The 54,230-nt window shown below is 60.8% G+C and carries 60 protein-coding genes, 1 other RNA gene and 1 pseudogene (2 of these 62 cut by a window edge); 31 read left to right on the forward strand and 31 right to left on the reverse strand.

Translation table 11 applies throughout. From position 1 onward, the window contains the following. The 3 genes from FHW37_RS15320 to FHW37_RS15330 form a co-directional block, all read right to left on the reverse strand. On the reverse strand, window positions 1–121 hold the 5' end (the start) of the coding sequence (locus tag FHW37_RS15320; RefSeq protein WP_145637872.1) for a response regulator. 323 nt of this gene lie to the left of the window's left edge; the window shows 121 of its 444 coding nt (coding positions 1–121); the start codon lies at window positions 119–121; the stop codon falls past the left edge of the window. After that, window positions 118–1,620 carry a sensor histidine kinase gene (locus FHW37_RS15325; protein ID WP_145637874.1) on the reverse strand — a complete coding sequence of 501 codons (1,503 nt, stop codon included), beginning with the start codon at window positions 1,618–1,620 and terminating at the stop codon, window positions 118–120. Before FHW37_RS15325 ends, FHW37_RS15320 begins: the two co-directional genes overlap by 4 nt. A gap of 125 nt (window positions 1,621–1,745) precedes the next feature. Then, window positions 1,746–3,575, reverse strand: coding sequence for a diguanylate cyclase (locus tag FHW37_RS15330; protein ID WP_145637876.1), 1,830 nt, complete (start codon window positions 3,573–3,575; stop codon window positions 1,746–1,748). A gap of 430 nt (window positions 3,576–4,005) precedes the next feature. On the opposite strand from FHW37_RS15330, the gene FHW37_RS15335 reads away from it, so the two are divergent. After that, a complete protein-coding gene (locus FHW37_RS15335) occupies window positions 4,006–4,317 on the forward strand; it encodes an ArsR/SmtB family transcription factor (RefSeq protein WP_186458261.1) in 312 nt (103 codons plus the stop codon). A 28-nt stretch (window positions 4,318–4,345) separates the two neighbouring features. Here FHW37_RS15335 and FHW37_RS15340 read toward each other — a convergent pair whose 3' ends face one another. From FHW37_RS15340 to FHW37_RS15360, 5 genes are all read right to left on the reverse strand, one after another. Further along, the gene (locus FHW37_RS15340; protein ID WP_145637880.1) at window positions 4,346–4,579 is read right to left on the reverse strand and encodes a hypothetical protein; all 234 of its coding nucleotides are present in this window, start codon (window positions 4,577–4,579) and stop codon (window positions 4,346–4,348) included. Between the two features lie 185 nt (window positions 4,580–4,764). Beyond that, window positions 4,765–5,016, reverse strand: a complete 252-nt coding sequence (locus tag FHW37_RS15345) for a hypothetical protein (protein WP_145637882.1) — start codon at window positions 5,014–5,016, stop codon at window positions 4,765–4,767. Between the two features lie 206 nt (window positions 5,017–5,222). Continuing rightward, a non-coding RNA gene (ssrS, locus tag FHW37_RS15350) (6S RNA) lies at window positions 5,223–5,381 on the reverse strand. A 66-nt stretch (window positions 5,382–5,447) separates the two neighbouring features. Further along, a complete protein-coding gene (locus FHW37_RS15355; protein WP_145637884.1) occupies window positions 5,448–5,819 on the reverse strand; it encodes a cell division protein ZapA in 372 nt (123 codons plus the stop codon). Between the two features lie 12 nt (window positions 5,820–5,831). Next, entirely contained in the window at window positions 5,832–6,104 is a 273-nt protein-coding gene (locus FHW37_RS15360) for a DUF4164 domain-containing protein (protein WP_145637885.1), read from the reverse strand. Window positions 6,105–6,480: 376 nt separating this feature from the next. On the opposite strand from FHW37_RS15360, the gene tkt reads away from it, so the two are divergent. Both tkt and gap read left to right on the forward strand, forming a co-directional pair. Then, window positions 6,481–8,454, forward strand: coding sequence for a transketolase (gene tkt, locus FHW37_RS15365; protein WP_145637887.1), 1,974 nt, complete (start codon window positions 6,481–6,483; stop codon window positions 8,452–8,454). An 83-nt stretch (window positions 8,455–8,537) separates the two neighbouring features. Further along, window positions 8,538–9,548, forward strand: coding sequence for a type I glyceraldehyde-3-phosphate dehydrogenase (gene gap / locus FHW37_RS15370; protein ID WP_145637889.1), 1,011 nt, complete (start codon window positions 8,538–8,540; stop codon window positions 9,546–9,548). 134 nt (window positions 9,549–9,682) lie between these two features. Here gap and FHW37_RS15375 read toward each other — a convergent pair whose 3' ends face one another. Beyond that, window positions 9,683–10,003 (reverse strand): helix-turn-helix domain-containing protein, encoded by a 321-nt coding sequence (locus tag FHW37_RS15375; protein WP_145637891.1) that lies wholly within the window; start codon window positions 10,001–10,003, stop codon window positions 9,683–9,685. Next, entirely contained in the window at window positions 9,993–10,352 is a 360-nt protein-coding gene (locus FHW37_RS15380; RefSeq protein WP_145637893.1) for a type II toxin-antitoxin system RelE/ParE family toxin, read from the reverse strand. The genes FHW37_RS15375 and FHW37_RS15380 overlap by 11 nt, the downstream gene beginning before the upstream one ends. A gap of 381 nt (window positions 10,353–10,733) precedes the next feature. Between FHW37_RS15380 and FHW37_RS15385 the strand changes: the two genes are divergently transcribed. From FHW37_RS15385 to FHW37_RS15400, 4 genes are all read left to right on the forward strand, one after another. Then, window positions 10,734–12,569: a potassium/proton antiporter gene (locus FHW37_RS15385; RefSeq protein WP_145637895.1), complete on the forward strand. Its 1,836-nt coding sequence runs from the start codon at window positions 10,734–10,736 to the stop codon at window positions 12,567–12,569. 141 nt (window positions 12,570–12,710) lie between these two features. Beyond that, the gene (locus tag FHW37_RS15390; protein ID WP_145637897.1) at window positions 12,711–13,913 is read left to right on the forward strand and encodes a phosphoglycerate kinase; all 1,203 of its coding nucleotides are present in this window, start codon (window positions 12,711–12,713) and stop codon (window positions 13,911–13,913) included. 253 nt (window positions 13,914–14,166) lie between these two features. Further along, the gene (locus tag FHW37_RS15395) at window positions 14,167–15,063 is read left to right on the forward strand and encodes a fructose bisphosphate aldolase (RefSeq protein ID WP_145637898.1); all 897 of its coding nucleotides are present in this window, start codon (window positions 14,167–14,169) and stop codon (window positions 15,061–15,063) included. Between the two features lie 219 nt (window positions 15,064–15,282). Then, window positions 15,283–16,200 (forward strand): PhzF family phenazine biosynthesis protein, encoded by a 918-nt coding sequence (locus tag FHW37_RS15400; protein WP_145637900.1) that lies wholly within the window; start codon window positions 15,283–15,285, stop codon window positions 16,198–16,200. Here the strand turns inward: FHW37_RS15400 and FHW37_RS33585 are convergent, their stop codons facing one another. After that, complete coding sequence (locus tag FHW37_RS33585) at window positions 16,201–16,362, reverse strand: hypothetical protein (protein ID WP_186458262.1); 162 nt, start codon at window positions 16,360–16,362, stop codon at window positions 16,201–16,203. It abuts the gene before it with no gap. 213 nt (window positions 16,363–16,575) lie between these two features. Here FHW37_RS33585 and FHW37_RS15405 point away from each other — a divergent pair, with 213 nt between their 5' ends. From FHW37_RS15405 to FHW37_RS15415, 3 genes are all read left to right on the forward strand, one after another. Then, window positions 16,576–17,835, forward strand: coding sequence for an MFS transporter (locus FHW37_RS15405; RefSeq protein ID WP_145637903.1), 1,260 nt, complete (start codon window positions 16,576–16,578; stop codon window positions 17,833–17,835). Window positions 17,836–17,868: 33 nt separating this feature from the next. After that, window positions 17,869–18,060 carry a DUF1192 domain-containing protein gene (locus FHW37_RS15410; protein WP_145637905.1) on the forward strand — a complete coding sequence of 64 codons (192 nt, stop codon included), beginning with the start codon at window positions 17,869–17,871 and terminating at the stop codon, window positions 18,058–18,060. Between the two features lie 443 nt (window positions 18,061–18,503). Beyond that, the gene (locus FHW37_RS15415; RefSeq protein WP_145637907.1) at window positions 18,504–19,016 is read left to right on the forward strand and encodes a DUF1465 family protein; all 513 of its coding nucleotides are present in this window, start codon (window positions 18,504–18,506) and stop codon (window positions 19,014–19,016) included. A 63-nt stretch (window positions 19,017–19,079) separates the two neighbouring features. On the opposite strand, the gene FHW37_RS15420 is transcribed toward FHW37_RS15415, so the two are convergent. Both FHW37_RS15420 and rpmE read right to left on the reverse strand, forming a co-directional pair. Continuing rightward, window positions 19,080–19,610: an AAA family ATPase gene (locus tag FHW37_RS15420; protein ID WP_186458263.1), complete on the reverse strand. Its 531-nt coding sequence runs from the start codon at window positions 19,608–19,610 to the stop codon at window positions 19,080–19,082. Between the two features lie 78 nt (window positions 19,611–19,688). Continuing rightward, complete coding sequence (gene rpmE / locus FHW37_RS15425) at window positions 19,689–19,910, reverse strand: 50S ribosomal protein L31 (protein ID WP_145637909.1); 222 nt, start codon at window positions 19,908–19,910, stop codon at window positions 19,689–19,691. A 209-nt stretch (window positions 19,911–20,119) separates the two neighbouring features. Between rpmE and FHW37_RS15430 the strand changes: the two genes are divergently transcribed. Together FHW37_RS15430 and FHW37_RS15435 are read left to right on the forward strand one after the other, a co-directional pair. After that, window positions 20,120–21,928, forward strand: coding sequence for an ABC transporter transmembrane domain-containing protein (locus FHW37_RS15430; protein WP_145637910.1), 1,809 nt, complete (start codon window positions 20,120–20,122; stop codon window positions 21,926–21,928). A 6-nt stretch (window positions 21,929–21,934) separates the two neighbouring features. Beyond that, on the forward strand, window positions 21,935–23,182 hold the full coding sequence (locus tag FHW37_RS15435) for a glucoamylase family protein (protein WP_145637912.1): 1,248 nt from the start codon (window positions 21,935–21,937) through the stop codon (window positions 23,180–23,182). 189 nt (window positions 23,183–23,371) lie between these two features. Here the strand turns inward: FHW37_RS15435 and FHW37_RS15440 are convergent, their stop codons facing one another. From FHW37_RS15440 to FHW37_RS15455, 4 genes are all read right to left on the reverse strand, one after another. After that, window positions 23,372–23,587, reverse strand: coding sequence for a hypothetical protein (locus tag FHW37_RS15440; protein ID WP_145637914.1), 216 nt, complete (start codon window positions 23,585–23,587; stop codon window positions 23,372–23,374). A gap of 7 nt (window positions 23,588–23,594) precedes the next feature. Next, window positions 23,595–24,626, reverse strand: a complete 1,032-nt coding sequence (locus FHW37_RS15445; protein ID WP_145637915.1) for a peptidoglycan -binding protein — start codon at window positions 24,624–24,626, stop codon at window positions 23,595–23,597. 3 nt (window positions 24,627–24,629) lie between these two features. Further along, the gene (locus FHW37_RS15450; RefSeq protein WP_145637917.1) at window positions 24,630–25,676 is read right to left on the reverse strand and encodes a flagellar motor protein MotA; all 1,047 of its coding nucleotides are present in this window, start codon (window positions 25,674–25,676) and stop codon (window positions 24,630–24,632) included. 246 nt (window positions 25,677–25,922) lie between these two features. Further along, window positions 25,923–26,723, reverse strand: a complete 801-nt coding sequence (locus FHW37_RS15455; RefSeq protein WP_145637918.1) for an inositol monophosphatase family protein — start codon at window positions 26,721–26,723, stop codon at window positions 25,923–25,925. A 289-nt stretch (window positions 26,724–27,012) separates the two neighbouring features. On the opposite strand from FHW37_RS15455, the gene FHW37_RS15460 reads away from it, so the two are divergent. Further along, window positions 27,013–27,354: a hypothetical protein gene (locus tag FHW37_RS15460; protein WP_145637919.1), complete on the forward strand. Its 342-nt coding sequence runs from the start codon at window positions 27,013–27,015 to the stop codon at window positions 27,352–27,354. Between the two features lie 6 nt (window positions 27,355–27,360). On the opposite strand, the gene FHW37_RS15465 is transcribed toward FHW37_RS15460, so the two are convergent. Further along, window positions 27,361–28,413 (reverse strand): tetratricopeptide repeat protein, encoded by a 1,053-nt coding sequence (locus FHW37_RS15465; RefSeq protein WP_145638087.1) that lies wholly within the window; start codon window positions 28,411–28,413, stop codon window positions 27,361–27,363. Window positions 28,414–28,490: 77 nt separating this feature from the next. Continuing rightward, a complete protein-coding gene (locus tag FHW37_RS15470) occupies window positions 28,491–29,144 on the reverse strand; it encodes a thiamine phosphate synthase (protein ID WP_145637920.1) in 654 nt (217 codons plus the stop codon). 112 nt (window positions 29,145–29,256) lie between these two features. Here FHW37_RS15470 and FHW37_RS15475 point away from each other — a divergent pair, with 112 nt between their 5' ends. Both FHW37_RS15475 and FHW37_RS15480 read left to right on the forward strand, forming a co-directional pair. Next, window positions 29,257–30,027, forward strand: coding sequence for a sulfite exporter TauE/SafE family protein (locus FHW37_RS15475; protein WP_145637921.1), 771 nt, complete (start codon window positions 29,257–29,259; stop codon window positions 30,025–30,027). 115 nt (window positions 30,028–30,142) lie between these two features. Continuing rightward, window positions 30,143–30,400 carry an ArsR/SmtB family transcription factor gene (locus tag FHW37_RS15480; protein ID WP_432442853.1) on the forward strand — a complete coding sequence of 86 codons (258 nt, stop codon included), beginning with the start codon at window positions 30,143–30,145 and terminating at the stop codon, window positions 30,398–30,400. 125 nt (window positions 30,401–30,525) lie between these two features. On the opposite strand, the gene FHW37_RS15485 is transcribed toward FHW37_RS15480, so the two are convergent. Further along, window positions 30,526–30,702, reverse strand: coding sequence for a YdcH family protein (locus FHW37_RS15485; protein ID WP_145637923.1), 177 nt, complete (start codon window positions 30,700–30,702; stop codon window positions 30,526–30,528). 232 nt (window positions 30,703–30,934) lie between these two features. Here FHW37_RS15485 and FHW37_RS15490 point away from each other — a divergent pair, with 232 nt between their 5' ends. From FHW37_RS15490 to FHW37_RS15515, 6 genes are all read left to right on the forward strand, one after another. Next, entirely contained in the window at window positions 30,935–31,138 is a 204-nt protein-coding gene (locus FHW37_RS15490; protein ID WP_145637925.1) for a YdcH family protein, read from the forward strand. 10 nt (window positions 31,139–31,148) lie between these two features. Next, window positions 31,149–31,646, forward strand: coding sequence for a 5-(carboxyamino)imidazole ribonucleotide mutase (gene purE, locus FHW37_RS15495; RefSeq protein ID WP_145637927.1), 498 nt, complete (start codon window positions 31,149–31,151; stop codon window positions 31,644–31,646). A gap of 8 nt (window positions 31,647–31,654) precedes the next feature. Beyond that, a complete protein-coding gene (locus FHW37_RS15500; RefSeq protein WP_145637929.1) occupies window positions 31,655–32,728 on the forward strand; it encodes a 5-(carboxyamino)imidazole ribonucleotide synthase in 1,074 nt (357 codons plus the stop codon). Window positions 32,729–32,862: 134 nt separating this feature from the next. Then, window positions 32,863–32,988: a type B 50S ribosomal protein L36 gene (gene ykgO, locus FHW37_RS15505; RefSeq protein WP_006726873.1), complete on the forward strand. Its 126-nt coding sequence runs from the start codon at window positions 32,863–32,865 to the stop codon at window positions 32,986–32,988. 99 nt (window positions 32,989–33,087) lie between these two features. Next, window positions 33,088–33,726, forward strand: coding sequence for a tetratricopeptide repeat protein (locus tag FHW37_RS15510; protein WP_145637931.1), 639 nt, complete (start codon window positions 33,088–33,090; stop codon window positions 33,724–33,726). Between the two features lie 28 nt (window positions 33,727–33,754). Beyond that, window positions 33,755–34,792: an alpha/beta fold hydrolase gene (locus tag FHW37_RS15515; RefSeq protein WP_145637933.1), complete on the forward strand. Its 1,038-nt coding sequence runs from the start codon at window positions 33,755–33,757 to the stop codon at window positions 34,790–34,792. A gap of 4 nt (window positions 34,793–34,796) precedes the next feature. Here the strand turns inward: FHW37_RS15515 and FHW37_RS15520 are convergent, their stop codons facing one another. Next, entirely contained in the window at window positions 34,797–35,273 is a 477-nt protein-coding gene (locus FHW37_RS15520) for an Lrp/AsnC family transcriptional regulator (RefSeq protein WP_145637935.1), read from the reverse strand. A 99-nt stretch (window positions 35,274–35,372) separates the two neighbouring features. On the opposite strand from FHW37_RS15520, the gene FHW37_RS15525 reads away from it, so the two are divergent. Continuing rightward, on the forward strand, window positions 35,373–36,338 hold the full coding sequence (locus FHW37_RS15525; RefSeq protein WP_145637937.1) for a DMT family transporter: 966 nt from the start codon (window positions 35,373–35,375) through the stop codon (window positions 36,336–36,338). A 19-nt stretch (window positions 36,339–36,357) separates the two neighbouring features. Here the strand turns inward: FHW37_RS15525 and FHW37_RS15530 are convergent, their stop codons facing one another. From FHW37_RS15530 to FHW37_RS15540, 3 genes and pseudogenes are all read right to left on the reverse strand, one after another. Next, a complete protein-coding gene (locus tag FHW37_RS15530; protein ID WP_145637939.1) occupies window positions 36,358–36,870 on the reverse strand; it encodes a GNAT family N-acetyltransferase in 513 nt (170 codons plus the stop codon). Between the two features lie 74 nt (window positions 36,871–36,944). After that, window positions 36,945–38,384, reverse strand: a complete 1,440-nt coding sequence (pyk, locus tag FHW37_RS15535; protein ID WP_145637941.1) for a pyruvate kinase — start codon at window positions 38,382–38,384, stop codon at window positions 36,945–36,947. After that, window positions 38,384–38,779: pseudogene (locus tag FHW37_RS15540) on the reverse strand (DUF1036 domain-containing protein); the annotation flags it as partial. The pseudogene FHW37_RS15540 and the gene pyk, both read right to left, overlap by 1 nt. Window positions 38,780–39,044: 265 nt before the next feature. Here FHW37_RS15540 and FHW37_RS15545 point away from each other — a divergent pair. From FHW37_RS15545 to FHW37_RS15560, 4 genes are all read left to right on the forward strand, one after another. Then, window positions 39,045–39,878: an N-formylglutamate amidohydrolase gene (locus tag FHW37_RS15545; RefSeq protein ID WP_145638092.1), complete on the forward strand. Its 834-nt coding sequence runs from the start codon at window positions 39,045–39,047 to the stop codon at window positions 39,876–39,878. Window positions 39,879–39,912: 34 nt separating this feature from the next. Continuing rightward, window positions 39,913–40,221, forward strand: a complete 309-nt coding sequence (locus FHW37_RS15550; protein ID WP_145637943.1) for a DUF1244 domain-containing protein — start codon at window positions 39,913–39,915, stop codon at window positions 40,219–40,221. 77 nt (window positions 40,222–40,298) lie between these two features. Further along, window positions 40,299–40,577, forward strand: coding sequence for a DUF2312 domain-containing protein (locus FHW37_RS15555; protein WP_145637945.1), 279 nt, complete (start codon window positions 40,299–40,301; stop codon window positions 40,575–40,577). 3 nt (window positions 40,578–40,580) lie between these two features. After that, window positions 40,581–41,981, forward strand: coding sequence for a flavin monoamine oxidase family protein (locus tag FHW37_RS15560; protein ID WP_145637947.1), 1,401 nt, complete (start codon window positions 40,581–40,583; stop codon window positions 41,979–41,981). Window positions 41,982–42,140: 159 nt separating this feature from the next. Here FHW37_RS15560 and FHW37_RS15565 read toward each other — a convergent pair whose 3' ends face one another. Both FHW37_RS15565 and FHW37_RS15570 read right to left on the reverse strand, forming a co-directional pair. Then, a complete protein-coding gene (locus FHW37_RS15565) occupies window positions 42,141–43,979 on the reverse strand; it encodes a DUF882 domain-containing protein (protein ID WP_246690780.1) in 1,839 nt (612 codons plus the stop codon). A 278-nt stretch (window positions 43,980–44,257) separates the two neighbouring features. After that, entirely contained in the window at window positions 44,258–45,868 is a 1,611-nt protein-coding gene (locus FHW37_RS15570) for a sigma-54-dependent transcriptional regulator (RefSeq protein WP_432442854.1), read from the reverse strand. A 160-nt stretch (window positions 45,869–46,028) separates the two neighbouring features. On the opposite strand from FHW37_RS15570, the gene FHW37_RS15575 reads away from it, so the two are divergent. Then, window positions 46,029–47,852 carry a M3 family oligoendopeptidase gene (locus FHW37_RS15575; protein WP_145638094.1) on the forward strand — a complete coding sequence of 608 codons (1,824 nt, stop codon included), beginning with the start codon at window positions 46,029–46,031 and terminating at the stop codon, window positions 47,850–47,852. Between the two features lie 148 nt (window positions 47,853–48,000). Then, window positions 48,001–48,681, forward strand: coding sequence for an aminotransferase class IV family protein (locus FHW37_RS15580; protein ID WP_145637951.1), 681 nt, complete (start codon window positions 48,001–48,003; stop codon window positions 48,679–48,681). On the opposite strand, the gene FHW37_RS34650 is transcribed toward FHW37_RS15580, so the two are convergent. The 4 genes from FHW37_RS34650 to FHW37_RS15600 all read right to left on the reverse strand — a co-directional run bounded on the left by FHW37_RS34650 (window position 48,611) and on the right by FHW37_RS15600 (window position 50,349). Further along, window positions 48,611–48,913, reverse strand: a complete 303-nt coding sequence (locus FHW37_RS34650; RefSeq protein WP_145637952.1) for a type II toxin-antitoxin system RelE/ParE family toxin — start codon at window positions 48,911–48,913, stop codon at window positions 48,611–48,613. The genes FHW37_RS15580 and FHW37_RS34650 overlap by 71 nt on opposite strands. After that, on the reverse strand, window positions 48,913–49,194 hold the full coding sequence (locus tag FHW37_RS15590; RefSeq protein ID WP_145637953.1) for a CopG family ribbon-helix-helix protein: 282 nt from the start codon (window positions 49,192–49,194) through the stop codon (window positions 48,913–48,915). Before FHW37_RS15590 ends, FHW37_RS34650 begins: the two co-directional genes overlap by 1 nt. Window positions 49,195–49,249: 55 nt before the next feature. Next, window positions 49,250–49,546: an Atu4866 domain-containing protein gene (locus tag FHW37_RS15595; RefSeq protein ID WP_246690797.1), complete on the reverse strand. Its 297-nt coding sequence runs from the start codon at window positions 49,544–49,546 to the stop codon at window positions 49,250–49,252. A gap of 62 nt (window positions 49,547–49,608) precedes the next feature. Further along, window positions 49,609–50,349, reverse strand: a complete 741-nt coding sequence (locus FHW37_RS15600) for an SDR family oxidoreductase (protein ID WP_145637956.1) — start codon at window positions 50,347–50,349, stop codon at window positions 49,609–49,611. 136 nt (window positions 50,350–50,485) lie between these two features. On the opposite strand from FHW37_RS15600, the gene FHW37_RS15605 reads away from it, so the two are divergent. Continuing rightward, window positions 50,486–51,376, forward strand: coding sequence for a LysR family transcriptional regulator (locus FHW37_RS15605; protein WP_145637957.1), 891 nt, complete (start codon window positions 50,486–50,488; stop codon window positions 51,374–51,376). On the opposite strand, the gene FHW37_RS15610 is transcribed toward FHW37_RS15605, so the two are convergent. Beyond that, on the reverse strand, window positions 51,377–52,432 hold the full coding sequence (locus FHW37_RS15610) for a DMP19 family protein (protein WP_186458267.1): 1,056 nt from the start codon (window positions 52,430–52,432) through the stop codon (window positions 51,377–51,379). Window positions 52,433–52,825: 393 nt separating this feature from the next. Between FHW37_RS15610 and FHW37_RS15615 the strand changes: the two genes are divergently transcribed. Next, a complete protein-coding gene (locus FHW37_RS15615; RefSeq protein WP_145637960.1) occupies window positions 52,826–53,725 on the forward strand; it encodes a heme-dependent oxidative N-demethylase family protein in 900 nt (299 codons plus the stop codon). Window positions 53,726–53,890: 165 nt separating this feature from the next. Next, a protein-coding gene (locus tag FHW37_RS15620) for a homospermidine synthase (protein ID WP_145637961.1) crosses the window boundary here: on the forward strand, window positions 53,891–54,230 show its 5' portion. It continues 1,112 nt past the right edge of the window; 340 of the gene's 1,452 nt are visible here — the first part of the coding sequence; it begins with the start codon at window positions 53,891–53,893; the stop codon falls past the right edge of the window.

Below are 54,230 nucleotides of genomic sequence, written 5' to 3' on the forward strand. Positions count from 1 at the left end.
TGGTGAAAGGCACGATCTCGTTGTTGACGCCTGCGCGGCGCACGTTCTTTTCGATCAGGCGCGCATGGCCTTCGTCGTCTTCCACCATGACGATGGTGACTTCCTTGCCGGCAGCTTTCATGACCCGTTACTCCTGACATACTGGGACAAATCCATAGGCAGGCGGATGACGAATGTCGACCCTCCCCCCAAAGTGGATGTCACCGTAATCTCGCCGCCTAAATTTCTGACTAATGAGCGGACATGCGCCAGGCCGATCCCCTCGCCCTGCTTGTCCTGCACGCCGGAACGCCGGAACAGTTCGAACACCCGCTCATGGTCTTCCGGCGCAATGCCCCTGCCATTGTCGGCGACGGAGATGCGCACTGCACCGCGCCCGATCGGCGCCGCCGTTACGGACAGTTCCAGCGGCCGCTCCGGGTGCTTGTACTTGATGGCATTGTCGAACAGGTTGCCGAAGATCTGCTCCATCGAGAATCTGTCCGTCATCAGACCCCTTGCGGCATCGACCGAAATCTTCACCTCGCCGCCGCCTTCGTTGACCTGATGATAGACGCTTGCCGCAGTGGCATCCAGAAGCTCGCCGAGATTGACCCGCTCCGGCTTCAGATCGCGTCGGCCATCACGGGAAATCTTCAGGATCGCGTTGATCAGCCCATCCATCTTCTTCGTCGAGGAGCGGATGAAGCCGATTGCCTCCGGCAGATCCTCTTCGACGGCGAGCCGCGCATCGCGCACCTCGTTCTCGGACAGAACGGCACCCTCTTCCGCCAGAACGAAGGTGCGGATCGATTTCAGCGTCGCATCCAGTTCGCTGGTAAAGCCCATGATATTGACGAGCGGCGCCCGCAGGTCATGCGAGACGATATAGGCATAACGCTGGATCTCGCGATTGGCCTGGATCAGGTCTTCGGTGCGTTCATTGACCCGCTCCTCGAGCCCCGTATTGAGCTCTTCGACCTCCTTGCGGGCGCGTGAAAGCTCGCGCACATGCTGCGCGATAACCGCGATCGCGCCACCGACCACCAGAATGAGCAGAATGCCGCCGCCGACGGTGAACCACTGCAGCGAGCCGGCACTGTCGCGAATATCGTCTATGCCGGCGATCAGACGACCGTCGAGCTCGGCGACCACTTCACCGACAAGGCCACGCAGCCGCTGCATGGATTCAAAGCCGGACTGATTGCGAACGATTTCCAGAGCAGAAGCAAGGTCACCCTTGGTGGCAAGATCGAGGGTCGACTGCATCTCCTTGACCTTGACGGCAACGAGCCGGCGGATGTCATCGATCGGGACAGTCACCATCGACTGATTGTCGGCGGCCTTCATCACCTTCTCCAGCTGCAGCGGCAGCGCTGAGATCGATGTCTTGTAGGGCTCAAGAAAGGCCGCGTCCTGCGCCAGAAGATAACCGCGCTGGCTGGATTCGGCGGACTGCAGCAGCAGAAGAAGATCGCTCGATGTCGACCGCAGCGCGCGCAGCCTCGTGACGTCATCGAAATAGCTGCGCGTCATCTGCGCCAGGAAGAAGGAGGACAGCACCGTCGCGAACAGGATCGCCGCGCCGACGAGCAGCATCAGCAGGGAAGATCGGGCAAAGGTGCTGTTCGAAAAAAGCATGCGGGAGAGGCCGTCCGGTTTTAAAGGATGGCAACTAGGTGGTTGCCGCAGCCGGCTTGTCAAGCGGTGCACGGCCAAGGCTTGGCTGCGGTGCTGAAATACCCTGTATCAAGGCATCTTCCGGCTCAGGAGACCACCCGCTCGGCGTCATGGGCAAGCACCATGGCGCGCGCCGTCACCGTCTGGTTGCGCCCCCTCGACTTCGCCTCATAGAGGGCTGCATCGGCACGGGTGACAAGGGTGGAAATGGCGCCGGCCGAAACCGCCTCCGCCACACCGATCGACACGGAAACGAGACCGAGAATGCGACCGCCATGCGAGAGCGGCGTCGTTGCGATCCGCTCGCGAAGCCGTTCCGCCAGCTCGAACACATCCTTGTCCGACATGCTTCGCAGAAGCACGGTGAACTCTTCGCCGCCGAACCGGTAACATGTCCCTGCACTGCCGACCGTATCGAGAATGATCTGGGCGACATATTGCATGACCTTGTCGCCGGCATCATGGCCGAACTCGTCATTGAAATGCTTGAACCGGTCGATATCAATCATCAGGCAGGAGACCGGCAACCCGCTGCCTTCGCGCGCGAATTTCGTCAGCGCCTCGTCGAGGCAGCGGCGGTTGAGCAGGCCAGTCAGCGCGTCGCGCACGGCAAGCTTCATCAACCGGTCTCGAAGCTGCAGGTTTGCGACGGCAAGGCCGATATTTTCCGCGATCAGCTCAAGATAAAGGCGAGAGTTTTCCGGCGCCATGGCATGGCCCTCCCGCTCCTCGAAGCAGAGAAGACCGATCGTATCGCCCTGTGCGGTCAAAGGCACGCAGAGGCATGCGATCTCTTCTGCCACACCTTCCCCGGCGCCCTGTACCAGATGCGGGCAGGCGATATCCTCGGCACGATGATAGCTCAGATGCGGCCGACCGCGCCGCAGGCCCCAGCAGGCGCTTGACGGAAACGCATCCGTCGCATGCCTTGGCTCCAGCCAGGCACCAACCTTGGTCAGCTGCGTGCGACTATCGTTGAGCACGTAGAGATTGCCGGCAAGCTCCGGAAAGATCTGCGGCGAGAAACAGGAGACGACTTCCGCCAGCTCAGCTTCCGCATGGCAGGCCTGGAGTCGGTGCATCATCTGCAGGATCAGGTCCTTGGTGCGCTGGTCGGCGCGCCGTTCGGCATCCAGCCTTTCCCGCTCGAGGCCGTTCTCGCGAAACACATGGATCGCCTGATTCATGTCGCCGATCTCGTCCCGGCGCACGTCGAGCGGCACTTCCACCGCATAATCCTGGCGGGCCAGCCGGCTGACGATGCCGGTCATATGGACAAGTGGAAGGGCAACCCGGCGCCTCAAGATGAAATAGAGAACGCTGAGAAAGACCACGGCGGTGATCGCCAGCATCGTCTTGGCAATCAGCCCCCACCAGTCGCTTTTCGCCTGCGCATCGGCAACGGCGCCATCGGTCCGAACCGAAACGAGTTCGCGGAACCGGTCGATATTGGCGAGAAGTCCGGTCTGCAGCCGCTCGTGATCGGCGCCGAACAGGGCTTCCTGCACAGCCGATTTTTCGCTTTGCGGATAGGCGGCGATCGTATCCTTCTCCAGCTTGTCCAGCGCCTGCGCCGCCGCTTCGACATCGGTGAGGACCGAAAGCTCGGCAGCCGTTGCCCCGAACCGGCGGATATCGACGATCTCGCCGTCGAGCCTGTTCTCCTCGCTTTCGTCACCGCGGAAAACATCGAGATAACGCGCCTCGCCGGTCATCACATAAAGCCGCGCCGCATCCGAACGCTCTTCGGCACCAAGCGCCAGCTGCTCGCCGAGATCGCCGAGCGTCTGACGCTCCTCGATCGCCAGCCGTTCGACGCTGGCGCTCTGGGAAGACAGGATGAAGGCACCGCCCGACAGCGCCGTCAGCACGACGGTCACGGCATAGGCCCAGTTGGTGATCTCGCTGATACGCATGGCGGGACACTGCGCTTTGCTGTTGAACAGGTCGTTAAGAATAAAGGGCGTTTGCCGCATCCGTCGACAAAGGCTCGTGACAGGGTAAACAAATTTTAGACAATTGGAATATGTCTATCCGCGGCATGTCCCATTTGGGGAACCGACAGGTTTCGGCGCTTCCGAGACATTGGAAGAAACGGGACGTCTCCACCCTTCAAGGAAGCCACCAGCACAACCGATGCAAGCAGGCTGGGACTGACGCTCGATACCCGCACATCGGCCTCGACTCGGCGTGCGGAAGCTTACTCCTCGATGCACCGGGGCGTCTCGGCCTCAAAACTCATATACGTTAAGTTGCAGAAGCATTTTCTAAAATTTTAATCTATCAGGTCGCTCATACCTCGGGGACAGAGGTTGCTCCGCACATCGATCAAAAGGGATGGCCGACATGAAACTTGCCTTTAAGCAGGCGACTGCCTTTCTGGCATACGTTTCCAACGACGTAAGGCTGCAGATCATGTGCGAGATCCTCCACAGCGCAAAAACCGCAGGCGATATAGCCGGCACGATCGGCCTGCCTTGCGCGACCGTGTCACAACACCTGAAACGGCTGAGGGACGCCGAACTCGTCTATTTCCAGACGGCCGAGCGTGAAACCTATTACATGCTGGCACCGGGAATAGCGGGCAATCTGCTCGGTTTTCTGGAAGCCCATTTTCCGAGCATCACGACCCTGCATGCCGGACACGAGGCCGCCTGAACGGGAAATCCCGTCCGGTCAGGCCTGATCAGCAACCATTGCCGGCAAGGCGCAGCCAAGGCGTCGAGCGCTGCTCCATCCCGGAAGCAAACTGCTCTACCTCGGATGATTGCTCGACCGCGATGATGCTGATGAGGTCGGAAGCCCTGAAATGGTAGCTTCTTTCGCCTGCAATGAGAAACAGGCCGTCTGGTGTCATCATAACCGACGAGCACCGGAAATTACGCTCCCGACCTTCGTCGAGAATAGCTATGATATACATTGTGTCGATCCCGCACGCCCTCATGGCGCGTGCGAGAAGTTATAAGGACCAAATGGTGAATAAAGCTTAAGCTTCACCTGCAGTCAGGCGGCGTTATTTTCACGCTCGAAGGGTGCTCCGTCCATATCCTGCGCCCTCGTAGCAAGAGCCGCGTTCGCGATCAGGCCGCAACGATGTTTCATCGATCATGCGCTACGGTCGAATTCAGGCTTCCAGCCACGTCCCATGCCATGGCTCAGCAGGGTCCGGGCTATTTCGAGCTGATCGGTCAGGAATTCAGCGTCTCGCACGACTGAAACGATCGCAGCGATCGGATCCCCGTTGCATGCTTTCAGCAGCGCATGGGCTACGGCTTCGTCGTCATTAATTTCTTGAAATTCGCGCGCTTGAACAGACATCGGCAGGCCTCCGTATTCATAGGATTGAATTCCTTTCATTCGGGATTTGTTCCTGTTTTGTTCACGCCACAACGAGAGTCAACCCTCCTCGTTCGGTTGCGCACGATTCTAGATGGGGCATGGTTCCGGAAGCAAATTCCGCCGACGATACGGGAAAGACCGCAGCGCATATCGACCACTCGATTTTGCACCGGTGTCAAAAGTTTCGTTCGAGAGTCGAAACAGATCTGAAAAGATGGAGGAAAGAGCGATCCACGGCAACCGATGGATGTTTACGATCCTGGGTGCCTACAAACGTAGGTGGGCGCCATATGTCCAAGCCCACGGGCCTGGTCAGGGACAGCTCCCTTTGGATCGAGTATGGCCCCAGGGATTGTGGTTCCTGTCGTGAGGCGCAGACCGCTCACGCAATATAAGCGTGAAGCCTTAACCTCGCCAGAGGGCCCGGCAGGCTTTTGGAAAATAAAAGCTCAGTTGACGGGAACGCGGCCGTTCAGCTTTGCCGTCAGGCCTTCCAGCCGCGCGGCAAGTTCGCTGATGGCGGAAACGACCTGTTCTTCGTTGCGCTGCTGAATTTCAACGGCGCCGGCGCGGCCAGATTTCAGCGCCTCGACTTCCTTTTCCAGAAGACCGATCCGGCGCGTCGTCTCGGACAGTTCGTCCATGATCATGATGCCGGCCATGACGGTGACCCTGAGGTCGCCGATCTCGCCGAACTGGCCCTTCAGATGCGAGACATAACGGTCGAAACGGTCCGCGAGATCGATCAGGTGATCTTCCTGACCTTCCTCGCAGGCCATGCGATAGGCCTTGCCGTCGATCGTGACCGTTACCTGCGCCATTCTATCTGTTCCTTACCGGTCAAGCACCGCGCGGATCGTCTCCATCGCCGTCACCAGACGGCGGGACACCTCGCGGTTGACCTCTTCGAGACGATTGGCGCGAAATTGTGACTGGTCGAGTTCCTGCGCAAGGCGCGCCCTGTCGGCATGCACCCGGCGAACCTCGCCCTCCACTTCGCTATTGTTGCGCTGGCGTTCGATCCTGGCGTCCACGGCATTTTCGAGGCTGCCGATGGCTGCCCGAAGTTCGGAAAGCGCAAGATCCACCGTCTTCTCACCCGGCATTCATGTGTCCCGTCGATGCTGCCAATTGCTGCTGCCAATCGCTGATGAAACTGCGGCCGAATCGGACGAAGCGCCCTGCCGACATTGACTGCAGACTATGCGCCGCTCTTCGGAGGGTCAATAAATGTCAGGCCCGGGACCCGCATCGAACTGTGGATCACATTCACGGCGCGAAGACAGGCGCCAGACGCGGCCTTTCACGAAGGATCGACTTCATTCTGCCCAATCGGCAGGCAGACTGAGGCAAGCTTTCGCATTCTCGCCGCCGGGAGCGGCAGTTTTGTTGACTTGCGCGTTGCACCTGATATGGATCGGTCGCTCCCAACACGGCCCGCCAAAGGGCCCTTGACCGACACTCGGACACAGTGGATTAGCCATGACTTCTCGCGAACAGCACGACCGGATGGCGAATGCGATCCGTTTCCTCGCCATGGATGCCGTCGAAAAGGCGAATTCCGGCCACCCAGGCATGCCGATGGGCATGGCCGACGTGGCGACGGTTCTGTTTTCCAAATACCTGAAATTCGATCCGACGAAGCCGCATTGGCCGGACCGTGACCGGTTCGTCCTGTCTGCCGGCCACGGCTCGATGCTGCTCTATTCGCTCCTCTACCTAACCGGTTATCCGGACATGACGGTGGAAGACCTGAAGAGCTTCCGCCAGCTCGGCTCCAAGACCGCCGGCCATCCGGAATACGGTCATGCCACCGGCATCGAAACGACGACCGGCCCGCTCGGCCAGGGCATTGCCAATGCCGTCGGCATGGCGATCGCAGAACGCAAGCTGCGCGAAGAATTCGGCGCCGACCTGCAGGATCACTATACCTATGTGATCAACGGCGATGGCTGCCTGATGGAAGGCATCTCGCATGAAGCCATCGCGCTTGCCGGCCACCTGAAGCTGAACAAGCTCGTTCTCTTCTGGGACGACAACTCGATCACCATCGACGGCGCCGTTTCGCTGTCCGACTCGACCGACCAGATCGCCCGCTTCAAGGCAGTCCACTGGAACACGATCCAGGTTGACGGCCATGATCAGGCTGCGATCGCCGATGCGATCGAACAGGCCCACAAGTCCGACAAGCCGACGCTGATCGCCTGCAAGACCGTTATTGGCTTCGGCGCTCCGCACAAGCAGGGCACCCACAAGGTTCACGGTAACCCGCTCGGTGCAGAAGAAATCGCTGCCACCCGCAAGGCTCTGAACTGGGAATACGAACCCTTCGTCATCCCGAACGACGTTCTCTCCGATTGGCGCGCTGCCGGCACCCGTTCTGCCGATGCCGTCAAGTCCTGGGAAGGCCGCCTCGAAAAGTCGGACAAGAAGGCCGAATTCGACCGCCGCTTCGCCGGTGACCTGCCGGCCGGCTTCGATGCCGCCATCAGCGACCTGAAGAAGAAGATCGTCGAGACCAAGCCGACCGTTGCGACCCGCAAGGCCTCGGAAGATGTTCTCGAAGTCGTCAACGGCATCCTGCCGGAAACGCTCGGCGGCTCCGCCGACCTGACGCCGTCGAACAACACCAAGACCAGCCAGATGGTCTCGATCACCCCGACCGATTTCTCCGGCCGCTACATGCACTGGGGCATTCGCGAACACGGCATGGCTTCTGCCATGAATGGCATCACGCTGCATGGCGGCCTGATCCCCTACGGTGGCGGCTTCATGATCTTCTCGGATTATTGCCGCCCGCCGATCCGCCTTGCCTCGCTGATGGGCATCCGCGTCGTCCACGTCCTGACGCATGATTCGATCGGCGTTGGCGAAGACGGCCCGACCCACCAGCCGGTCGAGCAGGTCGCTTCCCTGCGCGCCATCCCGAACCTGATGGTCTTCCGCCCGGCCGACGTTACCGAGACGGCAGAAGCCTGGCAGATCGCTCTTCAGACGAAGGAGCGTCCGACGGCTCTCGCCCTCACCCGCCAGAACCTGACGACCGTTCGTACCGAATATTCGGAAGAGAACCTCGTCACCAAGGGCGCTTACACGCTTCTCGGCAATGCCGATGCCAAGGTAACGATCTTCGCTTCGGGCTCCGAAGTCGAACTCGCCGTCGCAGCACGCAAGACGCTTGAAGAAAAGGGCGTCTCCGTCCGCGTCGTCTCCGTTCCCTGCACCGAACTCTTCTTCGAGCAGCCGGATGCCTACCGCAAAGAAGTGCTCGGCAACTCGCCGGTCAAGATCGCCGTCGAAGCCGCCGTTCGCGAAGGCTGGGATGCGTTCATCGGTCCGGAAGGCACGTTTGTCGGCATGAAGGGCTTCGGCGCTTCGGGTCCGGCCAAGGATGTCTTCAAGCATTTCGGCATCACGGCCGACCACGTGGTCGCTGCCGCCGAAGCCAAGCTCTAAGCGGAGAGCGCCGCCCGTAAGATCATGGGCGGCGCCTCCCTGCCCGACATAATAGAAGCCCAAGTTTCAGGGAGAGAACGAATATGACTGTAAAGGTTGCCATCAACGGCTTCGGCCGTATCGGCCGCAACGTCCTGCGCGCCATCGTCGAATCCGGCCGCACGGATATCGAAGTCGTTGCCATCAACGACCTTGGCCCGGTTGAGACCAATGCCCATCTGCTGCGCTACGATTCGATCCACGGCAAGTTCCCGGCCGAGGTAAAGGTCGAAGGCGACACGATCATCGTTGGCGGCGGCAAGCCGATCAAGGTGACTGCGGTTCGCGACCCGGCCCAGCTGCCTCATGGCGAACTCGGCGTCGATATCGCCATGGAATGCACCGGCATCTTCACGAGCCGTGACAAGGCCGCCGCCCATCTGACGGCTGGCGCCAAGCGCGTGATCATCTCGGCTCCTGGCGACAATGCCGACCTGACGGTCGTCTTCGGCGTCAACGACGACCAGCTGACCAAGGACCACCTGGTCATCTCCAACGCATCCTGCACGACCAACTGCCTCGTGCCGGTCGTCAAGACGCTGGATGATGCCGTCGGCATCGACCACGGCTTCATGACGACGATCCATTCCTACACGGGCGACCAGCCGACGCTCGACACCATGCACAAGGACCTGTACCGCGCCCGCGCCGCAGCCCTGTCCATGATCCCGACCTCGACCGGCGCTGCCAAGGCCGTCGGCCTCGTGCTGCCGCACCTCAAGGGCAAGCTCGACGGCACCTCGATCCGCGTTCCGACCCCGAACGTCTCGGTCGTCGATTTCAAGTTCGTCGCCAAGAAGAACACGACGGCTGCCGAAATCAACGAAGCCATCAAGGCTGCCGCCAACGGCAAGCTGAAGGGCATCCTTGGCTACACCGATGAGCCGCTGGTTTCCCGCGACTTCAACCACGACAGCCATTCGTCGATCTTCGCATTCGATCAGACCAAGGTTCTCGAAGGCAATTTCGTGCGCATCCTGACTTGGTACGACAACGAGTGGGGCTTCTCCAACCGCATGTCGGACACCGCTGTCGCGTTTGCGAAGACGATCTGAACTGTTTGCATGAGACTCTGCAGGCCTGTCATTTTACCCAGCCTGCGATCACATCCTTTCTCCCCACTCGTGGGGAGAAAGTTCCTCTTTGAAGAGTCGCTCTCTCATGGCGCCCGTCCAGGCGCCTAAGGTATCTACTTCACAAAAATCTCGGGATCGAAGTCTACGCGCCTTTCCTTCCCATCAGGCGTCTTCAAGACGATCTCCACCCCTCCTCCAATAGAATGCATATACCGGACGACGGTCGATACGAGGATGTCGCCGGCATTTTCGATTTTCGATACGCTATTCTGTGTCATCCCGGCGCCCGTAGCCACATCCTGCTGCGTAGCATTGACCGCCTTGCGAGCCTCGGCCAAAGCCCTTCCCAACCGGCGCTCCTGACGTTTCACATCCAGCCGGTCGCGAACGTCTTGCGGCAGTTCTGCCCGCAATGTCTTCCATTCAGTATCCATGGCTTTTCTCCATCAGCCAGACATCGAAACGATCATCCGCTTTGCCGATTAGCTGCTTGTAGAAGCGTGCTTCGTTTTTGCCCTGCTTCTCCCCGCCGCATAGGATCACCGCGCTTTGCGCGGGATCGAATGCAAAAGCAAAACGCCATACCCGCCTTTCAAATCTGACCCGGATCTCCTTCATATTGGCGTGCCGGGAGCCTGAAAGCGTGTCCACTTCGGGACGGCCAAGGAACGGTCCATCCTCTTCCAGATGATCCAGGACCTCGCCCACCAGTTCCTTCAGTCCGATCTCCAGCACTTTCCACTCAGAAACGAAGGCAGCATGAAATATGACCTTGTAAGCCACCAATTCCCTCCGCATAATATATACTTTAAGATATAAAATTCAAGAATTGGCGGCCCTGATGAGCGGCACTCATTCGATCCCATCCCCGGATGCGGACACCCCGTGGCGACATCCGGGCTTGAGCCTCGAAGACAAAATGCCACAGCTCGCCTTGGCCGTCCGCTGATCTTTTCGTTCCGTATTTTCGACTTCGCCCTTCTCTTGCCGGATTTGTTCCCGTCTAATCAAACGGTCGTATCGATTCGCCTGGCCATAGCCGGGATCTGCCCCATTTTTATGGAGCCGCTTTGCGGCGTCACACAGTTTCGCTGAAGCGGGACTGCGGACGTGGATGGTATGACAGACGGGGCGTTGGCGTGGGTTAGAAGAGGGATCGGCTAGGTGGAGGCATTTTATATCATCCTGCTGGTCGGCACGGTTCTCGTGCTGGCAGCGGCCTTTTCAAGCCTCCTTGCCTTCCGCTTTGGTGCTCCCCTCCTGCTCGTCTTCCTCTCGATCGGCCTGCTTGCCGGCGTCGATGGCCTCGGCATCCGGTTCGAGAACTACTCCTTCACCTTCATGCTCGGCTCGGTGGCGCTGGCGATCGTGCTGTTCGATTCCGGCTTCAGTACGCCGATCCATTCCTTCCGTATCGCCGCCGTCCCGGCCTTGACCATGGCCTCAGCCGGCGTGCTTGCGACGACCGGCCTGTTCGGCATTGCAGCCTCCTACATGCTCGGTTTCAGCCTGCTCGAAGGCATGTTGCTTGGTGCGATCATTGCCTCGACCGATGCGGCGGCCGTCTTCTTCCTGCTGCGCATCGGCGGCATCAACATTCGCGACAAGGTGCGCTCGACGCTGGAAGTCGAATCCGGCACCAACGATCCGATGGCGATCTTCCTCACGGTCGCCCTGTCGGAACTGGTCGCCACCGGCCAGGGTTTTTCCGGCCTCGACTGGCATTTCCTCCTGCTTTTCGTCGAGGAAATGGGACTCGGCCTGATCTTTGGCGTCCTCGGCGGCATGATGATCGTCTGGGTCCTGAACCGGTTCACCTCCGACCGTGGCCTGGCGCCGATCTTCGTGCTGACACTCGCCCTTCTCGTCTTCGCCTTCACCGGTACGATGGGCGGTAGCGGCTTCCTCGCCGTCTATGTCGCCGGCATGTATTCTGGTAACCGGAAGATGTTCGCCAAGCAGCAGATCACCCGTTTCAACGAGGGACTGACCTGGCTGGCGCAGATCATCATGTTCCTCGTGCTCGGCCTGCTTGCCACCCCGTCACAGTTCCCGATCCTGATCCTGCCGGCCGTCGGCCTTGCGCTGTTCCTGATGTTCGTTGCGCGCCCGATCGCCGTCTGGCTCAGCCTGCTCGCTTATGACTTCACCCAGCAAGAAATCACCTTCCTCTCCTGGGTCGGCCTTCGTGGCGCGGTCTCCATCCTGCTGGCGATCATGCCGATCCTGTCGGGTGTCGATAACGGCTCCGTCTTCTTCAACGTCACCTTCATCATCGTGCTTGTCTCGCTTCTCGTGCAGGGCTGGACGATCAAGCCAGTGGCGCAATATCTCGGCCTGATCATACCGCCGCGCATCGGCGCCATCGACAAGGTCGAGCTCGACCTGCCCGGCAAGGCGACCCATGAGCTGATCTCCTACCGCGTCATCAAGGATAGCCCGCTCTTGAGCGGCGAGCGCATTCCGCGCTGGGCCATCCCTTCGCTCGTCATCCGCGATAACCGCAGCATCCGGTATCAATATGCCGGTCGCCTGCGCGAGGGCGATCAAGTCTATCTCTTCGTCAGCCCGCCCTATATCGGCCTGCTCGACCGACTTTTTGCCAGCCGCGCAGCACTCGATGAAGATGACGCGGAATTCTTCGGCGCCTTCGCGATCTCGCCGACACGCCCCGCCAAGGAACTCGACGCCGCCTACGGCCCCGGCCTGATTAACCCCGCAGAACAGAGCCTGACGGTCGGCGAACTGATGAACGGCCGGCTTGGTGGCCATGCCGATTATGCCGACCGCATGCGTTTCGGCTCCGTCGTGCTGATCGTCCGGGAAATGGATGAAAACGGCCATATCAAGAGCATCGGCGTCTCGCTCGAACCCGTAGAGCCGGCGACGAACCTGCCGATCTTCATCAATATGCGCGAAATCGCCCACCGCATCCGCGACCGGATCAGAAAATATCGCGGCAAGCCCGTGCCAGGTGCCAGCAGCAGCAACCAGTCCTGACGAACAAGACCACCTCATCGTGGCTCATTTCGAGCTGTGAGGAGAACGCCTTCCTGCCATCAGGCGCTTGCGTCGCCGGTCAGGCATAGTATGGTCCGGCCGACTTTTCCCAAGTGCTTCTCTTGAACAACGGAGAATATAATGCCGGCCTTCAAAACCCTTGACGACCTTACCGATATCGCGGGCAAGCGCGTTCTCGTGCGCGTCGATCTGAACGTGCCCGTGGCCGATGGCAAGGTGACAGACGCCACCCGCATCGAGCGCGTTGCACCGACCATTCTCGAACTGTCGGAAAAGGGCGCCAAGGTCATCCTGCTTGCCCATTTCGGCCGTCCGAAGGGCGAACCGGTTGCCGACATGTCGCTGTCGCTGATCGTCACCGCCGTCAACGAAGTGCTCGGCAAGAAGATCTTCTTTGCTGCCGATTGCGTTGGCCCGGAAGCTGAACAGGCCGTTGCCAAGCTGGGCAATGGCGATATCCTGCTTCTGGAAAACACCCGCTTCCACAAGGGCGAGGAAAAGAACGATCCGGCCTTCACGGAAGCGCTCGCCAAGAACGGCGACCTTTATGTCAACGACGCCTTCTCGGCTGCCCACCGCGCCCATTCCTCGACGGAAGGCCTTGCGCATCACCTGCCCGCCTATGCCGGCCGCACCATGCAGGCCGAGCTCGAAGCCCTTGAAAAAGGTCTCGGCGCACCGGTCCGTCCGGTCGTCGCCATCGTCGGCGGCGCAAAGGTCTCGTCCAAGATCGACCTGCTGCAGAACCTCGTGAAAAAGGTCGACGCACTGGTAATCGGCGGCGGCATGGCCAATACCTTCATCGCCGCAAACGGCATCAATGTCGGCAAGTCGCTCTGCGAGCATGATCTCGCAGATACGGCAAAGGCGATCATGGCCGAAGCCGAAGCTGCCGGCTGCGCCATCGTCCTGCCGGTCGACGGCGTCGTCGCCCGCGAATTCAAGGCCAATGCCGCCAACGAAACCGTCCCGGTCGAGGCGATCCCCGCCGATGCGATGATGCTCGATGTCGGCCCGAAATCGGTCGAAGCCGTCAACGGCTGGATTGCCAAGGCTGCGACGCTGGTCTGGAACGGCCCGCTCGGCGCCTTTGAGATCACGCCTTTCGACACCGCAACGGTTGCAGCTGCAAAGTTTGCGGCCGAGCAGACCAAGGCCGGCAAGCTGACCTCGGTTGCCGGTGGCGGTGACACCGTGGCCGCCCTCAACCACGCCGGTGTTGCCGACGATTTCACCTATATCTCGACGGCAGGCGGCGCTTTCCTCGAATGGATGGAAGGCAAGGAACTGCCGGGCGTCGCAGTCCTGTCCAAGACGGCCTGACCGCCCTATAATATCTCCTGAGGCGCGCAGGCCGGTGCCATCCACAGGCCTGCGCGCAAAACCGTCATACCGGCTTTAAAAAAATTCAATAATTTAAACGATTGAAGTGATTTCAATCGTTTCAAGAGCTTAGGGTAGCGTTTCCCTTTAAAAAAACTTCTGATATCGGCCAATTGGGCAGAAATCCCAAACGGCATAAATCAAAGAACACAGATGAGCGCGCAACGCGCCATTCTTGGGATAGGAGTGAACTATGGTGGACGCGAAGATGTTGGACAAGATCAGCTCGGCGCCGGGCTTTATTGCCGCGCTGGACCAGAGCGGCGGTTCGACACCTGGAGCTTTGCGTCTCTACGGCATTGCCGACACCGACTATCAGGGTGACGCGGAAATGTTCAAGGCGATGCACACGATGCGCGTCCGCATCATGACCGCACCTGCCTTTTCGGGCGACAAGGTGGTCGGCGCGATCCTGTTCGAACAGACCATGGACGGCGAGGCTGACGGCCAGGCTGTTCCTTCCTATCTCTGGGAAAAGCGTGGTGTCGTTCCCTTTCTCAAGGTCGACAAGGGCCTGCGTGCAGAAGAAAACGGCGTACAACTGATGAAGCCGATGCCGGATCTCGACGCGCTGCTCATCCGCGGCCGCAACAAGGGCATTTTCGGCACCAAGATGCGTTCAGTCATCGCCCATGCAGACAAGGCCGGCATTGCCGCCATCGTCAAGGAGCAGTTCGAAGTGGCCCGCCAGATCATCGGCCAGGGCCTCGTCCCGATCATCGAGCCTGAAATCCTGATCAAGAGCCCGACCAAGGCTGAGGCCGAAGCCATTCTGCGCGACGAGATTGCTGCCCATCTCGACAAGCTGCCGGCCGGCGAAAACGTCATGCTGAAAGTGACGATCCCGACGGAAGCCGATTTCTACAAGTCGCTCGCCGCCCACAAGTCGGTCGTCCGCGTCGTTGCCCTTTCCGGCGGTTACAGCCGCGCGGATGCCTGCGAAAAGCTCAGCCACAACCACGACATGATCGCCAGCTTCTCGCGCGCCCTGACCGAAAACCTGCGCGTGACGATGAGCGACGCCGAGTTCGATGCGAGCCTGGCCGAAACGATCGATGAGATCTACGCCGCGAGCGTGAACAAGTCCTGATAAGTTTCCAGCCGCCCCGGATTGAATGGCGTGGCTGAAAAGGCATCTTGAAGAGGCAGCCTGGTGGATCGGGCGCCTTTTCGGGGAGGAAGAGGCCGCGCCGAAAGGTGCGGCCTTTCTCGTTTGTTGATGGCATCCATCAGAAAGATTGGCTGGTGAAAGCCGCCCGCACCGCGATAATCCCCCTGCCGAACCGCCAGACCAAGCAGGGAGCCGACAATGCCGACCATCGATTACGTCACCCTTGATGTTTTCACCACGGAGCGATTCGCCGGCAATCCGCTGGCTGTCGTGCTCGACGCCGGCGGCCTGACCGGTGAAGAGATGCAGAAGATCGCGACCGAGTTCAATTATTCGGAAAGCACCTTCATCCTGCCGCCCGAGGATCCGGCAAACAGCGCGCGGGTGAGGATCTTCACCCCGACGGCGGAAATCCCGTTTGCGGGCCATCCCAATGTCGGCACCGCTTATCTCATCGGCCAGCAGACGGAGGTTTTCGGCAAGCCGGTCGGCAACACGTTGCGTTTCGAGGAACTGGCGGGACTGGTCGAGATCGACCTGACGCGCGAGAGCGAAAAGGTGACCTCCGCCACCATCCGTACACCGCGCCCGCTCGAACTGTTCGACGAGATCGCCCCGGAAATGATCGCAGCCTGCGCATCGATCGATGCAGCCGAGGTGACGGTCCGGACACATGCGCCCGTGCAGGCCTCCGTCGGACTGGCATTTGCGCTGGCCGAGCTATCGAGCCTCGATGCACTGGGAAGAAGCCGGCCGAACATCGCCGCCTTTCATGAGGCCGTGGCCCGCCATCCCCGCAGCGGCAAGGATTTTTCGCTTTTCCTCTATGTTCGCGACCCAGAAGACCCCTGGCAGATCCGCGCCCGCATGTTTGCGCCGCTCGACAATGTCATGGAAGACCCGGCAACAGGTAGCGCCTCGGCCGCTCTTGCCGCCTATCTTGTGACACTTGCATCCGAAAGCGACGCGAACATTCACCTGACCATAGAACAGGGTGTCGAGATGGGCCGGCGCAGCATTATCGAACTCGATGTCGTTAAGACAGGCGGTGTGGTGACCGATGTGCGCATTACCGGCCGCTGCGTCATCGTCATGCGCGGCAGCCTCGATTATTGATCAGGTGAATTCACGGGCGATCAGCGCTACGCTCCAGATCGCGAAGGCGAAAAGCGCGATCTTCCAGAAATCCGAACGACGACGCAGGCCCGGAAAGCCAAGCGGCTTGATGATCTGCACGACCATAGCAAGGATGAGCAAAAGCCCGATCGTCTTTGTCATACGGTCTGGCCATTCGAGATTGTGGCAGTCATTGTTTTCTCGTCTCGCCATAGGCTGGACATTTTTGCTCTCCACCACAGATAGACGTTGAGCGGTTTGGGGAACATGCTCCGCTCCTGCCTTCGTTAACGCCCAGACGGTATACACGCAACACCATGTGTCGCCGGGATGGGATGGATTGCCCGCGCGTGAAGAAAGCCGACAGTATCGACGATGACACGTAATCTCCTGCCCGTCCTTGCACTTCTCACCGGCACGCTCTTCCTGTTTCTCGGCAATGGCCTGCAGGGCCTTCTCCTGCCGGTGCGCGGCTCGCTGGAAGGTTACTCCAACGAAGTACTCGGCCTGCTCGGCACGACCTGGGCCTCCGGCTTCGTCATCGGCTGTTTCGTTGCCCCGAATGTGGTTCGCAGAATAGGTCATGTCCGCGCCTTCTCCGGCTTTCTCGCGCTGATCTGCCTCAACGTGCTGCTGACCGGCCTTCTGGTCGATGACGTTGCCTGGCTGATCCTTCGCGCGATCACCGGCTTCTGCACGGCCGGCACGTCGATGATCATCGAAAGCTGGCTGAACGAGCGCGCGACGCCGGGTAGCCGCGGCACGATCTTTTCCTTCTATATATCGATCACCCTCTTCGGCGTCGTCGGCGGCCAGCTCATGGTGCCCTTTGCCGACGTGACCGCCCCCACCCTCTTCATGATCTGCGGTATTCTCTATTCGATCGCCGCCTTGCCGACCACGCTGTCCAAGGCCGCCTCGCCGCAGCCGCTGAAACGCGCAAAGCTCGACCTGAAGGGCCTGTTCCGCAACTCGCCGATCTCCTTCGTCGGCATTCTGCTGATCGGCATCGCCAATGGCGCCTATGGCACACTCGGCGCGGTCTTTGCCACCCGCTCCGGCCTCGACAAGGGTTCGGTCGCCGCCATGGTCTCGATCACCATATTTGCCGGCGCCATCATGCAGCTCCCGGCCGGCCGCCTGTCGGACTCGCTGGATCGGCGTCATGTCCTGGCCGCCCTGTCCGGCGTCGCAGCGCTGGCGGGCCTTGCCGTCGCCATCATTCAGCCGGCCGGCGTCTACCATATCGTCATTCTGGTCGCGATCTACGGCGCCGCCGCCAACGCGCTCTATCCGATCGCCGTCGCCCATGCCAATGACTTCGCCTCCCCGGAGGACTTTGTCAAAGTCTCGGGCGGCCTTCTGCTTCTCTACGGTATCGGCACGATTATCGGCCCCTCGATCGGCGGGCCTGTAATGAGCTGGGCCGGTCCGCATGCCCTGTTTTTCGTCACCGCCCTCGCCCACCTTCTGGTGACCGCCTACGCCATCGTCCGCAGCCGCCAGCGCGCACCGGTTCCGAAATCCGAGCGTGATGCCTACACGACGGCACCCGGCTCCACCTCCTCGCTTGCGACCCCGGAAAGCCTTTCGCTGGACCCAAGGGCGCAAAAGGCGGATATTCCGGGCGAATAGGCGAAAGCCCTGATCGCAGGAGGAGAGTGCCCGATGACATTCCTGGATGATGACAGACCAAAAAAGCCGGTCGCTCATGAGATCGGCGCCGACCTTTCGGCGCTCTCGGTCGACGAACTCGATTCGCGCATCGGCCTGATGAAGGCTGAAATCGAAAGACTGGAAGCGGAAAAGAGCCGCAAGGATGCCGGCCGCCGCGCGGCCGACAGTCTTTTCCGTCTCTGACATCCAAGATCCGCCAAGAATAAACGGCCGCCCTCGCTTATTCTTAAGAATAAATTAATCATTAATAGAGAATATCGGGGTGTCCGGTTCTGCCGGACTCAGACAGTTTCACCACTCGGCGAATGGTCTGATTTCTCCCTGTTTTACCTTGAGAGCCGCCATTCGCGGCTCTCCTTTTTTTATCACCCGGTAAAACAGGGCTCACGGCAGCTTCACCATGCCGTGCACGGCGCTCCTCGAGCCATCTTGCCAAGCGCTGAAATATGCGTCATTTCCGGACGATTATTCAAATTTACCGCTTCTTGTGGGTATTAACCTTTCCTTAAGAAACGGCTTGCGGATTTGCATTATAAGGACCATGTTTAGTTCATACCGAGCGGCAACGGAACTTTTCACGGTTGTCGCCATTGCCTCAGTGTGAATGCGTTAGCGGGATGACTTCCATGTCCGAACAGGGATTGAACACTGTCAGTTTTGCAGGCCGAGCTGCCAGCTCTTCGCAGTTCAAGGCGCTCTATACCGAGGGCATGGCGCTCGTCGAAGAGACAGCCGCCTATCTCGACGGTCCGGGCCGCACCGCTTCCAAGGTTCTGCCGCGCATGGCTTCGGTGCTTTATGCAGCGGAATCGATGCGCCTCACCACCCGCCTGATGCAGATGGCCTCCTGGCTTCTCCTGCAGCGCGCCGTCAACAATGGCGAAATGAGCCGCGACCAGGTCCTTTCCGAAAAGAGCAAGGTTCGCCTCGAAGGCTTTAACGTCGATCGCAATGCGCCGGGCTGGCACGACCTGCCGGAAGGTTTCCGCGATCTCATCGAGCGCTCGTTGCGCCTGCAGAACCGCGTTGCCCTTCTCGACCGCGAAATCTATCGCCCGTCGGAAGCCGTGGTTGTTCCGGACAACGAAAACAGCGTCCGCGCCCAGCTCAACCTGCTGCGCACCGCCTTCACCAACTGAGTGAAATTAGCCGACCAGTTTCAAGGCAGGCCTCGCGGCCTGCCTTTTGCGTTTCTGCTCTGATCAGGCATAAGCCGGTACGTCGCTGAGATATCCGTTCACCGCCTCGCGGCTGCCGAGCCTGAATTTCGGCCCGTCATAACGGCTGAAAATCTTCTCATGCGCTTCTCGCGAATTCCAGTTGTTATGGCGAAACTGGTAACCCGCCACCCAGCACAGCAATTCCTGGAAATCCTCGGCACTCTCGCCGCCCTGTATCCCGCGACTGCGGATATTCGACAGGCATTCCTCGCAGCCGAGATCGAGAAAGATCAGAAGCGTGGTGCGATCGATGGCGATATTGGCAAGCCAGCCATAAACGCCCTCGATCAGCCAGGAGGGACGTGAAGAGATCCTGCGCACATCGCGTTCGACGATCGCCTTGTCGCGGGCGACACCGTAACGCCCTGGCTCCCAATGAACGTCGTCCAGATGGATGGGCGCGCAACACAGGCGCTCCGCCATGCGATTGGCGAGCCAGGTCTTGCCGGAACCGCCATTGCCGATGATCAGCACACGGTCATAGGCCTTGGATGAAAGAGCATCATACGGCATAGCCGCCTCCTCCACCCCAGAAAAGCAAAAAAGCCCGGCTTACGCCAGGCTTCTTTTAATATTCTATTAACGAAGTGATCAGAGGCCGAGGCCGCCGAAACGCTTATTGAACTTCGAAACACGGCCGCCACGGTCCATCAGCTGCTGATTGCCGCCGGTCCATGCCGGGTGCGACTTCGGGTCGATTTCGAGGTTCATGGTCGCGCCTTCGGTGCCCCAGGTCGAAAACGTTTCGTACTCGGTACCGTCGGTCATGACGACCTTGATCTTGTGGTAGTCGGGATGAATGCCAGCCTTCATGTCGATAATCCTGCTCTGCGAGGTCCATATGTCGCAATTGCGAGCGAGAACCGTCTGGAATTAAATGAAGCCGCAAACCGGTCCGGTCACGGCTTCCCAATTGGATGCGGAGCCTATACAGGAAGGTCGCCGCTAGTACAAGTCCCCGCAAAGCCTACCGGGATGAAACTCGTCATCCTAAATCGTGCAGCCGGGGCCATGGAGAAGACATGGCCGTTTCCGCAGAGAGCCAGACCGCAAACCAGACGAAAAGCAGGAACCTCAGGCCGCTGGCCAGATTGTTTCCCTATCTCTCCCGTTATCGCGGAATGGTCGCGGCCGCAGCGTTTTTCCTGCTTCTGGCCGCCGGCACGACCCTCGTCCTGCCGCTTGCCGTGCGTCGCATGGTCGATCACGGCTTCGCCTCCTCCAATGGCGAGTTCATCAACAACTATTTCGGCATGCTCTTCGTGCTGGCAGTGCTTCTCGCCGTCGCCAGCGCCATGCGCTATTATTATGTCATCACCATCGGTGAGCGCGTCGTCGCCGACCTGCGTCGCGAAGTTTTCGCGCATGTGACCAGGCTTTCGGCATCCTTCTTCGATGTGAACCTGTCCGGGGAGATCGTTTCGCGACTCACCGCTGACACCGTGCAGATCAAGTCCGCCTTCGGCTCGGCGGCATCGCAGGCATTGCGAAACACCATCCTCTGTCTCGGAGCGATGGGCATGATGGTCTATACAAGCCCCAAACTTTCGGCGCTGGCCCTTGGCGCTATTCCGCTGATCGTTTTCCCGCTGGTCGGTTTTGGCCGCTCGGTGCGCAAGCGTTCGCGCGCCGCACAGGATACGCTTGCTGAAACCACCGCCTATGCCGCCGAAACCATCGGCGCCACCCGCACGGTGCAGGCCTTTAACGGCGAAGCCATCGCTGCGGGCCGTTACGGCGGTGCTGTCGAAAGCGCCTACAATGCCGCCCGCTCGGCCATCCGCGCCCGCGCCCTTCTCACCGGCTTCGGCATTATCCTGATCTTCGGCAGCATTGTCGGCGTCCTCTGGTATGGCGCCCAAAGCGTGCTCGCCGGCACGATGACCCCCGGCACGCTCGGCCAGTTCGTGCTTTATTCGGTCATCGCCGCAAGCTCGCTCGGCACGCTTTCGGAAGTCTGGGGCGAATTGTCGGCCGCAGGCGGCGCCGCAGAGCGCCTGACGGAACTCCTGCACGAAATCCCGGCCGTCGATGACCCGGCCCAGCCGCAGGCCCTCCCCTCCCCGGCGCGTGGCGAAGTCAGCTTCTCGTCGGTTTCCTTCGCCTATCCGGCCCGCGTCAGCGCGATCACGCTCAACGACCTCTCCTTCGACATCAAGTCGGGTGAGACGGTGGCGATCGTCGGACCTTCCGGCGCCGGCAAAAGCACGATCTTCTCGCTTCTGCTGCGCTTCTACGATCCGCTTGCAGGCTCCATAAAGCTCGACGGCATCGATCTGCGCGAGGCACGCCTTGCCGATATCCGCGCCCGTCTCGCCATCGTGCCGCAGGATGTCACCATCTTTGCCGCTTCGATCCACGACAATATCGCCTTCGGCATTCCGGATGCGACGCGCGATCAGGTCCGGGCAGCTGCCATTGCCGCGCAGGCCGACCAGTTCATCACCAAGCTCGATCAGGGTTACGACACCCAGGTCGGCGAACGCGGCATCACGCTTTCCGGCGGCCAGCGCCAGCGAATCGCCATTGCCCGCGCCATCCTCAAGGATGCGCCGGTCCTGCTGCTCGACGAGGCAACCTCGGCGCTTGACGCCGAAAGCGAAACGCTGGTGCAGAAGGCGCTGGAAGGCCTGATGGGCAATCGCACGACGCTCGTCATCGCCCACCGCCTTGCCACCGTCCTGAAGGCCGATCGCATCCTCGTCATGGATGGCGGCCGTGTCGTCGAGGAAGGCACGCACCAGAGCCTCGTCGCCAAGGGCGGTCTCTACGCCCGTCTCGCCCGCCTTCAGTTCCATGATGGCGAACAGCTGCACGAACGGGCTCTCTGATTGCCGATGGACGCTGAACTCTCCCCAGCCGAAATGCCGCTCGATGACCTGCTCGACCAGGTCCAGCGCGCGACGTTCCGCTATTTCTGGGATGGAGCCCATCCGGTCAGCGGCCTTCCTTACGACAAATGCCTGCTCGACGGCACGCCGGGCATCAACGCCGTCTCGATCAGCGGCACCGGTTTCGGCGTCATGGCGATCATCGTCGCGGCGGAGCGTGGCTGGATCAGCCGGGATCAGGCCTTCGAGCGCATAGAGACGATCCTGACGGGCCTTGAGAAGGCGCCGCGATATCACGGCGCTTTTTCGCATTTCATCGATCCCGTCACCAGCGAGATGATACCTTTCTCCGCCCTGGATGACGGCGGTGATATCGTCGAGACGACGCTTCTGATGCAGGGCCTGATCTGCGCCCGCCATTACTTTTCCGAGGAAACATTCGCCGCAAGGTCGCTCGGTGACCGCATCACCCGCATGTTCGACGAGGTCGAATGGACCTGGTTCAGCCGTGGTGACCATGGCGTGCTCTATTGGCACTGGAGCCCGGTCAATGGCTGGGCGATGAACCTGCCGATCCAGGGCTGGAACGAAGCGCTCTCGGCCTATGTCCTTGGCGCCGGCTCCGCAACCTTCCCGATCCCGACTCAGGCCTACCATGCCGGCTGGGCGCGCAATGGCGCCATGCTGAATGGCGAGGCCTATTACGGCACCACCCTGCCGCTCGGCGAGCCCTATGGCGGTCCACTCTTCCTGTCGCAATATTCATTCTGCGCACTCGATCCACGTGGCCTGACCGACACCTATGCAGACTATTGGCAGCAGGCCGTGGCGCATGCCCGCATCAACCGCGCCTATTGCCTGACCGTGCCGGAATATAAGGATGCCGGCGTCTGGGGCCTTACGGCCTCGGAAGCGGAAGGTGGCTATAACGCTAATTCTCCCACCAACGACCGCGGCGCCATTGCCCCAACGGCAGCGCTTGGAAGTTTTCCCTTCGTCCCGCAGGAAGCCGAGCAATCGCTCCGCGCCATGCTCGCCTATGATGGCGGCCGGCTGATGAACCGCTACGGATTGGCGGATGCCTTTTCGCCGAAAAACGGCTGGATCGCCCCGACCTATATTGCCATCGACCAGGGCCCGATCGTTGCAATGATCGAAAACCACCGCTCGGGACTGCTGTGGAACCTGTTCATGCAGGCGCCGGAAGTTCAGCGCGGGCTGGATCGACTGGAATTTTCGCGCGCGTCGGTCTGATTTTCGCGCTCAACCGAAATACAAAATAAAGACCCCTCCCCACCCTCCCCACAAGGGGGAGGGCTTAACCCGATTGCCCCGTCGAGCTTCCATTGGGGTAGAGGATAGCCGCGCGTTTTCTCCCCCCTTGTGGGGGAGATGGCCGGCAGGCCAGAGAGGGTCTTTATTTATCAAGGCGGCCGAAAATTCTCACCTGTCCCGCTCAAACACCCATTTCACGACATAATTGCCGTTCTTCTTCTGCTTGGCCTTGGTCCTGAACGTCACCGCGCCACCAAGCGCCCGCTCCGCCTCTTCGAACGCCTGCCGCGCACGGGCCATGGCTTCGTGATAGGCGGAGTTGTCGCGCCGCGGGGTTTCCGCCACCGCTTTTGCGATGGCAGTCATGTCGGGTTTGTCAGGCATGCTTTTCCTAGCGCTCGGTGAGCTTCAGCTCGATGCGGCGGTTCTGGTTGCGCGCTTCCGGCGTATCGCCCTGCGCGATCGGCTGGAACTCGCCGAAACCGGCCGCCACGAGCCGGTTCGCCGGTACGCCCTTCGAGATCAGATATTTGACGACGGAGGTCGCGCGGGCAGACGAAAGCTCCCAGTTGTCGCGATAACGTCCCGTGCCGGACAGCGGCGAATTGTCCGTATGTCCGTCGACCCGCAGCACCCAGTTGATCTCGGCCGGAATTTCCTTGGCGAGATCGAGGAGAGCAGCGGCGAGCTTGTCCATTTCGGTCTTGCCCGCATCGTCCAGCTCGTTGCCACCGACCGGGAAAAGCACTTCCGACTGGAACACGAAACGGTCGCCGACGATCCGGATATTTTCCCGATCCGACAGGATTTCGCGCAGACGTCCGAAGAAGTCGGAGCGATAGCGGTTGAGTTCCTGCACGCGGGCGGCAAGCGCAACGTTGAGGCGGCGGCCGAGATCGGCGATCTGGGTTTGTGACGAGGCATCCTTGGCCTCCGACGCCTGCAGCGCCTGTTCGACGGCGGCAATCTGCGCACGAAGGGCGGCAATCTGCTGGTTGAGAAGTTCGATCTGCGTCATCGCACGCGAGCTGACCTGCTGCTCCTGCGTCAGCTGATTGGTCAATTCACCAACCCGCGCATTGGCCGCATTGCTATTGCCGGAACCCTGCGCCAAAAGCTGCTGTAGCCGTGACCGATCGCTTTCCACCGTCGCCAGCGACGACTGCAGATTGGCAAGCTGATCCTCCATGTCCTGGTTATTGCCCTTTTCGAGCGCCAGCAGCGACGTCAGTTCGGCAATCTGGCTGTTCAGCCGGTTCAAGACTTCGTCGCGGCCGCTGATCTCGCGGCCGAGCAGAAACTGCGCCAGCACGAAGACTGTCAGCAGGAACATGATGGCCATCAGGAGCGTGGTGAGCGCATCCACGAAGCCGGGCCAGTAATCCACGCCCCGGTCGCGGTGGCGTTTCCTGCCGAGCGCCATGGCTTACTTGCCCCCGATCTTGTCGGAAAGGCGGTCCAGCGTGCGGCGCATCGCCTTGGATTCCTCCTGCTGCGCCTCGATCCAGTCGCGCAGCATCTGTTGCTCGTTGCGCATGTTTTTCACGAGACCCTGAATACCTTCGGCAAGATTGGCCATCGCCGCCAGCGACCGATCGGTCTGCGCGCCATCAGCGCCCTTGGCCTGGCCGGCGGTGAGCTTGCGCAACTCTTCGGTCAAAGCACGGATATCGTCGGACGACTTTCCGGCCGAGATGAGATCCGCACCAGCCGGTGCATCGGAATCGAGATCCGTCACCGACGAAAGCCAATTTTCAAGTTCGGTATAGAAGCGGTTCTGGGCACGACCCGCCTGAAGGTCGAGGAAGCCGAGAATGAGCGAACCGGACAGACCGAGCAGCGAGGACGAGAACGCCGTGCCCATGCCGGCCAGCGGTTGCGCCAGACCGGTCTTGATGGCGCTCAGAATATCGTTGGTGCCGCCTGCACCGGGATCAAGCGCCCCGATGACATCACTGATCGAGCCGATCGTGCCGATCAGGCCCCAGAACGTGCCGAGCAGACCGAGGAAGACGAGAAGACCGATCAGGTAGCGCGAGGTGTCGCGCGATTCGTCGAGGCGCGTGCCGATCGAATCGAGGATCGAACGGAACGCATTGGTCGACAGCGCCATCTGCTTGCGGCGGCCGATCAGCGTACGCATCGGTGCCAGAAGCTTAGGATCGCGACCGACCCTCTCGGCGCTGCCCGCAGCCCGGAAGGAATTGAACCAGCGCACTTCCGGGATAAGCGCGATCACCTGGTTGAATACCAGGATGACGCCGATCAGGAGAACGCCGAGGATGAGGCCGTTGAGGCCCGGATTGGTCTGAAAAGCGTGGGCTGCCTGACGATAAAGGATCGAGGCGACGAAGCCGACGATGATCAGGAAGAACAGCATCGTCCACAGGAACGAGGCCGGATTGGAAAGCTTGTAGCCATAGCTGCGATTCGTTTCAGACTGGTCCAGATCGTCCACATTCGCATTCGCCATGATCCGCCTTACCTCCGGTACGCCGACAGCGCCGCGCGCCGATATCGGCGCGTCCGGAACGCTGTAACCCTTTTGTAACCGTGCGGGAGGCTAGAGCAAAATTGCGACGAATTGAAGTGTCGGGGCAGTGCAAAAACTTGGGTAAACCCACAAGGTTTTAAGCATCGGCCCGATTAACACCGGCAGAATCAAAAACGGCGACAGACTATGCCTGTCGCCGTTTCGAAAACTTGGCTTAAGATCGGATCAGCGTGCCGGGATCGGACGGTTGACGACCTCGACCAGCGCCTTCTGGATATGTTCGTTGCCGGCAATGATGTTGCGGCTGGCGAAAATATCGGTCGTGCCCTTCATGTCGCTGCTGAAGCCGCCGGCTTCGCGAATGAGGAGGATGCCGGCTGCGATATCCCAGGGCGAAAGGTCGGTTTCCCAGAAACCGTCGAGACGACCGGCAGCAACATAGGCGAGATCGAGCGCGGCCGCGCCGAGGCGGCGAACGCCGGCCACTTCTTCCATCACATGGCGCAGCTCGACGAGGAACTTGCCGTGATTGCCACGGCCAAGATGCGGCACGCCGCAGCCGACGACGCAATCGGAAAGCACCTTGCGGGCTGCGACGCGGATACGGCGGTCGTTGAGGAAGGCACCGCCGCCCTTTTCAGCAGTGTAAAGCTCGTCGGTCGCCGGATTGAAGATGACGCCGGCGACGATTTCGCCATTGCGCTCCAGGGCGATGGAGACGGCGAACTGCGGAATGCCGTGCAGAAAATTGGTCGTGCCGTCGAGCGGATCGACGATCCAGCGATGCGCGCCGTCCGTGCCCTTTTCCTCTTCGCTTTCCTCGCCGAGGAAGCCGTAGGTCGGGCGGGCCTTCATCAGCTCGTCATGGACGATCTTCTCGGCCTTCAGGTCGGCCTGCGAAACGAAGTCGCTCGGCCCCTTGACGGAAACCTGGAGGTTCTGAACCTCCCCGAAATCACGGCTGAGCGATTTGCCGGCCTTCAGGGCGGCCTGAACCATGACGTTGAGGAGGGCGGAGCGAGCCATGCGGAAATCCTTGGGGTGGTCCCTGATCACGTGGAGCGGGACGGATCGGTTCTGATTTTGTCTTGATCGGCGGGTCCAGACCACAAAATCGCGTGAAATTCAAGCCCATCAGTGCCTGCAGCCATTGTAATGAAGCACCGGCTTTGACAGAACGGCGGCGCATCGGAGCATGCCGCGCAAAGCTGTGCAGTGGTTTTGCGACAAAGACATGCGACAAAACGCAAACTTGAAGCATCGCAGTAAATCCGCAGGATCGCGGCACTTCATATCGGACAAGGAGTCCCAGGCTTTGAAGATCGCATTGCCGCTCGGCGTCAGCCTCGGGCTTATGGGTGTCATGATCATGCTGTCGCTCGGCATGTGGCAGGCCCTGCCGCCAGGCACCCAGCTGCCTTACCATTTCGGTCTTGGCGGAGAAGCCGGCCCGACAGCGCCGGCACTTCTGACACTCTCCATCCTGCCGGCGGTCGGCCTTCTGGTCACGGCCGTCTTCGCGCTCGGCGCCCGGATCGACCGCCGCGTGGCATCGTCTCAGGGCACCTATCTTCTCGTCTGGCTGATCACACTTCTGGTCATTGCGCTTGCACAGGGCCTGATCATTCGCCACGCCCTGTTTTCGCTGCACGCCTAAATCAGGTTACTGGCGGCGGAACTTGTTCGCCGCGTCGATCGCCGCCTTCTGCTGGTCATCCTCGATGCCGAGATAGAAATCCTCGAGCCCGGCATCCTGCAATCCGGCGCGGCGCGAAAGCACATACCATTTCGCCGCCTCGACCGGGTTCGGCCGCGTGCCCAGCGCCTCGATATAAAGATGCGAGAGCTTGTTCTGGGCAACGACATTGCCGCGATAGGCGGCGATCCGCATCCACTGAAAGCCCTTGTCGTAATCCCGCTCGCCACCGACGCCGTTGACGAGCCAGACACCCATATCGAGCTGCGCCGTGTCGAAACCGGCCTTGGCAGCGCGTTCCAGCCACTGCCGTGCCTGGGCTTTCTTTTCCTCCGGCAGGTCCTTGAGGGTCACGTAAAGCTGGGCGACGGCATATTGCGCATCGGCAACGCCCTGCGCGGCTGCCTTCTCATAATAAGGCAGAGCCAGTTTCAAACCCTTGTCGCCGGGATTGTCGGAAACGAGGATCTGGCCCCAGTTGAACTGCGCCGAGGAATTACCGGCATCCGCCGCCTTGCGCATATATTCATCGGCCTTGGCGCGGTCGGCCTGCACATTGCGGCCGCCCATCAGCATGAGCGCATACTGGAACATCGCCGCCGGATCGCCACGCTCCGCCGCCTGGCCGTACCAGAAGGCCGCCGTCTTGGCGTCACGCTTGATGCCGTAGCCCTTGGTCATCATCTCGGCGACCAGGGTCTGCGCCGAAGCATCCCCCGCCGAAGCCCGCTTCAGCGCCAGATCGAGCGCCGTCACGTAGAACCCGCGCTGGTAGGCGCCATAGGCCTCATCCACCTTGCCGGTATAGGGTTTTTCCGGCGGAGACGGAGGAAGAACCGCGCCCATGCGCTGATAAAGCTCGACACCACCAGAGGGAACGATGCCGTCCGGCTGCTGATCGCCATCCGAAAGCTTCGAATCAGGCGCCACCGGACGCGTCATGACCTGACGGGATTTCGACGGGTCCATACGCGGCCCGGGCGCCACGATATTGGCCTGCGCCCAGCCAAAATCCGGCATTGCCGTCACAATGGCAAGGCCTGCAAGGAACATTCGGGAATAGGGCGCGACGCGAAGATAAGATGGCATGCGGCCCATCAAGCCTCAAACCGTGGCGCTTTTTCGTCCAGAACGGCGTTGATGCGACGGACGGCATCTGCGGTGCCTTCGGCGTGGTCGAAGACACCCCTGTGGAATGCCACGAATTCGGCGCCGCTTTCCGCAACCGGCAAAGCCGATTCGATATCCGTACCGGCCATGACGATGCAGGGGATCTCGATCATCGACGCCCACCATTCGGCAAGCGCGAGGTTCTTCGGATGCGCTTCCGGCTTGATGTCACCGTCGAGCTTGCCGAAGAAGATATAATCCGGCCGGGCCTCGCCGATCTCGAGCGCCGCATGGCGATCCGCTGCCCCACCTGCCCCGACGATCATCTTCGGCGCAAACTTTTCGATCGCCTCAACCAGCTCTTCCGCCTTGGCGACGAGATGCAGGCCATCCGCCTTGACGCGGCCAGCCACGCGGCTGTCCCCGGCGATCAGGGCTGCAGCACCGGCCTCCTGAATAAGCGGCACCAGCAGCTCGGCACGCTTCTGGAACAGCCCGTCATCCAGACTGTATTGCGGCAGGATGACCGAGGCGACATCGCCCGCGCCCAGCGCCTGTTCCAGCTTTTTCGCCAGATCCGCATCATCGGCGCCCTCGGGCACGATCAGCACCAGACGGCAGCGCTCTTCCTGTTTCGTCATGTTTCTTCCCTATGGCAGATCCGGCATTCCGAAATCCGCACTCGTTTTATCGTCACAAATTCGATAGACCGGAAGAATACGGGGATCAACAGCAGGTGCAGCCGAACTTCTCATGCCAGACACGTTGACCCTCGCCTTTTTCGCCGCAGCCATTCCCGCCGTATCCCTTGTCGGCCTCTCCAAGGGCGGCCTTGGCGGCGCCATCAGCCTGCTCGGCATGCCGCTTCTATCGCTTGTCGTCGATCCGGTGCGGGCCGCCGCAATCTTCCTGCCGATCCTGATCGTCATGGATATCGTCGCGCTTTGGTCCTGGCGGCATTACAATGATCGCAAGACGCTGCTGATGATCCTGCCCGGTGGCGTTATCGGCATCGCACTCGGCTGGGCGACCTCAGCCTACGTCTCCGACGATGCGCTGCGGCTGGTCATCGCCAGCGCCACCATTCTCTTCACCGTGCGTTATTTCTGGCAGGTCTACGGCCCGCACTCGAAAATTCCGACGGCCCCACTGCCGCATCGCCCGGCCGCTGCCACCTTCTGGGGCGCCTTGTCGGGTTATGCGAGTTTTGTCGCCCATGCCGGTGGCCCGCCCTTCCAGATCTACGTCCTGCCGATGCGGCTCGACCCGAAATCATACACCGGCGCCAGCATCCGCTTCTTTGCGATCGTCAATGCCGTGAAGGTTATTCCCTATTTCATGCTGGGCGCGCTCGACCAGGAAAACCTGACGATATCGGCAAGCCTTCTGCCGGTGGCGCTGATCTCCACCATGCTCGGAGCCGCGATCGTCAAGCACCTGAACTCCGAGGTATTTTACCCGATGACCTATGCCCTGGCTTTCCTGGCGGGTCTGAAGCTTCTCTGGGATGGCCTGCCGTTCTGAAGCAGAGCCTGCATCAAAAAAATCTAAAAAAGCCTTTTAGATAGAGATATCTAGATAGATTTCGCAGCGCACAATTTTGTTGCCCAACGGAGTATTTTGCCCTAGGTTTCGCGCCATGATGAGCGATCCCTTTGCCGCGATAGCCGATCCGAACCGACGCCATCTCCTTGAGGAGCTGCGACGTTCGCCAAAGACCGTGAACGAGCTGGCCGAGGGCCTGCCGATCAGCCGGCCTGCAGTTTCCCAGCATCTCAAAACCCTGCTGGACAGCAATCTTGTGACAGTCAGCGCGCAGGGAACGCGGCGCATCTATTCGGTCAACAGCCGTGGCTTCGATAAGCTCAATCTCTGGCTGGACCAGTTCTGGTCGTGACCAGGAAGCCACGACCAGAATAGGGTTTTGGATTTTTTTGCCGCCCCTCCGTGCCTCTTGACGTTACAAACCCGAGGCGGGCGGCCCACTCTCAATCAATGTTGAGAACCAGCTCTCCGTTGGAGCTAGTGACGCGTAGAGGCCTTAAGGCGTTGCATTGCATCTTTGATACGCAACTTGCGGCGCTTGATATCGGCGATTTCACGATCGTCGGAAGAGGGGGACGCGAGAATGTTCTGAAGCTCCTCCTCAAGAGCAACGTGCTTCTTTTCAAGCGATGCGATATGAGCCTGGACGGTCATGTGGCATGTTCCTTCCTTGGTAACCTGCCTCGGCTATTCCCTTAGCCGAGGCTTCAGGTTTGCAACAGAAGTGTGACACGGTTGACCGCGTTTGTCGAAGGAGAAATCGTGGTTTGAACGGGGCAAATTCATGACCGCGGCTAACTTCCAGTTAACGCGGATTGATGGTAGGAGCTTGCGAAACAAGCCCGAGACCTGCAAAAGGCCGGAACGTGAGAATGGGGACTGCGCAATGGCTGATCAGGAACAGGCGGATATCCGGCTGGCACTCGCGAAACTTCGCCAGGAGCACGAGGATTACGACGCCGCGATCAATGCCATGATCCAGACCGGCTGCGAAGCCTTGCGCATCCAGCGCATGAAAAAGAAGAAGCTGGTGATCAAGGACAAGATGACCCAGCTCGAAGACCAGATCATTCCCGATATCATCGCCTGAAGAGCCGCCAATGTCTGAGAGACCCGCCGTCGCCATCATCATGGGAAGCCAGTCCGACTGGGAGACCATGAAGAACGCTGCCGATACGCTCGACGCACTCGACATCGATTACGAGGCCCGCATCGTCTCCGCACATCGCACGCCGGACCGGATGTATGATTTTGCCAAGGGCGCCCGCGACGAAGGCTTCAAGGTCATCATCGCCGGAGCCGGCGGTGCTGCCCACCTGCCCGGCATGGTGGCGGCCCTGACGCCGCTGCCGGTCTTCGGCGTTCCGGTTCAGTCCAAGACGATGAGCGGCATGGACAGCCTCTATTCGATCGTACAGATGCCGGCCGGCATCCCGGTCGGCACGCTCGCCATCGGCCGCGCCGGTGCGATCAACGCAGCCCTTCTGGCCGCCGCTGTCCTGGCACTGTCGGACGAGGACCTTGCCGACCGGCTCGACGCTTACCGGGCAGACCATACCGCATCCGTCGCCGAATACCCGATCGACGAAGCACGCTGAGAGACAGAATGACCATAAAGACCATCGGCATCATCGGCGGCGGCCAGCTCGGCCGCATGCTGGCCATGGCCGCTGCACGGCTGAATTTTCGCACCATCATCCTCGAGCCGCAGGCCGATTGCCCTGCCGCCCAGGTTGCCAATGCCCAGATCACCGCCGCCTATGACGATCCGGCAGCACTTGCCGAACTTGGCCGCCTCTGCGAGGTCGTGACCTACGAATTCGAGAACGTGCCCGTTGCGGCAACCGAAACGCTTGCCCGCTCCGTTCCCGTCTTCCCGCCCGCCAAGGCGCTCGACGTGGCGCAGGACCGCCTGACCGAAAAACGCTTCCTCAATGGCTGCGGCATTGAGACGGCGAAATTCCATGCCGTCGACAGCCAGGCCGATCTCGAAAAGGCACTCGCAGACTTTGGCGGCAAGGGCGTGCTGAAAACCCGCCGCATGGGCTATGACGGTAAGGGCCAGCGTGTTTTCCGCTCGGCCGACGATTCGCCTGCGGGTGCTTACGAGGCGCTCGGCAGCGTGCCGCTGATTCTCGAAAGTTTCGTGCCCTTCGAACGCGAAGTCTCGATCATCGCCGCCCGCAATGCAGATGGCACCGTCGCCTGTTACGATCCGGCAGAAAACGTTCATCGCAACGGCATTCTGCATACATCCACCCTGCCCGCCCGCATTTCCGAGGCAACGGCGAAGACGGCCCGCGAATCGGCGGAAAAGCTGCTGGCCGCCGTCGATTACGTCGGCGTCATCGGCATGGAATTCTTTGTGATGGCGGACGGCACGCTGATCGCTAACGAAATCGCCCCGCGCGTCCACAATTCCGGCCACTGGACGGAGGCTGCCTGCGTGGTCTCGCAGTTCGAGCAGCATATCCGCGCCGTCGCCGGCCTGCCGCTCGGCAATCCGCAGCGGCATTCAGACTGCGTGATGACGAATCTGATCGGCGACGACATTCTTGACGTGCCCGCATGGCTCGCCAAGCCGGACGTTCTCGTCCACCTCTACGGCAAGACGGAATCCCGTCCGGGCCGGAAAATGGGCCATGTTACCGAGTTGAAGGGTGTTAAAACCCCGTCATAAGGTTGACACGGACGGACGCTCGGGTTAATTGCTCGCCCAACCTGAAGCGCGCCCCTCTTCAAAACTAGGCGGCGCGCTTTTGATTGATAGAGACAAGCGGCTCGAAAGAGCCCACAGACTGCTGGACCAGTACAATGAAGATCAAGAACTCGCTCAAGGCGCTGAAGGCTCGTCATCGCGATAACCGTCTGGTTCGTCGCAAGGGCCGCATTTACATCATCAACAAGCAGAACCCGCGCTTCAAGGCCCGTCAGGGCTGATTTCGGCATTCGGTCTTTGGTATTGCCCAGGCCGATCAAATTGTCGACAAGCGTAAATTTCGGGTTTGACCTTCGGCGCATGCGGATTACCTTATCCGCATGCGCTATTTTCGTTTGAGCCCAGTGATTCTGAGCAGCTTGTTTTTGAGCCTTGCCACCTTAGGCGGCACAGCCTTTGCTCAATCGCCCTCTCCACAGCCTCCAGTCACTCCGGCACCCGCCTCTACGCCTGCGCAGCCTGCCCCTGTCGTTGCGGCCGCAAAGCCGATCGATTCCCTGTTCGAGGCGTTGAAGCGCGAGCGCAATCCGGAAAAGGCCCGCGACATCGCCAGCCAGATCGCCATCAACCTGAACGAGTCGGGCAGCCCGACCGTTGATCTCCTGATGCAGTGGGCAGCCACCGCCATCAAGGAAAAGCGCAACCCCGCCGCACTCGATTTCCTCGATCAGGTGACCATTCTCGATCCGATCTATCCGGAAGGCTGGAACCGCCGCGCCACGCTGCATTACACGATGGGCGACAGCCGCAAGGCGATGGCCGATATCGCCGAAGTCCTGAAATATGAACCCCGCCATTTCGGCGCCCTCGCGGGCATGGCCGGCATCCTGATGGAATCGGGCAAGGACGATCTCGCGCTCAAAGCCTGGGAACGTTATCTCGACGTCTATCCCGCAGACCGAAAGGCGCAGAAGGCCGCGGCCGATCTTTCCGAAAAGATCGCCGGCAATCGCACCTGATCGACGCATCTCTCAATCGACGATATCCATGATCCTGATTTTCATTCTTCTCGCCGCCCTCTGCGCCGCCTATTGGTTCACCACGCAGAGAGCCAAGGCGATATCCGCGCATTTCCCTAACACAGGTCGGTTGACCGATATCGGCGGCTATCGGCTGAATGCGCTGCATATCCCCGCCACCCCCAGTTCCGACCTGCCGCCGATCGTTTTCCTGCATGGCGCAAGCGGCAATTTCCGCGACCAGGAAACGGCTTTCCGCAGGCTTCTGACCGGTCGTGCCGAAATGCTCTTCGTCGACCGGCCGGGCCATGGCTATTCCGAACGTGGCGGCCCGGAAAACGACAGGCCCGATGGCCAGGCCGATGCCATTGCCTGCCTGATGGACAAGCTGGGAATCGAGAAGGCAGTCATCTCCGGCCATTCCTTCGGTGGTGCGATCGCCATGAGCTTTGCGCTGCGCCATCCGGACAAGACGGCAGGCCTGATGCTGATCGCCCCAGCGACCCATCCCTGGGATGGTGATGTCGACTGGTATTACAAGCTATCGGCCCATCCGCGCTTCGGCTGGCTTTTCACCCACCTGTTCACGCTGCCCGCCGGGCTGGTGCTGATGGACAAGGCGACACAGGCCGTCTTCCATCCCAACCAGCGGCCGCACAACTATATCGAGGATGCAGCAACGGCCCTTGTCCTGCGCCCCGACAATTTTCGCTATAATGCAATCGACCTGACCAACCTGAATACGGCTGCAGCGGCCATGGCGCCGCATTACAACACGATCAAAACCCCGACTGTGGTGATTACCGGCGACAGCGACAAGATCGTCTCGCCCGCCATCCATGCCCGGGGTATCGTCGAAAGCGTTTTAGGCGCAAAACTGGTCACCATCCGCGGCCTCGGCCACAAGCCGGATTATATCGCCACCGACGTGGTCATCGCCGGCATCGAAGTCATATCTGGCAAGGACCGCGACCTCGACGCCGTCGCCAAGGTCGCCGAAGCCTGGATCGCGCCGAAGCGGGACGAGCCGGAACCGGAACTCGATTTTTCGATCGAGAAGGGTTGAGCTCTCAGAGCGGGGGCAAGCGCCGCTTCACGGACGTCCCCTTGATGACCGCCGTGCTTGTCACGGCATGCTCGGAGAGGCTTTCCAGCACGTCATCCATCTCCTCGATCGAATGCACGACGAGCCGCGCCAGAAACGGAACGTCTCCGGTGATCTTGTCGCATTCGATGAACTGCGGCGTTTCCTGAATGAGCCGCTCGACCAGATGCAGCTTGCCTGGCAAGGGCCGGATCCGCACCATCGCGCGGATCTGATAACCCAATGCCTTGCTGTCGATCTCGACCGTATAGGCGCGGACGACACCCTCGTTGACGAGCCGCCGCATCCGCTCCGCCACGCTCGGCGCCGACAGACCGACAAGCCGCGCCAGTTCGGCCGTCGGGAGGCGCGCATCCGCATCGAGCGCCGTCAGGATACGGGCATCGACCTCATCGAGAGTGCTGTTTTCGAATCGAAGGCCAGAATGCATTTTTTCCTTCATAACAACTCCTCAGCGAAATGAATGGCTGCGATACGCCATGGATTTTGTGTCAGCCGCTTTCCAAAATAAAGCCCCAAGGCTGAGTTGAGGGAAGACGTCATGCTGATCGGTATATTGGCTGGGCTCGCGACCTGCGCGCTCTGGGGTCTGACCTTCGTCGCCGCGCGCGCGGTGGAGCCCTTCACCACCTGGGATCTGGCGATTGCGCGTTACGGCATATTCGGCCTCGCCTCCGCACTGTTGATGCTCGACCGCCGTTTCCGACCCATCGGCATGACACGGGGCCGGGCAGCGATCGGCCTGATGCTCGGCGGGCTTGGATATATCGGTTATTTCGTCTTCGCCGCCTATGCGGTAAAGCTTGCCGGCGCGGCCCTGCCGCCGCTCATCATCGGCACGATGCCGATCCTGATCGCGCTGATCGCCAATCGCGGCGATGCCGCCCTCCCCTGGAGCCACCTCACCATTCCGATCGGTTTGATCGCGGCAGGCCTCCTCACCGTCAATCTCGATACTCTTTCGGCAGCACCGGTCGCAGCGAGATCACAGATCATCGCAGGTCTTGCCTGCGCAGGCGCGGCACTGGCGATCTGGGTCGTCTATGGCCTCGTCAACGCCGCCGTGATGCGCTCGGCCGATGCACCGGACGGGCTGCGCTGGACCGGCCTTCAGGGGCTCGGCGCCACGATTGGCAGCATCCTGCTCCTGCCATTTTCAAGCTTCGGAGAGACACACGCCAGCCTTTCCAATTTCATCGGCTGGGCATTGCTGATGGGGCTTGCCGGATCTTGGGCCGCGACATTCTTCTGGGTCGTCGCCTCAAAGCGCCTGCCGCTGGCATTGGCAGCGCAGCTGATCGTCGCGGAAACGGTGTTCGGCCTGTTTTACGGGTTTGTTTTCGAGATGCGCTGGCCGACGTCTGCCGAATGGGTCGGATGCATGCTGGAGGTGCTGGGGCTCAGCGCAGGGATAGCGGCTTTTGGCAGACACGCAGGGTCGGCGAGGAAAACATCCGCAGGCCCCTTGGCTTCGCAGATCTCTCCTGATCAGCCTCTACGACCTTAGGCCCTTGCCATGAGCCACCTCAAGCCCGCGAATGCCGATAGACGATATCCAGCGGATCGTGCCGGGCAGCGCTCGCATCCTCCACACCGCCCAGCCTCTCCGCCAGACGCCGCGAGGCAATATTGTTTCGGTGCACATAACTCACCAGCGTCTTCAGCTCGAGATCGCTAAACGCCCAGTCGCGCAGGGCCGCAGCCGCCTCCACCGCATATCCCCTGCCCTCGAAGCTGGCATAGAGGAGCCAGCCAAGCTCCTGCTCGGGAAAGAGCGGCCCCGCATTGATGCCGACCTGACCGACACAGCGACCGTCGCCCACTGCACCGCGCTCCTCGATCATCAGCGAGCCATGTCCGAACAGCTGCCATTGCGCGACGTCATGGCAAAACATGCCCCAGGCCGCCGCCTCATCGAAAGGGCCGCCCATATAGGCGGCACGGGGCGTGGCCATGAAAGCGGCATAGGAAGGCCAGTCGTCAAACCGTGGCGGGCGCAACACGAGCCGTGCGGTTTCGATACGCGGTATGTCGATCATCACATTCCATGCCCTCAAACGGAAAACGGCCGGATCTCTCCGGCCGTTCATCACGCAGTTCAGAGATTTGGCGCTCAGACGCCGGACTGTCCATCAGCGCCGATATAGGCGATGCGGATCATGTTAGTGGCGCCCGGCGTGCCGAGCGGAACACCGGCCGAGATGATGATGCGGTCGCCCGGCTTGCCAAAACCTTCCGAGACGACGATCCGGCAGGCGCGGTTGACCATGTCGTCCAGATCGGTCGCGTCATGGGTGACGACGCAATGCATGCCCCAGCAGACCGAGAGACGGCGTGCCGTCTGGATGATCGGCGACAGCGCGATGATCGGAACATTCGGACGCTCGCGCGAGGCGCGCAGGCCGGTCGTGCCCGACGAGGTGTAGGTCACGATGGCCGAAAGCTTCAGCGTCTCGGCAATCTGGCGGGCCGCCAGCGAGATCGCGTCGGCGCCGGTTGCTTCCGGCGTGGCACGCTGTGCATAGATGATGCTCGGATAGAGCGGATCGTCTTCCACGGTGCGGGCAATCGAGGCCATCATCGACACGGCTTCGACAGGATACTGGCCGGATGCCGATTCGGCCGAGAGCATGATCGCGTCGGCGCCTTCGAAAACGGCGATCGAGACGTCCGAGACTTCGGCGCGGGTCGGAACCGGCGCGGTGATCATCGATTCCAGCATCTGGGTGGCAACGACGACCGGCTTGCCGGCCTTGCGGCAGAGGCGCGTCAGCTGCTTCTGGATGCCCGGAACGCTTTCGATCGGCATTTCGACACCGAGGTCACCACGGGCGACCATGACGGCATCGGACAGCTCGATGATTTCGTCGATCCGCTCCAGAGCCTGCGGCTTTTCGATCTTCGACATGATGCCGACGCGGCCGCGGGCGATCTTGCGCACTTCGGCAAGGTCGTCCGGACGCTGGACGAAGGAGAGCGCAACCCAGTCGACATCGTCGGTGGCGAGAACGGCATCGAGGTCAACGCGGTCCTTGTCGGTCAGCGCGCCGACGCCGAGCAGCGTATCGGGCAGGCTTACGCCCTTGCGGTCGGAAATGCTGGTGCCGGCAATGACCTTGCAGATGATGCTCTTGCCATCGGCCTTTTCGGCCTTCAGCGCCAGCTTGCCGTCATCGATCAACAGGCGGTCGCCAACCTTGACCGCTTCGAGGATTTCCGGATGCGGGAGGAAAACGCGGGTCTCATCGCCCGGCTCATCCTTGTTGTCGAGCGTGAACGTCTGGCCTGGCGCCAGAGTTACCTTTCCGGCTGCAAACTTGCCGACGCGCAGCTTGGGACCCTGCAGGTCGGCGAGGATGCCGATCGGACGGCCGACGCGAGCCTCGACCGAGCGGATGCGCTTGATCAGAGTGCGCATCACGTCATGGCTCGCATGGCTCATGTTGATGCGGAAAAGGTCGGCTCCGGCCTCGTGCAGCTTCTGGATCATATCCTCTTCGGAGGATGCTGGTCCCAGCGTCGCGAGAATCTTGACTTTACGATAACGCCTCATCAATTCTGGCCTTCTTGCGTGCCGGGCGTATCGGAGAGCTGGACCATCCAGCTGCCCTGACGGCCCGTGTCATATTCCTTGAAGCCCATGCGCTGATAGCCACGGGCAAAACAATCGTTGACGCCGACGACTTTGAATTCGTTCTCGGCGACGCACATGTTGACATTGCCGGTCCAGCGGCCGCCACGGGCAGCATCCTCGGCATAAAGATAATAGTAGCGCGACTGCAGCTCGCCTTCGATCAGCGTTGCACAGGTCGAGGCCGGCACCTGCCACCAGCCTTCGGTGGTCCATCCATCATTGGCGCGGTAACCGATCGCCACGCCGACGAGGTTCTGCGTGCCGTTGCAGACACGGAAATCCGCATGCGCGACACCGGCCGCAAACAGCGGCACTCCAGCCCCGACCATGGCGGCAAGGACGGGCGCGGAAACGAGGGAACGGAAGTAGGTTTTAGGGGATTTTTTCGACACGGTTTCCGACAGGACTCCATGGTTATTCGTGAAGCACACTCTTTGCGCGCCGGTGTGCGAAAGTCAACGAAAGTCTAAATCGATTATAGCCCTCTTTTCGCTCCAATCGCATGTCGCAGGATCCGCTTGCCCGGCTTGCAAGGCCCCCGGTGACATGCCACACACGACGATCATGACCAATAACACGATGCGCGCAGGCGAAAGCCACCCCACGAGTTCAGAATCCAGCCAATCCGATTTCGTTCCGTTCGAAATCATAGAAGGCGATTATGACAAGGGCATGGTCCTTCTCGCCGACCACGCGATGAACCGGCTGCCTGCCCGCTACGGCGATCTCGGCCTGCCGGCCAACGCCTTCCATCGCCATATCGCCTTCGATATCGGCATCGAGGGCCTGACACGGCAGCTCGCGGCCATGCTGGGCGTGCCGGCCGTGCTCGGGTGCTTTTCCCGCCTGCTGATCGATCCGAACCGCGGCGAAGACGATCCGACGCTGATCATGAAGATTTCCGACGGAGCGATCATCCCCGGCAATCATCCGATCACGCAAGAGGAATGGAATTTCCGCCTCGACACCTATCACCGGCCCTATCATCAGGCCGTCGAGCGGACGATCGCCAAGGTAGAGGCACGAGGCCGGACGCCGCTCGTCCTGTCGCTGCATTCCTTCACGCCGTTCTGGAAGGATGCCGCCCGCCCCTGGCATGCCGGTGTTCTCTGGGACACTGACGACCGCGCCGTCACGCCGCTGATCGAAAAGCTCCGCGAAGCCGGCGATATCATCGTCGGCGACAACGAACCCTATGACGGTGCGCTGAAGGGCGATACCATGTACCGGCACTGCATGATCCCCGGCCGTCCGCATGCGCTTCTCGAAGTGCGCCAGGACCTGATCGGCGACGAGGCCGGCATTGCCGAATGGTCCACCCGGCTGGCGCCGATCTTTGCGGCGCTGAATGCCGACCCCATATTGCATGAAACGAAGATTTTTCCGTCACGCACCGGCCCCTACCCGGCCTGATGTGCCGCTCACGGAAAACGCGCAGGAGATAAAAATGTCCGATCTCACCAAAGAGCAGCAGACCGAACTTGAGGCCGCCGCCTTCCGCCGGCTGGTCTCGCATCTGCGCAACCGTACCGACGTGCAGAATATCGACCTGATGAACCTCGCGGGCTTTTGCCGCAACTGCCTTTCCAACTGGTACAAGGACGCGGCGGATGCCGCCGGCATCGAGCTTTCCAAGGATGCTTCGCGCGAAATCGTCTATGGCATGCCCTATGAGGACTGGAAGAAACAGCACCAGCAGGAAGCCTCCGACGCACAAAAAGCCGCATTCGAAGACAACAAGCCGGCCCATGGCTGATCGATTGGACTTGACCTTCCGCCTGCTTTTCGGCAGGTGACAGCCACTCATTCAAAAGACAAGATCAGGAGACCCCGATGTCTGATGCTCATGGCGTCGCCCGCGACCAACTCCGCGCCTTTATCGAGCGCATCGAGCGACTGGAAGAAGAAAAGAAGACCATTGCCGACGACATCAAGGATGTCTACGGCGAGGCCAAGGCCATGGGTTACGATACCAAGATCATGAAAAAGGTCATCGCCCTTCGCAAGAAGGATGACCAGGAGCGAATGGAAGAGGATCTGATCCTCGACACCTACCTCGCTGCCCTCGGCATGATCGAAGGCCCGGCCGATCAGGATAGCGACGCCGCCTGATCGATGACCGCCTGCCCAAGAAACCCGCCTCATGGCGGGTTTTTTATTGGCGCAGTGCATTTTCAAAAAAACCTCTCCGTTTTCGCCACCATGTCCCAACTCGAAAACCAGACCGAAGAACCGATCGAATGTGATGTCGCCATTGTCGGCGCAGGCTTTACCGGCCTCACCGCCGCGACGGAGCTGAAAAAGGCCGGCCTCGATATCGTCGTCCTTGAAGCACGCGACACCGTTGGCGGCCGGGTAGAGGCGCATGCCTTTGCCGATGGCATCGAGGTAGACGCCGGCGGCCAGTTCTTCTGCCGCGACATGGTGCATGTCGTCTCGCTTGCCGAGACCTATGGCCGGCCCGTGGTAATGAGCCACGCGACCGGCGAAGTCATCTCCCAGCCACCTTTGCCCAAGGGCAAGGCGGAAGAGTTATGGGAAAGCGTCGATGGCCTGCGCGACCGGATGATCGCGACCGATCTAGCAGATCCGGCGGTGAGCAACCTGACCGTTGCCGGCTGGCTGCAGGAACAGACCGATGTTCCTGACGACGTGGCCCAGAGTTTTCGCCGCATGGTAAAGGGCCTCTGGTGCCGCAGCCCCGAAGAGATTTCATTCGCCTACCTCGCCTCTAACGACCGGCGGGTGACCAACAAATACCCCGAACTCGAGATGATCATCGACGGCACGATGCACATGCTGGCCGCCGATATGGCAGCCGGGCTCGGCGACAGATTGATCATCGGATCGCCTGTCACGGCCATCACCACGTCTCCGGAGAGCGTAACCCTGACGACCCAAAAGCGGCTCGTCCGTGCCCGTCAGGTTCTCCTCGCCGTACCGCCGATCATGGCCCGCCGCCTGTCCTTCTCGCCCGCCCTTCCCGATCGTTTTACACGAGCACTCGATGCCTGGAGCGCCGGCATGGCGATGAAATTCAACATCCGCTACGCCGAGCCGTTCTGGCGCAAACAGGGTTTGAGCGGTCTCGTCATGTGGCGCGATCCGCAGGGCATTTTCGCTTGCGATGCCAGCCATGGTGATTATTGCGGCCTGATCATCTTCGTCGGCGGCCCGCAGGCCGGCATCTGGCACGAAAGGCCGGCCGATGAGATCCGCCGGGAAATCGTCTCACGACTGGTCGCGGCACTCGGCGAAGAGGCCGGTCGTTTTACGGAAATCCACCTGCGCGACTGGGTCGACGACCCGTGGAGCGACGGCGCCTATAGCGACGTGATCACCGATCTCGGCTCACCCGACGCCGAAGCCGTTCTGCTGGAAGGACTGGGCAACCTGCATTTTGCAGCGTCCGAACTGTCGCCTTCCTTTCCGGGCTATGTCGAAGGCGCGATCGTCGCCGGCAAGATTGCCGCGGAAAAGATCACCCACGCTTTTCAAGCAAAAACAGAGCGCTAAACACCAAAAGCTAAATCAATATTGGAATTGATTAAACGCAATTCTGAAGAGCGCGATTGACACGTCGCACGCCGAAACCGGGCGAAAAGGCCGGCTGACGGAGGCCACTGTATTGTCGACGGCTCACCGCCGCCGACACCCTGTTCGGAAAAGATGATCTCAGTTCGTCGTCGGGCCGCTGAACCGGCTCGGATCGATCGCAACCGTCGCGCTGACCGGCTTGAAGCCGCCGCCATAGGCCGCCGAATAATCGCTGTTCAGCGTGCGTGTCACCACCCGCGGCGCCTTCATCGAAACCGGGTTGCCGGCACGGCTGTTGTTGAGCGCCCATTTGGCCACCATGTCGCCCGTCAAACCTTCCGACTCGGCGGCAGGTGCGGGGTGCGATGCGGTCGCGGCACGGCCACCCTTCATCGGCATGCCGGAAATCGAGGCAGCTGCAGCACCATTCCGCGGCGCATCGAAACCATCACCGAACTGCATGCCCTTGGCCGAAGGCTGGATGACCTTGGGCGAAATCGCTGCCATCTCGACCGGCCGCTGTGCCGGGGTCGGCATCAGCTGCGGTTTGGCTGTGGAGACGGCCATGACCTGTGCGGCAGCCGGCGCCGGTTGAGCGGGGACAGCCGCCTGCATCGGGGCAGCGGCAGGAACCGGCAAGTTACGCGGCGGCTCGACGCTGCGCGAAAGCTCGGCCACCAGTTCCGGCGTCAGAGACTGCATGTCGTCACCCGGTTTCTGCGGCGGCGCCAGGGCGACGCTTGCAGCCGGGCGATGCGCCGGCAGCGGCACCGAGCCGATATTCTCGAACGGTACCGGTCCGGCAGACGCCGTCAGCACGCTTTCCGCATCTCCCCTCAGGCCGCGCGGACCAAGCAGGGTCGGGACAGGAATGGCATAGGCAGAAAGATCGGCAAATGTCTCGCCATTCGGCACGGGCGATGCTTCGGCCGCAGCCTGCATGGCGAGCGCTTCCTGCGCCGGGTTGCGGCCCTGCGAATAGAGCGCCGTTGCAAGGCCGCCGGGGCCGTTGCCATCATTGCGGAAGGTCGGACGCGAAAGCGGAACAGGCGCCGTGATGGCCGGTGCGGCATCGGCAAGCTGCGCAGTTGCAGCCGGAGCGGCAGGTGCCGCCGCAGCAACCGCAACAGGTGCCTGCTCGCCGTCATCAGCATCCGAAGGACGCGCCATGGACGGGCGGCTGGCGACGACCGGCGCGCGGGTTTCCTCGACATCCTCCGCCTCGTCCGCACCACCGCCGCCGAAGAGCATGGCAAACAGGCCCTTCTTCTTTTCAGGCATGGAACGCAGGCTGCCGCCAGCCGTGCTGGCGATCTGGATCGAATCGGCGCCGACGCGCTTCTTGTAGTCGGCAAGTGCCTCCTCGTAGCCGGGAAGCGGCTCGCCCTGGGCGGGAAGATGCAGCGTATGGCCGTTCGGAAAAATCTGCACCAGTTCCTGGCGGCTCATGCGCGGCCAGGCACGTACGCCGCCGACATCGAGATGCACGAAGGGCGAACCGGAGGTCGGATAGAAGCCGACGCCGCCGACCTGCATCTGCATGGCAAGCGCACGCAGCGTCGCAAGTTTTACACCCGGAATGAAGAAGTCCATCGCCTTGCCGAGCATGTGCTGGCTGTTCTTGGCAACGCCGGTATAGCGCGTACGGGTACGCAGCATGTTGTTGGTCGGCGGAGAACGGTAGGCGGAAACGACGTTGATATATTCGGTGGCACCGGAGCGGCGATAGACTTCCCAGACGAGATCGAACAGGCGCGGATCCATCTTGGTCGGCTCGTTCTGGCGCCAGTCGCGCAGGAACTGATTGAGCTGCGCCAGACCCTTCTGGTCGAAACGGCCATTGCGCTTGAAGGTGATCACGGCCTTTTCGCCGGTATGCACGAAATAGAGCTTGAGCGTCTTGTCTTCGGCAGCAGCAGAGGTCGCGGATGCGGAGAGAATCGGCAAAGCCGCGGCCACCAGCAGCGTTGCTGCCACAGCCGGCCGAACCAACCTTCTGAAAAACCGCGCAGCAAGCCCGCTTACGCGGGCGCCGCGGGGCGTTTCCGTTCCGTTGAAATCAGGCAAAGCGATCCCCGTCTCGATAGACAACATCCCTCGTTGTCTCATTTGACTGCCAAATGCGGTGACAGCATGGCAAATGTGCCACACATGCACAAGCACCTCTCATATAGTCAACAAACAACTAATGAGAGATTGACGGGGAATACCAGTCCATACTTGCCCGAGGGTTGATTGTTACTAAAACGAGATATTCAGGCCGCTTCCCTAAGCGGATCATCGGGATCGATGCCATAATCCTTTAATTTCCTGTAAAGCGTAGAGCGGCCGATGCCGAGTTTCCGAGCCACCTGGCTCATCTGGCCGCGATAAAATTTCAGTGCAAAACGGATCAGCTCTTCTTCGACGTCCGCCAATTTACGGACTTCGCCGGCATCATCGGTGCTGGCAATGACATTGTCGGAAGACGGATAGGCGGCTGCGAGCAGCGCCCGCGGGTCCGGCCGGGCCGACTGTGCGGCATCCGCCCGGGCACCGGGGAAGTTGGCGTCGATCACGGTTTCCCGTTTTGCCTGCACCGGATTGGCAACCGGCACGATGACGGCGGTGGCTGCCAGTTCTGCCGAGCGGAATTCAGGAACCTGGGCTGCGATCTGCGGGAAATCGGCTTCGCCGAGCTCATCGCCCTGGGTCAGGACGACGGCGCGGAAGATCGCGTTTTCCAGCTGGCGGATATTGCCCGGCCAGTCATAGGCAGTGAGAAGACCCAGCGCATCGGCGCTGACGGTCACGCTCTTTGCCAGCTTCTGCTCCTGCGAGAAACGCTCGGCGAACACGCGGGCCAGATGCGGGATGTCTTCCTTGCGGCGACGCAGCGCCGGAATGGTGATCGGGAAGACGTTGAGGCGGTAATAGAGATCCTCGCGGAAACGCCCTGCACGCACCTCTTCGATCAGGTCCTTGTTGGTGGCCGAGATCAGGCGGACATTGACCTTCTGCACCTTGCCGGCGCCGACGGTCTCGACTTCGCCCTGCTGCACGGCGCGCAACAGCTTGACCTGCACTTCGAGCGGCAGATCACCGATTTCATCGAGGAACAGCGTGCCGCCGTCAGCCTCTACGAACTTGCCGGTATGTTTTTCCGCAGCACCGGTAAAGGCACCCTTCTCGTGGCCGAACAGGATGCTTTCGACGAGATTGTGCGGGATTGCACCACAGTTGACGGTGATGAACGGCTTGTTGGCGCGGTCACTGGCCGACTGGATGGCGCGGGCCACCATTTCCTTGCCGACGCCGGATTCGCCTTCAAGAACGACCGGGATGTTGGAATGGGCAGCACGCTGGGCGAGATCGATGACGCGCAGCATGTCCGGGCTTGCCGAGACGATATCGGCAAAACCGATCGCGCCGGTACGGCGGCGGCCGATCCGGGCCTTGGCTTCCTTCTGGTCGAGCTTCAGCGCATTGGAGATCGAGGTGCCGATCCGCTCCGGCGATACCGGCTTGACGACGAAATCGAAGGCGCCGGCGCGCATGGCCTCAACGACGGTCTCGATGCCGCCCTGCCCCGTCTGAACGATGACCGGCGTATCGACACCTGCCTCGCGAATGGCGGTAAGAAAGCTCAGGCCATCCATTTCCGGCATCATCAGGTCGAGCACGATGACGTTGATCGGGCCGCGATTGGTGCGCAGGAACTCGAGAGCGGCAAGCCCGTTTTCGGCCAGATGCGCCACGTGGCCGTAACGCTCCACGGCATTCTTCAACAGGCGGCGCTGGATCGGATCGTCATCAACGACTAGGACTTGGGCAATCATGCTCGGCTCCCTGCAACACTCATCGTGCGAACGTTCATTTGCACCCATGACGGGTTCTAGGTCTGAGGTTGTGTCAGAAAGGCTTGAACATCCCCTTTTGAGAAAAGCTTGCATTTTAACGGCCACCAAGGAAAACAGACGATCTTGGCACAGGCCCCGATGCCGACAGGAGTTTTGAATGAAAAAGTCCCTCTTTTCGCCCATCCCCATGGCAGCTGCGACAACCGCCGGAGCGGCAACAGACCCGGCACTGGGCCTGCTGCCGGTCTGGAAGCTTTCCGATCTTTACGCCTCCAAGGACGCGCCGGAATATGCGGCAGACCTGAAGAAGGCAGCCGAGCTGTCGCTGGCTTTCGAGGACAAGTGGAAGGGCAAACTGGCCGAAGCCGCGACGAAAACGGGTGCCGGCGGCATCGGCGAGGCGCTTGTCGAATATGAGTCCCTCGACGACCTCCTCGGCAAGATCGGCTCCTTTGCCGGCCTCACCTATTTCTCCAACACCTCGGATCCCGCCAACGGCAAATTTTATGGCGATGCCCAGGCAAAGCTGACCGACATGTCGGCGCATCTCCTGTTTTTCGCCTTGGAACTCAATCGCATCGACGACGCCGTCATGGATGCCTGCATGGACCGCGATCCGGCAGCCGGCCATTACCGCCCCTGGCTCGTCGACCTCAGGAAGGACAAGCCCTTCCAGCTCGACGACAAGCTGGAACAGCTTTTTCTCGAAAAATCGATGACCTCGTCGGCCGCCTTCAACCGCCTGTTCGACGAGACCATGGCCGACCTGCGCTTTGACGTCGATGGCGAGGTCCTGCCGCTCGAACGCACGCTCAACATGCTGCAGGAACCGGCAGCGGAAACCCGCGCCAAGGCTGCCGCCGCCCTGTCGAAAACCTTCGGTGACAACCTGCGCGTCTTCACGCTGGTCACCAATACGCTCGCCAAGGACAAGGACATTTCCGACCGCTGGCGTGGTTTCGAGGATATTGCCGATAGCCGCCACCTCGCCAACCGCGTCGAGCGCGAGGTTGTCGATGCGCTGGCGGAAGCGGTTACCAAAGCCTATCCGCGCCTGTCCCATCGTTATTACGCGATGAAGGCGAAATGGCTCGGAATGGAACAGATGAATTTCTGGGACCGCAACGCGCCGCTGCCGGAAACGCCGAATGCGCTAATCCCCTGGTCCGATGCCAAGGAAACCGTGCTCTCCGCCTATGGCGCCTTCGCGCCGGAAATGGCTGAGATCGCCGGCCGTTTCTTCGATGAGGAATGGATCGACGCGCCGGCCCGCCCCGGCAAGGCACCGGGCGCCTTCGCCCATCCGACCGTGCCGTCCGCCCACCCTTACGTTCTGGTCAACTATCTCGGCAAGCCGCGCGACGTGATGACGCTTGCCCATGAACTCGGCCATGGTGTGCATCAGGTTCTGGCCGGCGGCCAGGGCGCGCTGATGTGCCAGACGCCGCTGACTTTGGCCGAAACCGCCTCCGTCTTCGGCGAAATGCTGACCTTCCGCGCCCTTCTCGAAAAGACGAAGGATAAACGCGAACGCAAGGCCATGCTCGCCCAGAAGGTCGAGGACATGATCAACACGGTCGTGCGCCAGATCGCCTTCTACCAGTTCGAGCGCAAGGTCCATACGGCCCGCAAGGACGGCGAGCTGACGGCCGAGCAGATCGGCGAACTCTGGCTCTCCGTCCAGGCCGAAAGCCTCGGGCCGGCGATCAAAATCTCGGAAGGTTACGAGATGTGGTGGACCTATATCCCCCACTTCATCCACTCGCCCTTCTACGTCTACGCTTATGCCTTCGGCGATTGCCTGGTGAACTCGCTCTACGCCGTCTACCAGAACGCCGCGCCCGGCTTCCAGGACAAGTATTTCGACCTCCTCAAGGCCGGCGGCACAAAGCACCATTCGGAGCTTCTGAAGCCGTTCGGCCTCGACGCCACCGATCCGTCCTTCTGGTCGAAGGGACTGTCGATGATCGAGGGCCTGATCGACGAGCTGGAAGCACTCGACAAGGCTTGAAGCGAATTACATCCAGAGCCTGAAAATCGGGGTGCCTGAGAACCTCGGGGATTGCCGCAGGTTCGCCCTTTTCAGGAAGGATGTTCCGGTCTTGAATATCGCAAGGGTGGGATCAAAACCGATTCCACCCTTCGAACGGAGTTTGGGAATGGCGACCAAGGCAATCGCAACCAAGGCAAAGGCCCGTAGCGCAAAACAGGCAGACCTCCTGTCCCTGATCGAAACCATGCGCTGGGAGCCCGGAAAAGGCTTTCTGCGCCTCGACCAGCATCTGCGCCGTCTGAACCGTTCGGCCGATGCTCTCGGTTTCCGTTCGGCCCCTGCGGATCTCGTCAAGCAGCTGGAAGCCGCCGTCTCCGGCGAGGCGCCGCTTCACGTCCGCCTCGCCATGACGTTCCGCGGCAATGTCGAAATCACCACCGAACCCTTTGCAGCCATCGCAGACGACACGGTCTGGCGCATCAGGATCGCCGAAACCCGCCTCCCCTCCGATGATCCCATGTATCGCCACAAGACCACGCGCCGGGAAATTTACGACACGGCAAGAGCCGAATTTGCCGAGGACGACGCGCAGGAAGTGATCATGCTCAACGAGCGTGGCGAGATCTGCGAAGGCACCACGACGAACATCTTCGTCGAACAGCCGGACGGCACGCTGATCACCCCGGCAATCTCCTGCGGCCTCATCGCCGGCATCCTGCGCGGCGACCTGATCCGCGAAGGCCGCGCCAAGTCCGGCCTTGTGAAACCGCAGGAACTCACCGGCGCCCGCCTCTTCGTCGGCAATTCTCTGCGTGGATTGATCCGGGCAGAGCTTGTTGAAGCGTAGCCATTCGGGGTGGCACAACTAGCGGCGGATATCCGTCCGCGGCCGTCTTCGTCGCCCGTCGAACACCAGCTCTCCTTGTCGCAACGCCGATATGGACATTGGAAATCAGAAGCTCTGAAACCGCCAAAAGGCGAACAGCCAGTTGGCTTGCCGCGCTGGGATTATGCTCGGCAATATAAGTACGGATCCGGACGAGGTCGGCGATTGCCTCCTCGCTCCAGATCAGCACCATCAGCGTTTCCTGAAAATATCGGCATCAGGAGCGGCTTTTTCGTCGGCCGAGCCCCAGGTTCGCAGCCAATCGGCCACGGCTTCGTGCGAAACGAAATCGCCACGATCCGCCCGTTCGATGGCCTCGTCGAGCGCCTTGGCTTCCATCTCCTGCTGAAGAACGTATTCGGACAGCGCCTCCTCGGCGATATCGGATACGGGCCGCTTGGTATCGGAGGATATCCGCTCAAGCTTTTCCTTCATTTCGCTGGAAATGCGAAGGGACATGACATGCGACGTCATCAGGGCGCGCCCTCTCGTTTTTTGCTTTTCTAGCACGAAACGAGAGGGCCCGGAACTAGGACTTCTCCCGGTAAAACACCATGCCGCCGTGATAAAGTACGTCGTCGACGAATTTGCCGTCGGCGGTGAAGCCGGTATCGTCCCAGTAGTCGATATGATTGCCGGTCACGACATAGCAGCCCTGATAGGCGCTCTGGCGTTTACCGCGGGCCTCGTCGTAGCGGCCGTTCGGCAAGAGTTCCTGACGGATGTGACCGTCTCCGGTTACCCACATTCCGATATAGGGGTGGCTTATAGTGGCGTGATGATTGCTCATCTTGTCCTCCGCATGGACGGGAAGGGAAACCGCCATGCCCGCAGACATGGCGGCGGCAAAAAGGATGCGATGCCAGCGCATGACGATCCTCTCAGCTCTCAGTGGGGCGAGCGCGTCGGGCGCACGACGATCTCGCTGACATCGACATCGTCCGGCTGGGAGATCGCAAAGCGCACGGCGCGGCCGATCGCATCCGGGGTCAGCGCGATCGCGCGCCAGGTCTTCATGCCTTCCGCGGCGATGGGATCGGTGATCGTGTCGGCCAGCTCGCTTTCGACAACGCCCGGATGGATGCAGGTGACGCGGATATCGTCATGTTCCTGCCTCAGCCCATCGGAAATCGCCCGAACCGCGAATTTCGTGGCGCAATAGACGGCCGCCGTCGGCGATACCGCAAGTGCCCCGATCGAGGCGATGTTGATGACATGGCCGGATTTGCGCGCCACCATTTCCGGCAGCACGGCGGCAATGCCGTAAAGCACGCCCTTGATATTGACGTCGACCATCCTGTCCCACTCGTCGACCTTCAGCGAGGCAAGTGGCGATAGCGGCATCACGCCGGCATTGTTGACGATCACATCCACCCGGCCGAATTCCTTGCGCGCCGCTTCAGTGAAGGCCGCGACATCGGCACGATCGGTCACGTCGAGCTTGCGGGTCAGCACCTTGCCGCCATCGGCGCGGATTTCCTCTGCGAGCGCATCCAGCCGGTCGGTGCGGCGCGCGCCGAGCACCAGCGGCGCACCCGTCTTTGCCAGTTCGCGGGCAATTCCGGCGCCGATTCCGCTTGAAGCACCGGTGATCAGCACGACCTTGTCGAGATTATCATTGGAAGACATGGCTTTCTCCTTTGTTGGCGCATCTCTGCGGCCCATCCCTGCCCGTCGGTAACGAGCAATTGCCAGAAAGATAAGCCTCAGCCATTGTCGCGATAAGCCGCCCATTCATTTCCAGACTGCCCAGGAAATCTAACCAATGTCGATGGACTACAATGCGCTTGCCGCCTTTGCCCTGGTTGCCGAGGAAAGAAGCTTTCGCGCCGCCGCCGACCGGCTTGGTGTCACCCGCTCGGCCGTCAGCCAGACCATTCGCAAGCTGGAGGAGACGATGGGGATCGCGCTGGTGCATCGGACGACGCGCAGCGTTTCGCTGACCGAAGCCGGCGAGCGGCTCTATCTCGAAGCCGCACCGGCGCTTGCCGGCATCAGGGCCGCGGTCGAGGCCGCCGGCAATCTCAATGGTCGCCCACGCGGCCTGCTGCGGCTTGCGGTCTCCTCGATTGCGGAAAGCTTTCTGTCAGGACCGCTGCTCGCAGCCTTCGCGGACGAAAACCCGGAGGTCAAATTGCACATCACCGTCACCGACGAGGAATTCGACATCGTCGCGGAAGGATATGATGCCGGCGTCAGGCTCGGCGAGGTTATCGCCCAGGACATGATCGCCGTGCCGGTTTCCGGCGACCAGCGCCAGCTGGCCGTCGCCTCGCCCGCCTATATCGAACGGTTCGGCGCACCGGCGCATCCGAATGAGCTGGCTTCCCGTCGCTGCATCGGCTGGCGCAAGGAGCTGGATCTTGCCCCCTATCGCTGGGAATTCGCCGAGGACGGCAAGGAGTTTTCCGTCGCGGTCGCCGATACCGTCACCACCAACGACATGACGCTGATGATCCGCCTCGGCCTTGCCGGCGCCGGCATCACCTTCGGCATGGAGGAGAGCTTTCGAACCGCCATCGACCGCGGCGAACTCGTCCCTCTGCTTGAGGACTTTTCTCCCCGCTTCCCCGGCTTCTACCTCTATTACCCGAGCCGGCGGAACATGGCGCCGAAACTGCGGGCGCTTGTCGATCACCTGAGAAAGGCGCGATGACTATTGCGGCAGGATGCCTTTTTCGCGCGCAACACGGATCATCGCGTCATGCATGGCACCGTCATCGACCGGACCTGTCAGGTCGTAGAGCGTATTGTCGAAATCCTCGCCCTGCTTGCCCATGAATTCGCGCCTCTCGGTCAGATCCCGGGGATAAGGCGAAGGAAACATGTCCATCCCCTTTTTCACCGCTGCCGCCTGCTCCGTCAGTCCCCATTCTTGAAGCGCTTCCAGCACTTCCGGCATCAGGTAACCCGAGGAGTTGAAAAAGGCCTGATGCACCGAGCCATTCAGCATCTCCTCCTCGAAATAACGCACCGCCATGATCTGCCCGTAGGCCTTCGGCAATTGCGAAAAACGTTCGAGCGTACCGGTCATGTCGCCAAACGGATCGGCGCAGATCGTGACGCTATCGGCAAGGAATTGCAGCCGGTCGTCGTCGGAAGCGGCTGCCCGGATCGGCTCGTAGATTGCCTCCAGCGCCGGCGAGGCTTTGATACGCTCGACAGCCTCATACATCAGCCGCGGCAGTTCGCGATAGCGCGCCGAAAGCTCCCCGAGCGCCGCATCGAGCGCAATGCCCTTGGCATCATCATCGCTCATCCAGAGCTTGTAGCGCTCTTTCACCGTACCGAAATTCGGGCCGAACAGCGTCTTGCCTTCGCGCAGCATCTTCGCGTGATCGGCAAGCCCCTGCTCTTCCAGAACCGTGATGATATCGTCGACGAAAACGCTGTCCATCAGCACGAAAAATGTCGCCAGACCGTCCGGCGGATTGGTCCAGCCATCGGCGGCTGCCAGCATCAGGATCGGCCTCTCGGCTTCCGGATAGGTGTTCAGACCCCGTTTTAATGCCTCGCGGCGCCTTGCTGCACCGGCCTCGTCGGGAAGCAGATCGAAATCCAGCTCGCCCGCCTTTTCACCATCCTTGCGGAAAAACGTGTCGGGAGACCGGAGCTGAACGACCCGTGCCTCGAGTGCATTCCACATCGGATAATGTTTCCAGCCTTCCGGATCGCACCGGTCGGAACCGGTCGCAGCCACAGCCGCCGCCATCGTGCACCCCATGAACAGAACAAACCAGGCGAGCAGCCAAAGTCCCCAATGCGCCCGCCAGCGTGCCCTGATAGCGGCTGCTGATGAAGAAATACCCCAACATCCGCCAAATGAACGACCAGACAAACCGAATGTCATCCCGCTCCGCAGCATCTGCCGGGAGACCTGCCTGCAATGCCCCAAACTCAACCCCACGCGCGACCCCGAGACCACCATCAATTCTCGATTTGTAGGGTGCTGGCGCGCCGTTCCAAGATGTCAGATCTAGCAGTCGGCCGGATTGGCCCATGGGTTGAGTGCGCGCAAGATGGAGCTGCTTGCAACCGGCGGCCACCTCCGCGACAATCGTTTTTTGACGCAGGTTTTCCCGCAAGCAGGCAAAAGGGAGAGTGGATGAAGCCGACCTATACGCCCTATGACGGCTCCTCGACGCCGTTCACGATCGGCCTCGCCCAACTCGATCCCGATCGCTGGATCGAGCCGGATGCGGATCTCGGCGATCAGCTCGCCGAAAAAGAACGCATCCTCGCCCGATATGGCGATCTTGTCCTGCGCGCCGAGGACGATACGCTGGCCGCACAGCAGGAAGTTCTGGAAACGCTGGCGGACTACCTGCCCACCCAGCATGCCGGGATCTGGCGCCGAAACGGCGACCGGATGGAAATGGCCGGCAGAGAAATCGATCTCGCCGACGAAAACATGACGCCACTCTGTCGCGCCGGCCTGCTTGTGCAGGACGATCTCGTCATCATGCGCCGGGGCGAAAACGGCTGGCGCATCGCCGCCGCCTTCCTCGCTTTTCCCTCATCCTGGCGCCTGTCGGAAAAATTCGGCCTGCCGATGGACGAGGTGCATGCGCATGTTCCCGGCTTCGAAGGTGGCAGCCGCAATGCCGGGCTGATCAACCGCATGTTCGACAATCTGTCGCCCGACCGTTTCGTCGTGCGCTGGAACTGGTCGGTCAACTGGTCCCATGCGCTCTATCACCCGAATGCCAAGTCGCCGGAGGAAAAGCGTGGTGTGCCCGCGGAAAAGGCACTGATCCGCGTCGAACGCCAGACCCTGCGCAAGCTGCCGCGATCGGGCGACATCCTGTTCACCATCCGCATCTATCTCGATCCGCTCTCCGTCATCCTGGCCCAGCCGAATGCCACGGAACTCGCAAGCTCGATGGCGAACCAGCTGGAAGCGCTGACGATCGAGCAGACCGCCTATAAGGGTCTGTCGGAAAAACGCGCCGAACTGCTGAATGTATTGCGCAAAGCACCCCTTGAAGCGGCGCCGGCGCGATAAATATCGTTATCCGGCAACAGGCTGCGGCAAGTACTTTATTGTGACGCAGTTTTATGATCTAGAGCGCCGCGAATTACGCACAGCGGTCATTTTGTGCGCATAAGAATGCCCGGTGCCGAATAAGGGCGCAGCGGCGGCCAACCGGCCGACACCAAGGAGAGAATAATGGCAGACACCAACTATCCGGTTTATGGCGAAATCACCGGCCCGATCGTAATGATCGGCTTCGGTTCGATCGGTCGCGGCACGCTGCCGCTGATCGAGCGCCACTTCAAGTTCGACAAGAGCCGGTTGGTCGTCATCGACCCGCGCGAAGAGCCCTCCGACATGGAGATCCTCAAGCAGCACGGCGTCCGCCACATCAAGGAATACGTCACCAAGGAGAACTACAAGGATCTCCTGAAGCCGCTCCTGACCGAAGGCGAAGGCCAGGGCTTCTGCGTCAACCTGTCGGTCGATACCGGCTCGCTCGACCTGATGAAGCTCTGCCGCAAGCTCGACGTTC

Source organism: Neorhizobium alkalisoli (assembly GCF_007829835.1).
Taxonomy (GTDB): Bacteria; Pseudomonadota; Alphaproteobacteria; order Rhizobiales; family Rhizobiaceae; genus Neorhizobium.

What these genes read in the sequence shown, in the direction of transcription:
- FHW37_RS15325 (WP_145637874.1), bottom strand. Translation starts at nt 1,620, where the DNA reads ATGCTTTTTTCGAACAGCACCTTTGCCCGATCTTCCCTGCTGATGCTG.
- FHW37_RS15330 (WP_145637876.1), bottom strand. Translation starts at nt 3,575, where the DNA reads ATGCGTATCAGCGAGATCACCAACTGGGCCTATGCCGTGACCGTCGTG.
- FHW37_RS15335 (WP_186458261.1), top strand. Translation starts at nt 4,006, where the DNA reads ATGAAACTTGCCTTTAAGCAGGCGACTGCCTTTCTGGCATACGTTTCC.
- FHW37_RS15340 (WP_145637880.1), bottom strand. Translation starts at nt 4,579, where the DNA reads ATGTATATCATAGCTATTCTCGACGAAGGTCGGGAGCGTAATTTCCGG.
- FHW37_RS15345 (WP_145637882.1), bottom strand. Translation starts at nt 5,016, where the DNA reads ATGAAAGGAATTCAATCCTATGAATACGGAGGCCTGCCGATGTCTGTT.
- FHW37_RS15355 (WP_145637884.1), bottom strand. Translation starts at nt 5,819, where the DNA reads ATGGCGCAGGTAACGGTCACGATCGACGGCAAGGCCTATCGCATGGCC.
- FHW37_RS15360 (WP_145637885.1), bottom strand. Translation starts at nt 6,104, where the DNA reads ATGCCGGGTGAGAAGACGGTGGATCTTGCGCTTTCCGAACTTCGGGCA.
- tkt (WP_145637887.1), top strand. Translation starts at nt 6,481, where the DNA reads ATGACTTCTCGCGAACAGCACGACCGGATGGCGAATGCGATCCGTTTC.
- gap (WP_145637889.1), top strand. Translation starts at nt 8,538, where the DNA reads ATGACTGTAAAGGTTGCCATCAACGGCTTCGGCCGTATCGGCCGCAAC.
- FHW37_RS15375 (WP_145637891.1), bottom strand. Translation starts at nt 10,003, where the DNA reads ATGGATACTGAATGGAAGACATTGCGGGCAGAACTGCCGCAAGACGTT.
- FHW37_RS15390 (WP_145637897.1), top strand. Translation starts at nt 12,711, where the DNA reads ATGCCGGCCTTCAAAACCCTTGACGACCTTACCGATATCGCGGGCAAG.
- FHW37_RS15395 (WP_145637898.1), top strand. Translation starts at nt 14,167, where the DNA reads ATGGTGGACGCGAAGATGTTGGACAAGATCAGCTCGGCGCCGGGCTTT.
- FHW37_RS15400 (WP_145637900.1), top strand. Translation starts at nt 15,283, where the DNA reads ATGCCGACCATCGATTACGTCACCCTTGATGTTTTCACCACGGAGCGA.
- FHW37_RS33585 (WP_186458262.1), bottom strand. Translation starts at nt 16,362, where the DNA reads ATGACAAAGACGATCGGGCTTTTGCTCATCCTTGCTATGGTCGTGCAG.
- FHW37_RS15405 (WP_145637903.1), top strand. Translation starts at nt 16,576, where the DNA reads ATGACACGTAATCTCCTGCCCGTCCTTGCACTTCTCACCGGCACGCTC.
- FHW37_RS15410 (WP_145637905.1), top strand. Translation starts at nt 17,869, where the DNA reads ATGACATTCCTGGATGATGACAGACCAAAAAAGCCGGTCGCTCATGAG.
- FHW37_RS15415 (WP_145637907.1), top strand. Translation starts at nt 18,504, where the DNA reads ATGTCCGAACAGGGATTGAACACTGTCAGTTTTGCAGGCCGAGCTGCC.
- FHW37_RS15420 (WP_186458263.1), bottom strand. Translation starts at nt 19,610, where the DNA reads ATGCCGTATGATGCTCTTTCATCCAAGGCCTATGACCGTGTGCTGATC.
- rpmE (WP_145637909.1), bottom strand. Translation starts at nt 19,910, where the DNA reads ATGAAGGCTGGCATTCATCCCGACTACCACAAGATCAAGGTCGTCATG.
- FHW37_RS15430 (WP_145637910.1), top strand. Translation starts at nt 20,120, where the DNA reads ATGGCCGTTTCCGCAGAGAGCCAGACCGCAAACCAGACGAAAAGCAGG.
- FHW37_RS15435 (WP_145637912.1), top strand. Translation starts at nt 21,935, where the DNA reads ATGGACGCTGAACTCTCCCCAGCCGAAATGCCGCTCGATGACCTGCTC.
- FHW37_RS15440 (WP_145637914.1), bottom strand. Translation starts at nt 23,587, where the DNA reads ATGCCTGACAAACCCGACATGACTGCCATCGCAAAAGCGGTGGCGGAA.
- FHW37_RS15445 (WP_145637915.1), bottom strand. Translation starts at nt 24,626, where the DNA reads ATGGCGCTCGGCAGGAAACGCCACCGCGACCGGGGCGTGGATTACTGG.
- FHW37_RS15450 (WP_145637917.1), bottom strand. Translation starts at nt 25,676, where the DNA reads ATGGCGAATGCGAATGTGGACGATCTGGACCAGTCTGAAACGAATCGC.
- FHW37_RS15455 (WP_145637918.1), bottom strand. Translation starts at nt 26,723, where the DNA reads ATGGCTCGCTCCGCCCTCCTCAACGTCATGGTTCAGGCCGCCCTGAAG.
- FHW37_RS15465 (WP_145638087.1), bottom strand. Translation starts at nt 28,413, where the DNA reads ATGCCGGATTTTGGCTGGGCGCAGGCCAATATCGTGGCGCCCGGGCCG.
- FHW37_RS15470 (WP_145637920.1), bottom strand. Translation starts at nt 29,144, where the DNA reads ATGACGAAACAGGAAGAGCGCTGCCGTCTGGTGCTGATCGTGCCCGAG.
- FHW37_RS15475 (WP_145637921.1), top strand. Translation starts at nt 29,257, where the DNA reads ATGCCAGACACGTTGACCCTCGCCTTTTTCGCCGCAGCCATTCCCGCC.
- FHW37_RS15480 (WP_432442853.1), top strand. Translation starts at nt 30,143, where the DNA reads ATGATGAGCGATCCCTTTGCCGCGATAGCCGATCCGAACCGACGCCAT.
- FHW37_RS15485 (WP_145637923.1), bottom strand. Translation starts at nt 30,702, where the DNA reads ATGACCGTCCAGGCTCATATCGCATCGCTTGAAAAGAAGCACGTTGCT.
- FHW37_RS15490 (WP_145637925.1), top strand. Translation starts at nt 30,935, where the DNA reads ATGGCTGATCAGGAACAGGCGGATATCCGGCTGGCACTCGCGAAACTT.
- purE (WP_145637927.1), top strand. Translation starts at nt 31,149, where the DNA reads ATGTCTGAGAGACCCGCCGTCGCCATCATCATGGGAAGCCAGTCCGAC.
- FHW37_RS15500 (WP_145637929.1), top strand. Translation starts at nt 31,655, where the DNA reads ATGACCATAAAGACCATCGGCATCATCGGCGGCGGCCAGCTCGGCCGC.
- ykgO (WP_006726873.1), top strand. Translation starts at nt 32,863, where the DNA reads ATGAAGATCAAGAACTCGCTCAAGGCGCTGAAGGCTCGTCATCGCGAT.
- FHW37_RS15510 (WP_145637931.1), top strand. Translation starts at nt 33,088, where the DNA reads ATGCGCTATTTTCGTTTGAGCCCAGTGATTCTGAGCAGCTTGTTTTTG.
- FHW37_RS15515 (WP_145637933.1), top strand. Translation starts at nt 33,755, where the DNA reads ATGATCCTGATTTTCATTCTTCTCGCCGCCCTCTGCGCCGCCTATTGG.
- FHW37_RS15520 (WP_145637935.1), bottom strand. Translation starts at nt 35,273, where the DNA reads ATGAAGGAAAAAATGCATTCTGGCCTTCGATTCGAAAACAGCACTCTC.
- FHW37_RS15525 (WP_145637937.1), top strand. Translation starts at nt 35,373, where the DNA reads ATGCTGATCGGTATATTGGCTGGGCTCGCGACCTGCGCGCTCTGGGGT.
- FHW37_RS15530 (WP_145637939.1), bottom strand. Translation starts at nt 36,870, where the DNA reads ATGATCGACATACCGCGTATCGAAACCGCACGGCTCGTGTTGCGCCCG.
- pyk (WP_145637941.1), bottom strand. Translation starts at nt 38,384, where the DNA reads ATGAGGCGTTATCGTAAAGTCAAGATTCTCGCGACGCTGGGACCAGCA.
- FHW37_RS15545 (WP_145638092.1), top strand. Translation starts at nt 39,045, where the DNA reads ATGCGCGCAGGCGAAAGCCACCCCACGAGTTCAGAATCCAGCCAATCC.
- FHW37_RS15550 (WP_145637943.1), top strand. Translation starts at nt 39,913, where the DNA reads ATGTCCGATCTCACCAAAGAGCAGCAGACCGAACTTGAGGCCGCCGCC.
- FHW37_RS15555 (WP_145637945.1), top strand. Translation starts at nt 40,299, where the DNA reads ATGTCTGATGCTCATGGCGTCGCCCGCGACCAACTCCGCGCCTTTATC.
- FHW37_RS15560 (WP_145637947.1), top strand. Translation starts at nt 40,581, where the DNA reads ATGACCGCCTGCCCAAGAAACCCGCCTCATGGCGGGTTTTTTATTGGC.
- FHW37_RS15570 (WP_432442854.1), bottom strand. Translation starts at nt 45,868, where the DNA reads ATGGGTGCAAATGAACGTTCGCACGATGAGTGTTGCAGGGAGCCGAGC.
- FHW37_RS15575 (WP_145638094.1), top strand. Translation starts at nt 46,029, where the DNA reads ATGGCAGCTGCGACAACCGCCGGAGCGGCAACAGACCCGGCACTGGGC.
- FHW37_RS15580 (WP_145637951.1), top strand. Translation starts at nt 48,001, where the DNA reads ATGGCGACCAAGGCAATCGCAACCAAGGCAAAGGCCCGTAGCGCAAAA.
- FHW37_RS34650 (WP_145637952.1), bottom strand. Translation starts at nt 48,913, where the DNA reads ATGGTGCTGATCTGGAGCGAGGAGGCAATCGCCGACCTCGTCCGGATC.
- FHW37_RS15590 (WP_145637953.1), bottom strand. Translation starts at nt 49,194, where the DNA reads ATGACGTCGCATGTCATGTCCCTTCGCATTTCCAGCGAAATGAAGGAA.
- FHW37_RS15595 (WP_246690797.1), bottom strand. Translation starts at nt 49,546, where the DNA reads ATGGCGGTTTCCCTTCCCGTCCATGCGGAGGACAAGATGAGCAATCAT.
- FHW37_RS15600 (WP_145637956.1), bottom strand. Translation starts at nt 50,349, where the DNA reads ATGTCTTCCAATGATAATCTCGACAAGGTCGTGCTGATCACCGGTGCT.
- FHW37_RS15605 (WP_145637957.1), top strand. Translation starts at nt 50,486, where the DNA reads ATGTCGATGGACTACAATGCGCTTGCCGCCTTTGCCCTGGTTGCCGAG.
- FHW37_RS15610 (WP_186458267.1), bottom strand. Translation starts at nt 52,432, where the DNA reads ATGGCGGCGGCTGTGGCTGCGACCGGTTCCGACCGGTGCGATCCGGAA.
- FHW37_RS15615 (WP_145637960.1), top strand. Translation starts at nt 52,826, where the DNA reads ATGAAGCCGACCTATACGCCCTATGACGGCTCCTCGACGCCGTTCACG.